Raw genomic sequence first — 46359 nt, forward strand, 5'->3', positions numbered from 1 at the left:
ATCATCAAATTCTTTTTCCCACATTTGATGAATTGCTGTCATAGAAAAAATATTGAATCTTTCAGTTGATATCATTCCCCCAACAGATTCATCCTTAAACAATATAAGTAAAAGCAATAATTTTATTATTTTCTTTTCCTCAGGATATAACTTCATCAGTTTTGGTAATGAATCAATTGCCTCCTGCACACCATCCCCTACTTGGTAGAAATAGTTAGGCTGTACACAGGATATCACTTTACCAATTATAACGTCCTTGCAAAATTTTTTATCTTCATCATTCAATTTATCGATATAATGCTCAACTAACACCGCACATACACATGATGGTATTGGGTAATTAAATAAATGGGATCTCTCATTTTCAGCGTGTGTTGTTTGAGTAAGATCTGGGTTGTAAGGCTCGTTAAGTCTTTCTAATATTTGCCTAACTTCATCTAATGCATTTTGTGGATTGCTATCATATTGCTCATATTTCTTTGATTTTTCATCATTTTTGAATTTGAAATCAGCCCATAACTTCAATGGAACATATCGCATATGTTCGTCATATGTCTTTTGCTTTTCCTCTCTAAACTTATCAATTTTGGGTTCTATCTCTGGCTTAAACTGAATTAGAATGCCCCCATCAGTATCTTCAGCATTGATTTTCATCTTCCGTCTATCCATTCTTGCTAAAAACAATCTCCAAGTCTTATCAGTTTCATCCTGTTCAGATTCTGGTGGTAGTTTATTATAATAATTATCTAAAATTTCCCATATAATTTCCTGACGCTTCTTCGCCTCATCATCTACAGATTCTTGTATTGAAAATACTTGATAGTTTAGACAGAGACTTTCTAAACTCCACTTACGATGCTTATCTTCACAAGTCCTTAACCTCTCATTATCATATATATTATTTTTGCTTACACCTAAGTTTTGTCCTATCGAATATAGTGTTTTAGCACTTTGTTCTGAAGCCAATCTATGAGTATCACGGATAATGAATTCTCTAGTTCTAAATAAAATTTTGGCAGTATCAAATGTTTTTTCTGGAAATGCCAAAACAACACTTGCCACTACAGATGAAATTGAGGCACTCTCAGAAAATTCGAGTAGATAATTTAACCAACTTACTAACACTTCGACTTCCGTTATCCCTGCTATTTCAAGAAGAAACTTTTCCAAAGCCATGTGAATAGATTGCAACAAGTTCGGACTTACAGGCGAACTTGTCCCTCTGTAAATCTCCCACAAGCACTGACTAATGTACTGTTTTTTCTGATTTTTGTCATTTAACTTAACTTCAACTTCGGTTATGTTATCAAGTCTTGAATCTAGATTTGAAGAAGCATACTTATTTACAGCTTTATTTGTAAAACTTACTATGAAATCCATAGTTGCTTTTGGTTCAATCTTAAGCAACCAGTAAATAGGGCTTTGATAAGCACTCGCAGGGTGATAATCTCCATAGTATTTTTCTATACCAAAATCATGTTCGACATCATCTCTCATATTCGAAAGCAAATGGTTTTTTTGGGGTGTATAAGTCCAAAAAAAATCAGCTAATTCTAAAATTTCATTTGGTAATACTCTACAGACAGGTAAACCATCAAGCTTAGTCAAGATGAACTTTGCTAAATCATAATATGGGCATCTATGATTCTTCCATTCATTGCATAGTATTTCAGTTATAACATCCTTCAATTCACTTCTCAATTCATAAGAACCATTTATAATTGTCTTGAAAATAGTTTCTAGTGTATCATCTCGTGAATAGTAAATATCCCCTTGAATAGTCTCCTGATAAAACTTCAGTGCAATAAGTCCAGCATATCTAGTAGTATTCCCGCTTTTTATTTTGCCGTTCCAATCGTCAATTAAAGGCAAAACAAAATTAATATTTTCAATCCCAATTTTCTCTATGTTATTGTAAACAAATTCGATTAATGACTCCCAGCCGATTCCTTTTGGCTTGGTTAAGATGTGTTGGAGAGTAAAGAGATTTATATCTTTTACTCCTAATTGCTTGAAAAATTCATCATCAACTTCCTTGCATGCAATCCTTAAAATAAATGTTAATCTTTTCAATAATCTACACTTGTTTGACAATAACTCATTCTTAAAAACTTCAAAAAATATTCTTGAATAATCTGAAAGTAAAACTGAAGCGAATAACTCATCTTTCCAAAACGGCTCAATCTCATTATTCTTAATAGTATCTTCAATTCGTTAAAAGAGATATGAGTGTTTATGTGTTTTAATAGATTCTCGCTATGCTTTTGCATTTCTTCTAATGTAGAAAATAGGCTTTTTTCAAATGTAAAAAAGTGCTTCGAAATAATATCATTTTTTACTATAACAAATTCAGATTCAAAGAAACTAGCTAATTTCCACTCTAAACAAATATCTAGTCCTTTTGCTAGCTTTTCAACATCATTTAGTCCTTGAGGCATCTGCCCTTTATTTTGTCCCCACTCCTGATTAGAGTATATATACAACTTATTCACGTTAGGATAATCTCTTTTTAGTTTATTTAATGTATCCTCTAAATCTTTTTTATGATTTGAAAGCGATGTTTCATAAAATTTTGCTTGCCATGCAACTACATCACCATTGACCTCACTCGGATTTGTTTCTATAGCTCACTGGTTTTTATATCTAAATATCCCATACTCTATATTAAATTCTTTACAGAATAGCAAGTAATAAAACCATTCAAAATTATTCTGAGGATTTTCACTAAATTTTGCTTTAAAGACATCCCAATTTGGTTTAACCATATATTTCACCCCTTCTATATTATTAACTTGACAAGCAAAATGTAAATTCAAGCTTACTTTAATATACACAGACATCTGATTATTATGTTTCATGTTAAAAATATAAATTTCTTTACATTCCACTACGTTAGTCATTCATGCCCAGTAATCATCTAAATATGTAATTCCCATATTTAGTATTTAAATGTTTTTTATCTAGTCTAATGAAGTTCACCTTATAGACATTATAAGAATCAAAAAAAAGTAATTAAACTCATTTAAAACTTATCTGATTCTATATTCAACATATTTTATCAATATATGTTTATTTTACCTATAATGTTTCTTTTTATCATCTATTTTAAATATTATCCTCTTGAGTAAATTTACTCGAAAGATAATACTAATTTACATCTTTTCTATGTGAGTTTTACAATACACCAAATCAACATTATAAATCATTACTACATTCTCAGCCTTTATTTCCCTATCTATAAAAACTGGATATACTCAATTCCCTGAGTATATCCAGTTATATATTTTAATAATCCCTATCTAAGCTCACTTCTAAATATGGAGCTTCCCTGATATAGTTACAGAACCGTCCCTCTGCTTTAAATATATCGTCTCCATTTTGATTTAAACAAGATTAATCTTCTATACTTATCTAACCTGTCTAATTTTTCGCATTGATAAGCAAAAATATTGGTGAATACATTTCGTAGTATATTTATTTCAATTTTAGTTCCCTCAACTATAAACAGAACTTTTCCTATACGCTTGTTTTCATCTAATATATTAATCTTACTCATTCACATACACTGGCATTTCACCAAATATCCCGTTAACATACATTTTCTCGATATTTTGTGCTTCTCTTGGCTTTTCATTTGAAAATCTATTTATGCAACTCCCATCGTTGCCATGAAATTCAACTGCATATTCTTGATCCGGTCTAAAAATATTATTAGATAATAAATTAGTTGAATGTGATACGATAAATATCTGAGCATTTGTTGAGGTTTCCATAAAATAACTAATTAATAATTCTTCTAATTGGTTGTGAAAAGCACTACTAAATTCATCAATAATTAACATTCCAAGTTCATATTAAAAAACCTAGAAACTATAAAGCTCCTAGGTTTTCTGTATATCAAAAAGTTTTTAATTTTTATTAAATATCTAGTTTTTGAAAAACAAAATATCCCAAAAAACAGAACAGTACACTATAATAGAAAAAGAAAGACTTACGCCTTGAATTGGCACTCCGCTAGATATATAGGTTGAAAAATTTGTGACTGCCAGTGGGAGAAATTTCCCCCTACGTGAAAATTGCAGCTAATACTTCTATAATTCCTGCGCCAACAAGAACCAAAAATAATGAAAATCCTGTTGCTATAGAACGAGATCTAGATACTGCTGAAATAACAAAGGCTACTATTATATATACAATAGCTTCAAGAAAATCAAGACCAAATATTAATAACGTTTTTAATGCGGCAGGAGCATAAACTATTTGCTGATTTATAGTTACTAAAACAAAAACTGGATATACTGAGCGTTCCCAGTATATCCAGTTCAATTTTAATTATCCTTATCTTACCTGACTTCCAGTAGGAAGCTGCCCTGGTATAGTTACAGCGAAGAGTTTGCTATCGTCATCTGTAGCTGCTGCTAGTATCATTCCTTGAGAAATTTCTCCTCTTAATTTTACAGGTTTTAAATTTGCAACTAGAACTACATATTTACCAATAAGATCTTCTGGTTTATAATATTTTGCAATTCCCGAAATAACCTGTCTTTCTTCTCCTGCTAAATCAATCTTTAGCTTTAAAAGCTTGTTGGATTTTTTAACAGGCTCACATGCAAGTACTTTTACAACCCTTAAATCTAGTTTATCAAATTCATCTATAGTTATTTCATCTTTTATTGGCTGGACGCTAGCTTGCTGAGTTGCCTTTAATTGGTCTTCTCTTATTTTATTAAGCATTTCAAGCTTTTCATCTACGTCTATTCTTGGGAATATTACATCACCTTTTTCAAGTTTTGATCCTATTTTTGTACCATCAAAAGATTTTAAACTATCCCAAGTTGTTATATGAATGTTAAGCTGTTTGTTTATCTTGCCACTTGTTTCTGGTAAAAATGCTGATAAAAGCACCGAAACTATTCTAAGACTTTCAAGCAAATTATATAATACTGTGCCCAGTCTTGCCTTTTTACTTTCATCCTTTGCAAGTATCCAAGGCGTGGTTTCATCTATATATTTGTTTGATCTTCTTATAAGATTCCAAATTTCATCTAGTGCTTCAGGTATTTTTAGATTATCAATATTTTTTTCTACCTTTTTAGGTGCTTCAAGTGCCAATTTTATAAGTTCTTTATCTACAGGTTCTGCGTCAGATGGTCCAGGTATAATTCCATCAAAATACTTTTCTACCATTGCTGCTGTTCTTGACACAAGGTTTCCAAGATCATTTGCAAGATCTGAATTTACTTTTTTTATAAAGATTTCATTATTGAAAACTCCGTCAGAACCAAAAGGAATTTCATGTAGTAAATAATATCTTACTGGATCTGCTCCAAATTCATTTATTAATACCACGGGATCAACTACATTGCCTTTAGATTTTGACATTTTTCCACCATCAACTAAAAGCCATCCATGACCAAATACTTGTTTAGGTAATTCAATGCCAAGTGCCATTAATATTATTGGCCAATAGATTGTATGAAATCTCAATATATCTTTTCCTATTAGATGAACATCACAAGGCCAATATTTTTTAAATAATTCATCGTTTTCGCTACCATATCCTAGTGCTGTAATATAGTTTAAAAGAGCGTCTATCCAAACATAAATTACATGTTTATTATCAAAAGGCGCCCTTATTCCCCAGTCAAAAGTGGTTCTAGAAATACATAAATCTTCAAGACCTGGTCTTAGGAAATTATTCAGCATTTCATTTTTTCTTGATTCCGGTTGAATGAAACTAGGATGATCTTCTATATATTTTATAAGTCTATCTGCATATTTTGTTGTTTTAAAGAAGTATGCCTCTTCTTTTGCCATTTCAACTGGTCTTCCACAGTCCGGACATTTTCCGTCTACAAGTTGTGTTTCTGTCCAAAAGGATTCGCAAGGTGTACAGTACCAACCTTCATAGGCTCCTTTATACACATCTCCCTGCTCATATAATTTTTGAACTATATTTTGTACAGATTTTTCATGATACTCATCAGTAGTTCTTATAAACTTATCATAACTTATATTCATCATTTTCCATAAGTCTTTTATACCTGATACTATTTCATCTACATAGGCTTTAGGGGTAACGCCTTTTTCCTCAGCTTTTCTCTGTATCTTTTGACCATGTTCATCTGATCCTGTAAGAAGCATTACGTCATAGCCTGAAAGTCTTTTAAATCTTGCAATAGCATCTGCTGCAACTGTTGTATAGGTATTTCCTATATGAAGCTTTTCAGATGGATAATAAATTGGGGTTGTAATATAATATTTTTTCTTTTCACTCATTGTTTTGTTCCTCCTAGTATATTGTATATTTTTTTAAAACAAAAAAGCCTCTAAACAAAAGCATATGCTTTTATTTAGAGGCGAACTAACGCGTTACCACTCTATTTCATTTTTGCTTTAAAGCAAAAATCTCACTAAGTGACTCCTTAAAATAATTTCATCACTTTGCACTGTAACGTGTGCTTACGTGATATCTTAATTTTACTTCAGATATCCTACTCTGGGGCCATGTTCATAAACTTCTTTGTCACCGACTTTCACCTATTTCGGCTCTCTTTTATGACATTTTCATCTATTACTCTTCCCATCATTGCATTTTAAACTTCAATCTTCATGTTATAACTTTTCACTATTATTGTCAATATGTTCTGTAATATTTTTTTGAGAATAATCATGGATGTACCAGTCTATTATCTTTCTTGCAATGCTAATTTTAGTTGGTAATTCCGGGAGATTCTCAGCATCATACCACCCTGCTTCTGTTATCTCAACCCCATCAACTAATATTTCCCCACTGTCATATTCAGCTACGTACCCAATCATCATTGAATTTGGAAATGGCCAAGGCTGACTTCCAAAATATTTTATGTTTTTAACCTTTATACCTACCTCTTCCATTATCTCTCTCTGGACACATTCTTCCAGAGTTTCTCCTGGTTCAAGGAATCCTGCAATAAGGCTATACATGTTTTCTGTAAAACTGCTATTATGTGCCATAAGAATCTTATTACCCTTTAGCACTGCTGTTATTACTGCTGGACAAATCTGTGTATAATTTATTAGCCCACATTTTGGACAACGTTTTGCTCTCTCACCTTGAATAGTAACTGTTTCAGTTCCACAGCCACCACAATACTTATGGTTTTTGTCCCAATTCACTATTTGCAGTGCTTTTCCTGCCAAAATAAATATATCTTCCTCTAATTGCCCATATAATGACCTTAAATCTGTAAAACACATACCATCTTGATCCGCTGACTCCTCGGAAACCTCTAAAGCATAGGATGGTTGTCCCTCTAAAGTACCAAGATATTGCTGAGTCCCTAGGGGAACTATATTTAATTCTTCTATAGTTTTTACAAAAGGAATACTAACACCATCCTTTTGGATATTTACTAGAAGTTTATTGGAACTGAACACAAACCAATATGTATTACTAATGCCTTCCTGCTCACATACAGTAGCAGGGATATATCTTTTATAAATACTTTCTGCTGATTTCATGAAATTTTACCCTATTTAACCTTTCTATAGATACTTGTTCTAATTAAAATTTTTTATAGTTTATGTCCAATTAGGAATATTTAATATTAATTACTAAATATCCCTTTAATATCATCTTCCGTCATCTTTAGTATAACGGATTCATCTATATTATCCATTTTCATAACACTATTTATAATTTTTCTCTTTTTATCTTGAATTTCATATATTTTTTCTTCAATTGTACCTCTTGTTATAAGTTTTATTATCTCTACCGTTTTTTTCTGTCCAATCCTATGTGCTCTATCTGAAGCCTGTTGCTCAACAGCTGGATTCCACCAAGGATCATAGTGAATAACAATATCTGCTCCGGTCAAGTTAAGTCCAGTACCACCAGCTTTTAAAGATATAAGGAATATTTTTCCTTCACCTTCATTAAACTGTTTAACTAGTTCTCCTCGTTTCTCCATTTTTGTTTTCCCATCCAGATACATATAGTCAATTTTCTTTTTCTCAAGATGTTCGCTTATGTTTTTAAGTAAACTTGTAAATTGTGAGAATAAAAGGATTCTATGGTCCGTTCCTATATTTTCCTCAATTATACTATCAAGTGCCATAAGCTTGCCGTTTTCTCCTTCAAAATTTTCAATAAAAATAGAAGGATCACAACAAATTTGTCTTAGTCTTGTAATCACAGATAAAATAATCAACCTGCTTTTATCAAAACCTTTTTCTTTTATATTTTTATTTATTTCCATCTTTGCATTGGCTAGATACGCAGCATATACTTTTTTCTGCTCATCACCCATTTCAACGATTATCTTATGTTCAATTTTAGGTGGAAGCTCCTTAACAACTTGACTTTTAAGTCGTCTTAATATAAATGGTCTAACATGTTTATTAAGGTCATTTAAGGCTTTATTATCATTTGATTTTGCAATTGGCTGTTCATACTTTTTAACAAATTTCCCATGTGACATAAGATATCCTGGCATAATAAAATCAAATATTGACCATAACTCCGTAAGTGAATTTTCAATGGGAGTTCCGGTAAGTGCAAAATATGACTTTGCCTTAATAGCTTTAACAGACCTTGCGTTTATGGAACTTGGATTTTTTATCTGTTGAGCTTCATCTAAGATGCAATATTTAAAATTCACATCACTATAATCTTCTATATCCCTTCTTATTAGTGGATATGAAGTTATAAGAAGATCATAACTTCTGTACCCTTTTATTAATTCTTCTCTTTCCTGCCTTGAACCATTTATTATTAATACCTTTAAACTTGGATAAAACTTTTGGGTTTCTTCATACCAATTGTAAACTAAAGAAGTAGGTGCTATAACAATACTAGTGCCCTTCTCTTCGCTTGCCTCTGAAGCTAAAATACCTATAACCTGAAGTGTTTTACCAAGTCCCATTTCATCTGCAAGGATTCCCCCAAAGCCACATATGGACATAGCCTTAAGCCATTTAAATCCTATTCTTTGATATTTTCTCATGGTTTTTTCAAGAACCTTTGGTAATGCAAAATCTGCATTTTGCACATCTTTTATATTATTTACAAGGTCATTAAATTTCTTATTTCTTTTAAAATAATCCATATTAAAAAGCCTTATATTTTCTTCTATATAAAGGGAACTATATTTTGGTATAACTATATTGCCTTTTTCTAAATCGGAATCATTTATGTCTAGATACTCTAGCATATTACCTACAGCTTCTAAGTCTGGTGAATCAAGTGGTACAAATCCACCTTTTTTTAATCTATAATACTTTTTCTTCTGCTTTAAAGCTTCAAATATATTTTTTAATTCACTTTTATCTACGCCTTCAATTTCAAAATTAAACTCTAGTAAATCGCTATCATTCAATCTAATTCCACCACTATAATATGAGGTGCCATATATTTTGAAATTTTTAAAAGAACTAGAATAATATATCTCACATATATCTTGTATTTCACCTATGCCAGTGTATAAAAAGTCCACTATATTTTCTTCATCATTATTGATGAAATCATCGCCGTATTTTTGGAATTTATATGTTCTAAATAAATTGGTTACATTTAGTTCTGTTTGTATGTCTCTTACTAAAACAGTGTCTTCTTTTCTTGTTTCTTCTTTTCTAAGTGGATTTATTTGAATGTCTCCATAACAAAATTTCACAGTGGCTATTACCATGTCATCAGCTTTATCCAAATATATCTTTGTATTTAAAGGTTCTTCATAAAATTTATCTTCTAAATTTTTATCTATAGTTAAATTGTCTGTAATTTTTTTAAGACTAGGTATTATATAAGAAGCTATTGCCTCACTATCTTCTACCTCAAATTTTATAACACTTTCTTTTTCCCTTAGAAATGCATTATAAAATGGTATAAACAGTCTTTTATTTTCTATCTCAATCCTATATATATCACCTTCATAAAACAAATATTCAGCATCTTCTGTAATAGGATAGGTTTTGCCGCCAATTTGACGTAATTGTATTTCATTTTTCTCTTGCATTAATTCAAATTTTAATGGCATTTTGCCTTGAAGGACCCCTATGTTTTTATAATTTTGTCCTTTAATCCCAACATTTATCTTTCTATCTCCAATAATTTTAAGAAATCTTTTTACTTTAACATCTGTAAGATAAACCTTTTTACCATATAATAGTTTATCTGTGCTGACTGTATTAAATTTAAATCCAGAATTTCTTTCCTCATCTTCGTAAATTTCTTCAATTATATTCATAATTTCTTTATCTTCATTTTTAAAATAATGAATCATTGGATTATACACAAACCCTTTTCCAAATTCGATTTGGCTACTCTTTCCAAGATAAGACATTATAAATTCTTTCATATTTTTAACTACATATAACTTTTCCTCACCTATTTTAAGTTCTAGGCTGGAACCTTTACTGGACCATGGGCTAATATCTAGCTTTATATCCATAATTAAAGGTTTTAACGGTTGTTCTTTTTTAATCATACCCTGCTTAACTTCATTTAAAAGTTTTTCTACTTTCATGGAATGGAAATTTATACTAGCTATATTTTCTTCATCTCTTATATATTTAAACATGGATGCTGCAACGTGTGGACATATTCTTTCATTCAAATAATAGTTACGAAAGCCTCCACATTGACACTTTACACTGGTTACCCCTGTTTTGTCATTAAACACTATTTCGTTTAATAAACTTTGGTCTTCGTCTTCTACCAAGGAGTTTATTCTCGTCTCATTTAGTTTAAGTTCTTTATTATAATTTTTTGTAATATTTATCCTCTTAACTTTTCCTTCTTTATAACTATTTTCAGCGACTCCATAGGTAATTTCATCCGCCCAGTATTTTATAGTTTCTTCTTTTATATCAAACACTAGCTTCACCCACCTCTATCTACATTTATTAAATTTCTGACAGGCTTCGCATTCCTTTTTACTTTATTCAATGAAAAGAAAACCATCACCTTATGCTTTTTACCTATTCTATGATACCACAAAACCCATAGGTTTTTATACTATGTTAACGGTTTATTGATAATACTTTACTTATAATATATAATATAGTCATTAAAAATAATAAGAGGTGTACTAAATGAAAAAGAAATATGTAGCTATGTTTTTTCTTGCACTATTAATAATATTCTCCACCTCTGGTTGTCAAAGCAGTAGTAACAAATATATCGCAACTGCAGATGCCCTATTTAATGCTAAAAAATATTCGGAGGCAATAGTATATTATGATAAGGCAATTAAAAGCTATGGTCATAATCCAGAAGCATATACTGGTAAAGGTTATTCTTATTACATGATGAAAGACTATGATAATGCATTAACTAACTTTAATCATTCAATAAGTTTGGATTCCAAATATATTAAGGCTTATTTGTACAATTCTTACGCATTAAGCATGGAAAATAAATACGGAGATGCTATTACAACCTTAAACAAGGCACTTAAAATAGCACCAAACAATGCAGATCTTCTCGATGAAAAAGGTTATGCTTCTATGCTTATTGCAAAATATGATGATGCTGCTACTTGTCTTGATAAGGCCATTAAATTAAATCCAAAACTTGCTGATGCTTATGCTAACCGAGGTATGTTATATGCTAGGCTCAATAATCTGGATGAAACAAATAAATATTATGCAATAGCATTTAAACTGTCACCTAACAATGGTGATTTTTATAATCAGTATAGTTTAGCTTTAAGACACCTTGGAAAAGATGATGATGCTATTAATGCCTTAAATAAAGCTATATCCATAAATCCAAAGAACGCTGTTTATTATTTTGATAAGGGTACAATTTTAAAAGAGACTGGATCTTACAATGCTGCAATTAAAGAGTTTGATACTGCAATTAATCTTAATGCTAAATATTCAAATCCAATTATAAGCAAAGGAAGTTGTCTTGCTTCGCTTGATGATTATAACAATGCCATAAAAGAATTTGATAAAGCAATAAAAATAGACCCAGGTAATAGTTATGCTTATAATGATAAAGGCTGTTCACTTTACAAGCTTAACAAACTTGATGATGCATTAAAAAATTTCAATGCATCCATACAACTTAATCCAACCTTCTATGAGGTATATGTCAATAAAAGTAATGTACTCACAGCCCAAGGAAAGATAAAAGAAACTACCGATTGTCTAAATCTTGCCCAAAAATACAGAAAAAATAACTAAGATATAAACTTTGCAGATATAACAGCCATAATTATAGCTGTTATATCTGCAAATACTGCTGCAAAAATTGTGTGTCTAACTTTTTTTATATTTGCAGCACCATAATATACAGTTATAGTATAAAATATTGTTTCTGTAGAACCCATCATTATAGACGCCACTAAACCTATATAACTATCTGCTCCATAAGTTTTTAAGGTTTCTGCAAATATCCCCATGGCCCCGCTACCTGATAATGGTTTTACCATGGCAAGTGGCACAAGTTCTGGTGGAAGCCCAATTAAACCTACAACCGGTTTAGCAAGCTTTATTAAATAATCCATGGCCTTAGATTCCCTAAAAACACTAACTGCTACAAGCATAGCAAGTAAATATGGAAATATTTTTATACATATTTTTATTCCATCCTTTGCACCTTCTACAAAGCATTCATATACTTTTACTCCTTTAACCATGCCATGTAGTATTACAGAGCCTATTATTATTGGAATTATTGACTTTATAACATAATTCAATACTTAGCACCACCTTAAAAATATCGTTCTAAAATAGAGCAATATATCATGCCCATAATAGCCGCTACCCCCGTAGTTATTATGGCAGGTATTATAATTATTCCAGGATTATTTGAACCACAAGCTGCCCTTATGGATATAACTGAGGTTGGCACAAACTGTATACATGCAGCATTTAACACTAAAAATCTAGCCATATCATTTGTTGCTGTGCCTTTATTTGTATTAACTTTTTCCATGGCATCCATGGTTTTTATTCCAAAAGGAGTGGCCGCATTTGATAAACCCATCATATTAGATGTTAAATTCATAATCATTGGTTCCATAACTGAAGGATTTTTTGAGCTCTCTTTAAAGAGAATTTTTAATAAGGGTTTTAAAAATTTAGATATTTTATATGTAAGACCACTTTTTTCAGCTATTTTCATTACTCCACACCAGAGACACATAAGTCCTAATAGTTGTATTATGAGCTCTACTGTTGAGCCTGTGGAATTAACAATAGCTTTGGACACAATTTCTCCCCTCCCAGTTATTATGCCAAAAACTATTCCTATAATTATAATAAAAAACCAAATATAATTTATCATAATAATCACCTCTCTTATTTATATAAACAAGCTGCGATTAAAATTACTAAAATAAAAAATACTGAAAAAATAAAGCAGCCACATTATGAATTAATTATCCATAATGTGGCTGCTTTATTTTTCTTCGCTACCTTTACTTATATCTTCTAACTTGTCACTGTATCCATATTCCCGAACCTATTGGTACATTATCATAAATATATTTTGCATTTTCTAGAGCAAGTCTTACACATCCATGGGATACTCCATTCCCTAATGTTCCATCTACCAAATTTCCATTTTTATCGAATAAAACGCTATGAAATAAATAATTGCCTTGTATTTGTGTAAAATATTTACATACTATTCCGTTTGGAGTTGAAAACTGTGGACCCTTATTTCCTACAAAAAAATTTCCAGTTATTGTTGGTGTACCCGATGTGCCTGATGAACACGAAAATTCATCTATTAACTTCCAATTTCGATTTGTACCATTAAAAATATAAACTGTCTGCTGCGCTATACTAACCCTAATCAAATAATTAGTATAAGTTGGTAAATCTACCGCATTAACTATACTTTCATAATTCGCAGCATTTGTAACATCACTTTCACTTAATGCAGGCTCAGCATGCGGAATATACATAACATCCGCTGTAGGTTTCTCATTCAAATCCTTTAATGTATCTCCTTCTACTACTCCACTGGTTGAAAGTCCATGCCTGTGTTGAAAATCCATTACAGCATAAATGGTTTCTTCCCCAAATTGTGAATCTGTTCCCACGTGATATCCAAAAGTATTAATCTTTTTTTGAATATTCTTTACGTCGTCTCCCTTATCTCCTTCTTTAAGCACTGTTCTTGGTGCTGGCGCTGGAGTTTTTGGCTTAGACTGTTTCTTATTTGTACTAGCGATATAATATTTTTTGTTATTTTTTTGCGCTTTATCAGATGAATTTGCACAGGAAGAAAAACCCAAAATAAACACTAGACTCATAAGCAAGATAACTACATTATGTCGTCTCATTAACATCCCATCCTTCTATTACTTTATAACACTTTAATTATACTTCTAAATCTATATTATTTTACACTTTATATTAAATAAATTTTAATTATATTAATGCAAAAAAAAAGAACACCAATGAGAAACGGATGTCCAATATAAAAGTTACGGATAAAAATCACAAATTATAATTTACAGTTCCCAATTTATATAGTACAAGCTATAAATCACAATGCATGGGTTGCATGTTACAGTCCCCTGTAATTGTTGAAAATATTTATATTTTGTCGATTAATGTAACAATCTCATTTATTTTATTTACTTTTCGTCATAATTCCCAAAAATATTTATTAAATATTTACCTTTAAAGGTTCTGTGGTAATATAACCACGTCATATCTCATGTTGGCATTCTCTATTAGTGGTTTTCCTTCTGTAATTTGTCTTACTTCTTCTAAACTCTTAGCCTTAAATACCATTGACCCGCCATTTTTGTTATAAAAACCACCAGCAATTAAGTACTTATTTGCATTAATTTCACCATTTCTTATCTTTGTGCTCTTCAAGTTGTCCACGTTAGCATTATTGTAGCTAATCCTCACAAAAATATTATTCATACTATTTTCCTCCAGAGAAATTTATTTTAAATACCAATTAATATCAATAGTCGTTCGAACCTTTGTTCGTATTTTTATTGTACAGAACATTTGTTCGTGTGTCAACATGTATTTTATGATTTTATAAAAATGTATGATATAATACAACTTGTACTAAATTTATATTTATGCTTAAATTATTGTATATAGAAATTTGGAGGAAAATCATGATATTAACCGATATAATGAAATATATTGAAAGTGAATATAACATTATTAATAGCACCCCTTGTGAAGTTTGCGGTGGTGATTACGAAGCAGAACAATTGGAAATACTTTTAATAGATAACGTTCCTTTTGACGTTTGTGAGTGTTTATGTTCTGAGTGTGGTCACGAAAAAACTTTTGAATTTTATGCACCATTTCTAAATGAAAAACCTTTAAAAAATAAAAAAAATTTGAATTGAAGGAGCTCGATTATGGACAAGAAAAATATAGAATTAGCAACTAAGCAAATAGATGAGGCCTTAAATACTGTAAAATCTATGGAAAACGACCTAGATAAAAACCAACTGTCTGGGGAAAATATAAAAAAGCAATTCCTATTCTTATCAACTAAAGTAAGTGAACTAGAAAATATTTTAATTAATGAAGGAATTTTATAAATTATTGTAGGTGAATAATAATGGATGAAAACAAAAGAGTGATAACAATAAACTCATATGAAGACTCTAGCAGTAGTGAACCTGACCTTCTTCCTAAACAAAAAAAATTCACAAAATTAAAATCTATATTATTATTTCTAATTATCATTATTATTCTCGGTGCTATAGTCTCAATATATGCTTATTTTACACCTACTAGTTTTGTGATTATAGATGCAAATGCTTCAATAAATTTAAAAGTTAACAGATGGAATAAAATAATTGATATTTCTTCCTTAGATGGGAATGGAAATAACATAATAACCACTTCAAAATTAAAATATAAAAATATAAATGAGGGTCTTGTTCTCATTTTAAGTACTGCTGAACAAAATAATTACATAAATGTATTAAGCCCTGATGAAAAAATGAAAAAGATATCAGTTTTTATTTCTGGCCATAACATAAATACTTCTTATTTTTCAAGTATAGCCCTTGATAGAAAATTTGATTTAGATATTAACCAAAATGGTAGTAGTTCAAACTAGCCACCTTGAAAAAATACCCACAAAATAATTAAGATCTTCTGCTAAAGCAGAAGATCTTAATTATTTATAATTTGGATTATTTAATCTTTCTACATATTGATCCATTCCCTTAAGGGAATTAACAAAAACCCTATTCAAAAGCAATATGTCTGTATTTTTGCCTGCCCATCCATCATTAGTAGTAAATGCCATAGTATATCCTGCTTTCTGAGCCTCAGCTACTGTGAAATTATTATAACTACCAAAAGGATATGCAATATATTGTATCTTTTTATTTAACATTGTTTCTAACATTTGTTTAGATTGAATTAGCGTATCTAGCTGTTTTTCACTTGACAATTCACCAAGTTTTTCGTGATTTACAGTATGACTTTCTATATCCATACCATTTTTATCCATCTCTTTCAATTGCTTAGAATTTAAATATGGACCCGGTTTATCGGTTAATGCTGGAATTACAAATACGGTCCCCCTAAAGCCAAAAGCTTTAAGAATTGGGAATACATTAGTATAGCTGTCTTCATAACCATCATCAAAGGTTAAAACAACAGATCTTTCAGGAACAGGTTTATTATTTTGTATAAAGTTATGCAGTTCATCTAAACTTAAAGTAGTGTACCCATTGTCCTTAAGATACTGCATTTGTTGCTTAAATACATCTACTGGTACCACAGCACTATTATTGGCCTGCCCATCAGCAACACTATGATACATAAGTGTTGGTATTATCTTATCATTATGTATTAGGTTGATACCTTTAAATGTCCTTATCGTCTGCTCATCATTTTTATTACTCTTAACTTTTTGCTTAGGCTTTGCTTTTAAACCCATTTTTTTACTTAAGGCGCTTTTATTCTTATTTGTATTATTCACAGTAACATAAGTTATAGTTCCAATTAAAGCAACTAATAATATTATTACACTTAGCTTTTTATACGATAATTTCAATTTATCACTTCCTCTTATCACAAATAAAATCAATAATTTTTGTTATTAATTCTATTTTCAAAATCGCTCTCAGTATGAGTGGGTCCTATAAATACTCTGCTTAGCTTGAATTGTCCATCGGTTTTATATGTCCATTTCCCATCTCTACTAAGTCCCAGTGCATATCCTGCATTTTTAACATCTTCTAAAGTTTGAGAATTATAACTTCCAAAAGGATATGAAACATAATTAACCTTTTTATTTAATAATTCTTCCAATTTAGTTTTAGATTCTTTAAGACTAGCTAGTTGGTTATCACTAGTTAGATCCGCAAGTTTAACATTCTCATCTGTTCCACTTTCTATATCCATACCATTTTGTTGCATTTCATTAAGTTGACTCGCGGTTAAAAAATTTGAATTTTCACCAATGCTTTTTACAACAACAAATACAGTAGCTTTAAATCCATAACTTTTTAATATAGGATAAACATTTGAATAGTTATCTTCATAACCATCATCAAAAGTAAGCGCCACAGATTTTTGAGGTATTGGTTTATTATTAATCAAAAAATCGTTAATTTCGTCCATAGTCAGAGTATGGAAATCATTATCTTTTAAGTATTTCATCTGTGAAGCAAAATTTTCCTTTGTTATTCTTAGTCCACTAGACAGAATCGCTGATTGATTATCATCTACACTATGATACATAACTATGGGTACACCTTGATCATTATTCTTCATAGGTACCGTAACTGCGGATGCTACAACATTTGTACTTGTGACATTCGTACTAGACGCATTTTCATCACTAACACTATTAATAATTTTTGTGCTTAATGTATCCTGTTTGCTTTTTTTGTTAATATTAACAAATACAGCCCAAACTATAACTGCCAGTAAAATTAAAAAACTTACCCCTATTATTCTCTTTTCTTCATTTTTCATAGTTAAGTCCTTCCTAAATATTAATAATAATCACTATTTACCATTTAAGTTTACCAAAACAGAACAAAATTATCTATAATTGTTTGATAAAAAATAACATTTATATTTAATATAATGTACTTATCAACATTATACACAGTTTAATCCTTAATAACTTGTGGATTTCAAGCCTTTTTATCCATATAAACAATAGTTTTTATTATATCGTTAAGGTTATCCACAGTTTTGTGGATAACCTGTGGATAATTGATATTGATTTTCAAATGTTATTACTAAATTTATTTTTTAAATATTTTCTATTTATGTATTAACATTTCAAAGAAAAAATAGTATTATAATAGTATAAAGAGAATTAATTAATTCTTACGAAAGGTGGGATTTTATATGAAAAATAATGTTGTGTATGTTGATTTCACCCATAAAAAAGTTTCAAACAAAAAAAATGCATTTTCCTTGGAACAAATTAAAGAACATATAAAATATCTATTTTATTTTATTCCTAACAAATTTAATAAGTCTAATCGTTCAAAACAATGTAAACGTATACTTTGAAAAGATATAATTTACCGTTGCTATGTTAAAATGATTAAAAGCATTTTAACATAGCAACTTTTTTAATATTTGATATAATAAATATATGACTACAGTTCACTATATACAAATGAGGAGTTGATAATATGAGAATTGGACTAGGTTATGATGTACATAAATTGGTCACTGAGAGAAAACTTATACTTGGAGGCGTAGAAATTAATTACGACAAAGGTCTTCTCGGCCATTCTGATGCCGATGTACTTGTCCATGCCATAATAGATAGCTTACTTGGTGCAGCAGCCCTTGGAGATATTGGTACCCATTTTCCTGACAGTGATTCTACTTACAAAGGTGTAAGTAGCTTGGAACTATTAAAAAAAGTTGCAGATATAATAGACAAGGCTGGATTTCAAGTAGGAAATATAGATGCAACTATAATTGCACAAAATCCTAAAATGGCTCCCCACATAAAAAACATGAGAGAAAATATATGTTCTTCTCTGAATATAACCATAGACCAAATAAATATAAAAGCCACCACAGAAGAAGGGCTTGGTTTTACTGGAAGAGGGGAGGGTATATCCTCTGAAAGTATCTGCATTATTGAGGACAAACCCACCGCTTTAAGAACAGTTAAAAGCTAAGAGTGAAAAGTGGCAAGTTGATGAGGATTTTCGGCAATGCCGAATAATTAATAATATATATTATTCCTCATCCACTTGCCCATTTTGTTTAGCTTTACTTGCATGAATTTTTTTCCGCCTTCTCATCTTGACCTTCTTCTTAATTTCCTCTCTTCTCTTTGTGAATGAAAAACATCCCAAAAATTAGGCACTCTCATATATACAACTATAGCTCTTCCTATAAACATAAAAGTTAGCCTTACAAGATACGCAGTTGCATAATCTAGTCCTATGTCTTGAGGCAAGCTTGTAATTAAATGACTTAATATCATTCTTATAGGAAGTGATATTATTAGAAAAAGAAGCATTTGCCATCCACCTTTTATATAAAGATTTCCGTCTTCTTTTGGGTATATATTTGTAATGAATCCAGCAATAACACCACATATTAATCCAATTACTATAAGCATTAATATCCCTGGAGCTATTTCTCCAATGCCACCTCTTATTTTTTGAAGTGTTGAAATTGTAAGCCATATCAAGATTATTGGTAAAAAAATATACTTTTTTGCTTTAAATCTTCTTTCAACGACTTGAATATATATCATGTATAAGATCAATGCAACTACAATTATAGTGTTTGTTAATGATATTCCTTGAAAATTACCCATACAGTTATCACCCCACCAATTTTATATATTTATAATAATCTAATATTTTAAATTTTTATAGTTACATATGTCATTTTATTATATTACATGTGTAACTCACTGTTTTTTTGTCTTAAAACTAAATTTAATAGCAGCGTAAAATGTAAATTGAATAATAATTCTTATAAAAAATCGGAATCTATGGAAGGATTCATATAGTAAATGATATTATTAGAAAAAGAAGGCACATAGATTTTAGGTATAAATCCATGTGCCTTCTTTTATAATTGAGTTTTCCCACTGCAAAAGGAAAAACTCGTCACTAGCCCTTATCTTTTAACTTTTTCTCATATGTGTTTATTAAGCATTTATGCTATCAGGATTAAAATCTATACAGATAATATAGCTTTTTTTAGCGCTATCTTTAAATGAAGAAGAAATTGTTATACAGAGATTCCCTGTTGCCATTGATACGTATGGCTCTGTTACATACTTGTTTAAACTCATACTTCTTAAAAAGTAATAATATTTTTTTAAAGAATGATCTGTTCCCTTTTTAGCTGGCTGGAAAATAAGAGCTTTTTGGGATATCATATTTTTACACCTTGTAGCTGTATTTGTGACTTGCTCTCCGGCATCATTTAGTATATATACACATTCAAGTACGGGGTATTCATCCACAGTGCCTTCTATTATTGAATCAAATTCAGCTTTCTTTGTATTTTCAAGCCTAACAATAATGCCATTTATTATTTCATCATACTTTTTATGTGATTGTTCTTTAGCGTCTATTTCTTCAGACATATATGCCTTATAATCAATGCCCATTTTTTCAATCCGGTCTTTTAAGTTGGTTTTTCCTACTTTATCAGACGGTATTGGTTCAGAGAATGCTCTTCCTTGAATCATATCTGCACCTAGTTCCATAACTACCATAGCTTCTGCCTCTGTTTCTACATCTTCTGCTATTACAAGTGCTCCTACCTTTTTAGATAAGTTTACAAGAGATTTAAATATTTCTTGCTTATAATAATTATAGCTTATATCTTTAGTTATCACGCTGTTAATCTTTATTATATCAGGTTCTACATAAGAAATTCTATCAAGATTTGCAAAACCTGAGCCTAAGTCTTTAAGACCAATTAAAAAGCCCTTATTTCTGTAAAAATTAATAAAATTTTGCATAGCCTCTATATCATCAATCTTTTCTTCAACAATTTCAAGAACTATATTTCTTGGCTCAATTCCATAATCATTGACAACATTCATCAAAATACCGGAACCGATATATTTATCTATTATAGATATATTTATATCTATAAATAATAATATTTCCTTGTTTTTTTCATATATGTCTAAAAAACTTTCCATGGATTTTTCTCTATAAAGTCTATCTAGTTCTATTGCTTCCCCTTCTTTAAGTTCGTACTGTCCTAATTCATCCTTAGAAACAATATTTCCATTTGCATCTGGAAAACCTACAAGTATAGCTTCAAGACCAATAACAGCTTTTTTTATTATAGATACAACTGGCTCAAAATTTAACTCTAAATTTCTGTCCTCTGTTATCTTATTTATATTCAAACCTATGTTTTCTTTTCTAGTACCCAAAGTTTAACACACCTCTTTCTTAAATATACTCTAATTATATTATATTTGTCCAGGAACCTGCATGCAAGATTATTTGTATTTTAAAACTGTCAAATAACAAACTTTTTATTAAATTGTACTACAAAATAGTCATTTAGTACAATTTTGAAAAAATTTTTTTCAAAATTGTACTAAAAAAATAATTAATAGGTCAGAACAAATTTTTTGTTCTGACCTATTAATTATTTTACTGTTAAGATAGTAATATTTTTATCTGTCAATTCAGCAGAATCTATCGCTTTTAAGTTTCCGCTACTAGTAGCAAACAAATTTTTTGATAAAATTGTATTCATAGCACTTGCTACATCTTGGCCGCTAACATCATCTTTTACATTATTCAATTTAAAAGTAACCTTTTTACCACCGTCAGTGGTAAATATCATTGCTAAACTCTTTGCCATTTTCTCACCTCCTATATTTTAGAATATAAATTTATTGATTTGTTATTACGTTATTGTCAACTCTTTCAATGCTAACAACTGGATAGATTAAAAGTGTTCCAAGTGCTGCTGCTACAGCATAGATGTCATCATTGGTTACTGCTGAATTTAATTTAGGGAATTTGTCACTTTTAATTACATCTTTGCCATTTGCATTCTGACCAGTTTTATAATTAATTTGTAACGTGCTCTTTGATATTGCTGAACTTGTTGCCATATTTATCATCTCCTTTCACTAACTAAGTATTCAGTTTTAAAAATGTTTGACTAAATACAGAAAAAAATAAGGATGTAAGTAGACTGTTTTTACACTCTACTTACATCCTATCCTGTCACTTGTTTTTCACTAGTACCGTGTTTTGGAACTTGATATTTTAGTTACCATCCTCTCAAAGTTTCCTGGTAGCTGTTTTCTTATTTCTTTTATCATCTTTCGCATAGTCCTGTTCTGTATTTTAGAAAACAGTTTGCTAAACGAAGCATTTTTAAATGCTTCTCTATCAAATTCATAAAAATATGAAAATAGCCCACTTTTAAATCTATTTTGTACCATTTGTTCATTTAACTCAATAAAATTATCTGAAACCCACGCTATATATTGCCTGGCCATATCAGCACTTTCATTTTCATAAATAAAACCCATTAAACTATCTACATTATATAAAACAATATTATTTAAATATACGGCTTGCTCTACGAAACCTACCATTATCTTCCTAAAATATTTCTCGTTAATTTTATCTTTGTAATAATTTTGAATTTGATTTTCTACATTAAACATTTCTTCTGTGCTCAAAGAACAAATAAAATTTTCTATTTCTTTTAATTTAATAATTGTATCCTCACTAAAAAGCCCTTGCAAGTAATAAATAGTTTCACATTTTTTATCTTCTTTTTCAAAATCCTGAAGATCTATTGCCAAAATATTTTCATAAGTAACCCTAGTTAAATCTATAGACTCTACAGTATATACATATATCTTATTTTTTATTTTATTTTCAAACTCAATATACTTGTCTTCATCCTCTTTAGTAGGACATAACTTTTCAAAGTCTTTTAGATAATTATATATTATAGTATAATCGTCTGCTTTTCTATCTTTTGTTTCAGATATATCTATTAATTTGTTTTGAATATACTCCACAAAAAAATCCATATTTATTACCTTAGGTGAAGTTTTTGCCCAAAAACTTACATGATTTAAAATACCATCTAATTCTTTAGCATCTTCTAGTTCATCTAATATATACCACTTAAGTATATCCTCTACAAACTGATCATTTACAAATAAAATATCTATGAGTTTTCTGAAGACTAAGGGATTTGTATTAGCCTTTAAAAAAATACGCTTAACATAATCTAGCTTTCCTGAACTTTTACCATCTGCTATAACTAACAATAGATAAGCATTTATCACTTTTTTAATATTTTCCCCAGTGAGATCATCAAAATATTTATCAATATAATTATAAAAATTTAATATTATGTCAACAATTTGCTCAGATGGATTATACAGATCTCTATTGTTTTTTTTACTTTTAAATTCTTCTTCAAGTATATTCGCAAAAAACACAGCATAGTTTTTTTGCCCAGTACCTTCATCTGAATTTATTATTTTTTCATAAAGTTCTTTCAATAAACCTACTCTTTGCTCTTCATCTATTTTTTCTCTGTTTTCATTTAAATTAAATATTGTGCTTATTTTATCGTATTCACCAAGGGAAAATTTATTATACACAACAGTGCTGGCAATCAACATAAAATCTATTAATTTTTCTCTCCTGTTTATGCTTTCAAAAACCAATTCTAGATATTCAGATTTAATACTTAAATCTTTCAGTATAAAACTCTGTGATTTAAAATCAAAAAAGTAAACATCCTGGATTTTTTTTAATTTTTTCTTGTTTTTTTCTTTATAGATAGTAATTTGATCTTTCTTTGCAGAAAAATTTATTATTTCAACCATTTCATCTGGCATACATATTTTTATATATATAAGAAGGCTCAATACATATTGATTAATATGTATTATATTTTCGTTAAAAACTATAACAATCTTAGCATTTTCATTCACAACTCTAAAACATGCAGCTAATATATATTTAAAATCCGTCGGATTTAAATAAGACTTGGCAAAGAATTTTTCCTTTGAATCAATACGTCCGTCAGCCCTTTTCTCATCAATATTGCTAAGCTCTGTACCATCCCATTGAAAAAGTTGCTGACCTTCTTCATTTAGTTTAATACTCTTGGCTTCATCATTTGATTTTCTACCAAATATATTCATTAAAATATCATCCTTAAAATTATTTTTGTATATTCAATAATCTAATTATACATAACAATTATGAACTAATCATTATGTTTTTATAATTAAGATGATATTTTGTATTATTTATTCTAATTTATTCCTAAATTGTATTATGCTTAGTGATAAAAGTATTCCTCCAAATATAAACAGTATGATTACATCTTTATATATATAGTTCATCCCAATACCCTTTAGCACAATGCTTCTTACTATATTTAAAAAATAAGTCAATGGCATAAAATAGCCTATAAAATAAATAACCTTAGGCATAGCTTCCCTTGGAAAAACAAAACCGGATAATAATACGCTAGGCAAAAGTATCATAAATGTCATCTGCATCGCCTCCAGTTGAGTTTTAGCTGCAGTGGAAATTAATATTCCAATTGCCAGTGAACATATGACAAACCCAAATCCAAGAAAAATCAGAAGTGCTATGCTTCCGTTAATTGGTACTCCAAAATAATAAAATCCAATAAACATTGATAATAAAAAGTCGCAAAACCCAATTAAAATATAAGGTACTAATTTTCCTAAAATTATTTCTCCTGATTTTAAAGGAGAAACTAGCAGCTGTTCAATAGTACCTCTTTCTTTCTCCCTTACAAGGGCAAACGCAGTTAGTAAAATGGTTATATTTTGCAAAACTAATCCTACAAGACCTGGTATAGTGAAGTTTTTATTTTTCAAATCCGGATTATAGAGTACTTTTGTGCCAATGTCTATGCCCCCCGTATTTATGTTTCCATTGTTTTTTTCCATAGTTTTATTTATATAACTCATACTATAATTTTCACCAGTTAAAACGCCTGAACTTAATACTGTTCTTGCAGTGGTTGGATCTGAACCATCAATTAAAATTTGAATTCGTGGTTTTTCATTTTCATTTAATTTTAAGGCATAATCAGAGGGTATAATAATAGCCGCATGTATACTTCCTAAATTCATATCCTCATGAATTTGCGATATGCTATTTTCAATTTTAATAACTTTGAAATATTTTGTGTTCTCAAAATTCTTTAAAAAATCTCTACTCTCAGTTGTTTTATTCATATCTAGTACTGCAGTATTAATATTATCAAGTTCAGTATTTACTGCATATCCAAATAAAATCATCATAAGAATAGGCATCATAACTGCAATTATAAGACTTGCTCTATCCCTTTTTATTTGAATAAATTCTTTTTTTACAATGGAGAGAAATCTTTGAAAGTTCATTTTATTCTTCCCCCTTTACTGCGAATTTCAAATCCTCAAAAGATGTTGTTGTGCTAGTATTGGTTTCTCTCTCCACATATTTTATAAATACATCCTCTAAGTTGTTTACCCCTTCTTTCTTTATAAGATCTTTTGGGGCACCTATCTCTATGATTTTGCCATTAAATATAAATGCAAGCTCATCACAACTTTCAGCCTCATCCATATAATGAGTTGTTACTAGAACCGTTATGCCTAAACTTGAAATCTTGTGAATTATATCCCAAAAAGTTCTTCGTGATACTGGATCAACGCCTGCTGTAGGCTCATCTAGCACTAATAGTTTAGGTTGATGAATAAGGGCACACCCAAGTGCTAACCTTTGCTTCCATCCTCCTGAAAGAACCTTTGTAATCACTTTTTCTCTTCCTGAAAGACCTGCAAGTGCTATTATGCCTTTTTTCCTTTCATCTCTATCCTTTTTATTCAAGCCATATATTCCTGCATAAAAATCCAAATTTTCATTAACAGTTAAATCTTCATAAAGGCTAAATTTTTGCGACATATATCCTATATTTTTCTTCACATTTGCATTTTGTGTTCCAGTATCATACCCTAATACCTTTGCAAAACCTTCCGTAGCTTGAAGAACTCCACAAATAATCTTAATAGTAGTAGACTTTCCAGAACCATTTGGGCCTAAAAATCCAAATACCTTTCCCTCTTCCACATTAAAAGATATATGATCAACTGCTGTAAATTTGCCAAAACGTTTTGTAAGATTTTTAATTTCTATTGCGTTCATAAAATTCACCACACTTTATTTAATTTCGGCATCAACCATACTACCAACTGCAACATCCTTAATTCCATTCAGTGATATTTTCACTTTAAATACTGTATTTTCTTTTTCATCCTTAGTTTCAGTATTTTTAGGTGTAAACTCAGACTGCTTGGAAATATATATGATTTTTCCATCCCCAATTTTCTTATCATTTGAATATAATGTTATACCTTTATTTTCACTTATATCATTTCTTTTACTTTCATCAATGTACACTTCTATATATTTATTGTTAGAATCCATGACTTTTGCAATATTCATGCCTATTCCTACCATTTCACCTTTATGAACATAAATATCTAAAACAGTCCCTGCTACACTGGATTTTATATTACATTTGTCTACCTGTAGTTTTGCTAAATCTAGTGCTGCCTGCGCCTGCTCTACACTTGCATTAGCGGAGTTTTTAGTATTATCATCTGCATTTGCTAGCACCTCTCCCTGCTTTGCTACTGCAATAGTAAGCCCTGCTTCTGCTTCTTTTTGCTGGAGAAGATAACTAGTAGCATCTACTGTTTCTACCTTATCACCATCTTTTACATAACTTCCTTGTATTACTGAGGTGTCAATAACCTTACCTGAAATCTCTGATACTATATTGTAATTATCTGCCTCTACAGTGGCTGTATATCTATTATTTTTGCTATCTGAACTTGAAATGCCACATGCAGATAAAGAAACTATCATGATCCCAGTCAGAATTACAATACATGTTTTTTTCACCATCTAATATCACTCCCCATTATGATTTTTTTAGGCCTCCAATTATAATATCAATAAGTTTGTCTATTTCCTCTTCATTAGATATATAACTTTGCTTTAAAAAAAGGTTCTGCACCACATAAGCTGTTACGGTTCCCATTAATGCTGTCTCCGCCACATCCAAATCAACATTTCTAAATACACCTTTTTCAATATAGGTCGTTAAAAATTTTCTTATAAATAGTTTAGCCTTTGGCAATATGTTTTTTTTAATACTGGTTGCCACTTCTGCATTATATAAGGATTCTGAAACAACTACCTTCATTATATCTTTGTACTTTTTTACTAGTTCGATTCTATCTTTAATTAATATTTTTAGTATTTCTCGCCCATCTTTATCGCTATTTTTTTCTAAAATATTAGTTAACTGCTCTGAAATAAATTTTTCTCCAACAAATTCAGTGAATTTATCTATTACCCCCTTTATTAATATATCTTTTTTTGTTTTAAAATATCTAAAAATGGTTCCTTCTGCAACCCCAGCTTCTTTTGCTATTTCACTGGTAGTAGTTCCGTTATAACTTTTTTGTGCAAATATCTTTATTGCTGCAGCTAAAATAGCCTCTCTTTTGTTCTCCCTAGCCATATTCTCACCTCCCACATATTTCTTAAGATATAAAATGAGTGATTACTCACTTTTATTATATGTTGATAATTTCAATTTGTAAAGCTGTTTTTTGAAAAAAATAAGCCATCAATATAATTGATGGCTTACTTTAAAATATAGCGTTCAATATGCTACTTATCCCATTACACATTTTCGCTAACTATTTACTTGTAGTGGTATTTGTTCCTCCACCAACTGTATCTGTAGTTGGTGCTGATGTCGTTGGTGTTGTTGGTGCTACTGGCGGCGTTGTATTTGTTGTTGGCGTTGTTGGCGTCGTTGTATTTGTTGAACTACCTGCACCTTTTGTTTCATTTGTTCCTACTCCTGAACTACCTGCACCTGATGCCGAATTTGTTGTTTCTGGACTACTTGTACCTGTTGCTGCATTTGTTGTTTCTGAGCTGCTTGCACCTGTTGCTGCGTTTGTTCCTGATCCTTTTGTATTTGTCCCTGCATCTCGTGCACTATTTGTTCCTGATGCTGAGCTACCTGAATCCTTTGTTGCATTTTCGCCTGATCTTTTTGAACCAGTTGACTGTTTGGTAACATTAGTCGATGCATTAGTAGCGTCGCCTTTAAAATACAATTCTGCAGAAACTCCAGCCATTACAATTAGAACAAATAATACAATAATTATAATAACCTTTTTATTTTTACTTACTTTGCTATTTCCAGAAAACACTTCTGCATTTTCTCTATTTGTTGTTTTTTCAGTTCCTGATACCTTATTCATTACCTGTTCTATATTTTTAGGTATATTAACCAATGCCAATAAGATTCCTTTTTCTTCTGAAGAATCTATCTCTTTAAAATTTTCTGGTGATCTAATTACAACAATTGGCTTCTTCGTCATAACATCTTTATTTTCTAAATACACTGTAACTGAAAACTCATCACCCTTACTTAAAAAAGGTATATAAACCTCTAAAACGTTATTCTCTATGTTAGAATCAAATTTCAAACCTTTTGTTATCTTGAAATCTGTACTCTTTAAGTTATTTTGTTCGTTTTGTATATGTACAGTTAACTCATGAATTGTTTTTTTTGATGGGTTCTTAACCGTAACAATATATGCAAATTTTTCTTTGTCGTCCATTTTTTCAGGTTTACCATTTCGTATATTACATAATATCCTAGGTCCTAAATTTGTAAAATAATTCAAAAGTAACCCAGATGCAAATGATATCATTATAGTTATAATTGCAGTTTTAATAATATTTATCAAATTAATTTTCGCTTCCTCATTTTTTCGTCAGTTTAATAATGGTACTGTTGATTCCTATTAAATTATAAAGTAGATATATATTTGTGTCAAACTTAAAAATTACCATATTTTTAACACTATCTTTTCTCTAGCAAAAATAAAAGCGAAGTTCAAGTAGCTTTGCGTAAACAAAATCTACTTAAATCTCGCCTTATTGATTTTTCTGTCTAATGACAGAATGATATATCTTCATTAACTCTTAACTTGATAAAGTTGCTACCATAACCGCTTTTATAGTATGCATTCTATTTTCTGCTTCATCAAATACAACAGAGTGCTCACTTTCAAATACTTCATCTGTTACTTCAAAAGGTTCAATTCCATATTTTTTGTATAACACTTGTACTGTTTCTGTTTTAAAGTCATGAAAAGATGGTAAACAATGCATAAACTTAACATTTTTATTGCCAGTCTTTTTTATAAGCGACATATTTATTTGGTAAGGCAATAACATTTCTATTCTTTTTTTCCAAACATTTTCATCCTCACCCATAGAAACCCAAATGTCCGTGTATAATGCATCTACCCCTAAAACAGCTTGGTCTACATCGCTTGTAATAGTTATTTTACCTCCACTTTCCTCAGCATACTTTTTACATAGTTCTACAAGTTCCTTTTGTGGTTGAAGACTTTCAGGGGCCGCTATTCTAAGATCCATTCCTACCTTACTAGCACCAATCATAAGTGAATTAGCGGTATTGTTTCTTCCATCTCCTAAATAAGTCAATTTCATCTGGTTTAAAGGTTTGTCTGTATGCTCTTTTAAAGTTAGAAAATCGGCTAAAACTTGAGTTGGGTGGTCTATATCTGTAAGGCCATTCCAAACTGGTACCTTTGAATACTGGGCTAAATCTTCAACTACCTTTTGCTCATATCCTCTAAATTCAATACCATCAAACATTCTTCCTAAAACCCTTGCTGTATCCTTAATGGATTCTTTTTTGCTGATTTGTGAGCCTTCCGCTCCTATATAGGTTGTATGTGCACCTTGATCATTTGCCGCAACTTCAAAAGAACATCTTGTTCTTGTTGAATCCTTTTCGAAAATCAAAACAATATTTTTACCTTTTAATTTTTGTACCTCTTTGCCTGCTTTTTTATCCCATTTAAGTTTTGCTGCTAGATCAACAAAATATTCTATTTCTTCTTTTGAGAAGTCCTTAAGGGTTAGGAAACTTTTATTTTTTAAATCTATCATTAATTTCACCATCCAATAATTTTATAATTATTCATCATTATGTATAATTATACTATTCAATTCATATAATTTCAACTATTATATAAATCTTTTTATGTAATGGTTTGTTTATTAGTAGAAAAACACATAAGGAAAGAATAAACTAATAAATATGCTAGTTTATTCTTTCCTTATGCATTAAGTATTTCTATTCCATTGTTCTTGATTTTTAAGTTCTAAAAATTACTTCTTCCTTACTAAACATAAATCTTGCAAATAGTATGCAAGCAACAACATATACTAAAATCCAACCTGCTGTAATACCTATATGGCTATAATTATATATACCCGCAATAAGTTCCTTTAATACACACACCACATTGGCAATTGGTATATTAAAATACATAAGAGGTATGTTCTTAGCATCCAGTGCAAAAGTTGCATATGCAGGTATTATAACTAATACCATCAAAGGTGAAGCATAAGTATTCGCCTCTTTGAAAGATCTTGCATATATACTTATTGCAAGTTCTAATGCTCCAAAAGCCATGGTTAAAAAAACTATTAGTATTCCAATTATAACTAGTGAAGGAGCACTAATTCCTATGCCTGTCATTGCTCCCATACCTGCACTACCTCCGAATGCGCCACCGTTTTCTTTTATAGCAATTAAAATACCAGCTAACGATGCTATAGTTGATATTAATCCTACAACCGTTATAGCAAAAAACTTTCCCCATAATAAGGACAGTCTTCCTGCTCTTGTTGTTAATAGTGGTTCTAATGTACCTCTCTCCTTCTCTCCAACACCAAGGTCAATTGCTGCCGACAATGGACCTGCATAACTATATAATACTAGCATTAGTGGTAACAGCATGGACAATATCATCTTAGAAGCACCATCGCCTTCATTTACAATTGTTGTCTTATCTACTTTTATAGGACTTAATATGGATGTATTAATATTTCTTTTTTGAAGTCTTGTATTTACTACTGTCTTTGAATAGACATCAATATCGGAATTTATTATTGCATTGGCAGTCTCCGAATCTTGACTAGAATTATCATATGTAATTTTTATGTCACTTGTATTTTCGCTTCCTACATTTTCATCAAAATTCTTTGGTATTTCAATAGCTAGATATAACTTTCCTGACTTAATATCACTTTTAATGTTATTTGAAGTTTTAATTTTTATGTTTTTTTGAGCTTTAATAAATTTTCCTAAAGAGCTGTCTCCTTTATCAACTATAGCAATTTTAAGATTATTTTGAACTGTATCCTTAGAACTTGACATACTTTTGCCTAAAACTCCAAAAATAACTGGAAAAAGTAATAATGGTATAAGAATACTCATAATCATTGTTTTTTTATCTCTAAATAAATCTTTAATTTCTTTTTTAAAAACTGTTATTATTGTGTTATTCATTTTTATCACCTACCAAATTCATAAATATTTGTTCCATATCATCACTATTATATTTTGCCTTCAATTCATTTATAGTTCCTTGCTCCACCATTTTTCCTTTGTGAATTATTATTATTCTGTCACATAATTTTTGCACTTCTTCCATGGAATGGCTTGAAAAAACAATGGCTTTATTTTGTTTTTTACAATTTTTAATAAAATCGTGAATTAGCCTTGAGGAAGAAACATCAAGTCCTGCTGTTGGTTCATCTAGAAGTATAACCTTTGGTTCGTGTACTATTGAACGAGCTATAGCCACTTTTTGCTTCATTCCTCGGGAAAATTTACCAATCCTTCTATCCATATATTCAGTCATTTGGAGCTCTTCACTTAGATTTTTTATACTTTCATCTGCTGCGTCTTTAGTCATGCCGTTTAACTCTGCAAAGTATCTTATGTTCTCTCTTGCAGTAAGTCTATCGTAAAGACCTACTTCACCACCAAAAAGTATTCCAATCTGGCTTCTAACTTTACTAGATTCTTTATTAATATCAACACCATTTACTTTTACGGTTCCCCCAGTACACTTAATCATAGTGGATATGATTCTTAGCGTAGTAGTTTTCCCAGCTCCATTTTCTCCTAGTAGTCCTACTATTTCGCCATCATTTATAGTAAAATTCAAGTTGTCCACTGCTTTTACGTCCTTAAACTGTTTAGAAAGATTCATTACTTCTATCACAAAATAACCCCCTTAGCATATTTTATAAAAATCTATATAAAATCATCCAGCAAATAAATGCTAGTAATTCTTCAAAAAGAGCTGCTCCAATAAACATTTTACCATAGTTACTATAATTTAGTATAGCAAGTGTTATTCCTAAAATAATAAAAACGAAAAAACTTATTAGAACAGTAATACTCAGTGACATTAGCTGTACCTTTTTGTTTCTTTCATCATTAGCCAAAATTTCAAGCTTTGCCCTACTACCTTTGTTTAACCAAAGTACAATATATGATAATCCTACAATATTAACCCCAAAAACAATTCCATTAATAAAGTCACACATATCACCGCTTAGGTTTAAATTAAATAAATTTACTACTGCTGCAATTAAAATGCTTAAAACACACATCAATACTGCTGGATATAACTTACCTTTTTTTAAAACAAGCATGTTCATTCCTCCTTATATAAAAAAATTTTTTCTATAGTCAAATGAAAGAAATCGGCTAGCTTAAATGCCAATTCCAGTGAAGGGCTATATTTTCCACTCTCAATTGATATAATAGTTCTTCTTGTAACTTTTACCTTTTCAGCTAGCTCTTGTTGTGTTAATTTATTTTCATGTCTTAACTCACTTAGTCGATTTTTCATTTAGGAAGCACCTCTATATCTATGTGAAGTTTCTTTCACATTATTAATTCTATTATATACTATTTTTTCATGTGTGTGAAGTAAACTTCACATGATTATGCAAAAATATTGTAAATACTATTAAATCATTAATTGTATGCTGCAAAGCTACCATTATAAAAGCTATACCTCATAAAATGGAAAAAGAGTAGAAAATGTTACTCTACCCTTAAAACTACTTTATCATATTATATGATTTTAAACTCTTCAGCAGCTTTTTGTATATTTTCTCTTCCAAGTATTGCAGATATTACTGCTACGCCATTAGTTCCGGACCTCATAACTTTCTTAACGTTACATTGGTCTATTCCACCAATAGCAACCGAAGGTATATTTATGCTCCTGACAATTTCAGTTAATCCTTCTAATCCTATTGGAGTTTTAATATCCTTTTTAGTTCCTGTAAAAAATATAGTACCTATTCCAACATAATCAGCCCCACCAATTTCCGCTTCTTTTGCCTCAGATAAGTTACCTACAGAAATACCTATTATTTTATCTTTGCCCAATATTTCTCTTGCTTTTTTTAATGGCAAATCGCTTTGTCCAAGATGAACTCCTGCTGCGTCAACAGCCTCAGCAATATCTATTCTATCATCTATTATAAGTGGAATTTTATACTTATCTGTAACTTGTTTTATTTCAAGTGCTACCTTGTAAAAATCCCTAGATGATGCATCCTTTTCCCTCACTTGAACTAATGTAACTCCACCTTTTATTGCTTCTTCAACGGATTCCGCTATACTTTTATCCTTTAAAAAGCTCCTGTCAGTGACTAAATATAAACTATAATCAATTTTCATGACAATCTCCCTTTCTTATTTAATTATCTTAAAAAACTAATAGATATTATGACTTACTTTGCATCAATTACTTTAAACTCTACCTGTGCCAATTTTTTAATGTCTTCTTCATCTACATCATAAATTGCATCTATTAGCTTTACTCTAAAACTACCTGGTTTTTTAGCCTCTTCATAAGCCTTTTCCCCTGCAATTCCCATGGCAATTACTGCTGCACAGGTTGCTATAAATTTATCTTCCTCTGCTCCTATAGTACCTGCACAAAGTGCACCAAGCATACAACCTGCACCTGTCACTCTAGTTAATAGGTTAACTCCATTACTAATTACAGCTAACCTTTTTCCATCGGAAATCACATCTATTTCTCCAGTTGCCGCTACTGTGCAATTGTATTTATTTGCAAGAGTTACTACGGCTTCCTCTATGCCTTCACCGTTATCTATTGAATCCACACCTCTAAGAAGTGCGCTTTGTCCTGCCAAAAATTTTATTTCGCCAATATTACCTTTTATTACATCAACTCTTCCAAGCTCCAATATTTTATTAATAACACCCATCTTTCTTTTAATACCACCACAGCCCACTGGATCCAGTACTACTGGAACATTGCTATTCTTAGCTGATATTGCAGCCATTATAGATGATGCCTCTTGTTCCTTTGTAAGTGTTCCAACATTTAAATAAAGAGCATTTGCTATTTTTGCAAATTCATAGCTCTCATCATAGGCTTCACACATGGCAGGTGATGCCCCAAAGGCTAAAAGTATATTGGCACAATCATTAATAGTAACATAATTTGTTATTGCCTGTACTAAAGGCACCCTATCCCTTAATTTTGTTACTACATTAGAAACTTTGTTTATCATAATATAACCCCCTGGTATTTTTTTATCATTAATTTAAATTTGAAACATGTGATAGCTACATTTGCTTACCTAATAAACGTTTCAAATTTTAAAGCTATATTTACCGATTTTGCTTTGAAGTAGTGTTCCTATATAATACACAATCATCACGGATAAAAAAGTAAAGACTGTAGGTATTCCTAAATTATTGTTGGTAAAGTAATTATAAGCAATAACTCCAAATATAGCTGAGAAAGCAGCTATAAAATTAATGTTTAATTTACATGTTCTCTTTAATATATAATCTATAATAACAACTGTATATACTGGAACAAAAACACTTCCGATTATCAATAAGAAATTTTGATAGTTTTCCATTGGAAACACAAAGGCTATCAAGATCGATATTAAACAAAACACAAATGTTACTCGATTTTCATCCTTATAATTATAAATTTGCTTAGATGAAATTGCAGCGGAACATATATCAACAAAGGTAGTTGTTACTGTCGCTAAAAGAACTATTAATGACGCAATTATACCTTTTGATGATAAAAATTGTATAATATCCATACCTGTGAATACAGTTATATAAAGTCCCAAAGCATACATTAATATGCTTCCAATAAAATATCCAAAAAAGCTGGATAAAAACACACCTTTTCCGCTTTTACCATCTTTTGAATAATCGCCTATAAGTGGTAACCAAGAAACCGGCATAGCTATTGCCATTTCAATGGCCGTAGTAAAACTTACACTTCCACCAATTTTTATATTCCCAGTTCCGCGGTGAATGCCTAAAAACATTAAAATGCATATTACTATAAGTATTATTACTGAAATATCATTTACTTTTTTAGTATAGTTATTAAACCAAAATGACCATAAAAATACTATTATTCCCACAGCAAATATGGATATACTTAATGGTATTTTTATCTGGGCGCTTACCACCCTGGCACCTTGAATAATCATAATCGCAGACCATGCTACAAGTTGCAATACATTTAAAATTGATACGACTTTTGTTCCATAACCTCCAAAAGAGTCCTTCACCTTGTCCATAGCATTCTTTTTGCCTTTAAAAGATATGTATCCACCAAATGCTAAAAACAATGTTCCTATAATATGTCCAATAAGTATTGCAGAAATCCCTTTAATAATTCCTAAGGGTGCTATGATTCCACCGGTATATATTTCCGTTATAGAAATTGCAGCTCCTGCCCATAAAAAAAACATAGAGGAATTTTTAATTTTATTCATATTTAATTCCACCTTTTTTATATAGATCAATAAAATGTCCTACAGGTCCAACTCCTTTTCCAATGGAGAAGGAATTTTTAATTGCTTCATTTATGTATTTTTTTGAAAGACTCAAAGCCTCATCAAGGCTAAATCCTTTAGCTAGGAACGACGCTATAGCAGAAGATAGTGTACATCCTGTACCGTGAGTATTTTTTGTATTAACTCTTTCTCCTTCTAGTGTAATAAATTTCTTACCATTAAACGAAATATCATTGGCATCATTACATCTGTGTCCCCCTTTTACAAGTACACTTTTAGCTCCTAATTTAGCAATAATTTCTGCTGATCTTTTCATATCATCCTCACTTGTTATATGGATGCCTGATAGAACTTCTGCTTCTGGTATATTAGGCGTTACAACATCAGCCATTGAAATTAAATTTTTCATTTCATTTATTGCTTCTTTTTTTAGTAGAAAATATCCACTTTTGGATACCATAACAGGATCTATAACTATGTTTTTAGCTTTGTATTTGATCAAACATTCACCAATAGTATTAATAATCTCAGCATTTGAAACCATCCCTATTTTTACGGCATCTACTTCAATATCCTCAAAAATACATTGAATTTGTTTTGCTACCATACTCTTATCTATTTCTAAAACATCAAAAACTCCCATAGTGTTCTGAGCCGTAACTGCTGTTATAACGCTCATACCATAAACTCCTATGGCACTCATTGTCTTTAAATCTGCCTGCACTCCAGCTCCACCACAGCTATCAGAACCTGCTATTGTTAAAACTTTTTTCATAATAAAACACCTCCAAAAAATATAAGGACATCCTGATGAAGCGATGTCCTTAAAACGCCAACAAAAAAAATGTACTGCTCGAAGCAGTACATTTTATTATTAACAGCACCATGCTTCCTCCGCCGGTATTATCCGAAATCAGGTTCTAAGGGTCAGATTTTATCTTCTCAGCCAAAATGGCTCCCCCGCATTTAAAACTTTCATATTCAATTATTTCTATTTTATTGTACCTAATAATCCTTTGCATTGCAATAGACCTTAGCATATTGAAAAAACTGCCAGTATTTTATCTTCATTAAAGTTTTCCTAACTTTTTTCAGAAAGATACTCGTCAATTATTTTTTTTGCTATGTTTTTAATAACACTTGCTTCTGCTATTAAATTCATAACAGTCAAAAATACCATTATCTTTTCTTTATCTGAGTCTTTAAGTTTTGCTTCTTCTGCAATTTCTTTAAACTTTTTATCACTAAAGTATTCTTTAGTTGAATATTTGTCATAACTTTCTTTTTGTATGCCAGAAAAAGTTTTATATGCAAGTTCCCAAGATATTATATCATCTTCACCATCGTTAATTTCATTAAAAGCTAATTTAAACACCTTTTTAATTTCATCCGTTGTTAAAACTGGACGCATAAAACTTAGTAATAAAAGTTGTGTTAAGTGATCTTTTGTATACCCTCGTTTTCTTCCATCCTCAGGTTTTGAAATAACTTCATTTTTTATATAATTTTGAATTATATTATTTGTATACTTTTCACCAGAAAACTTATCATTTAAATAATCTGTAACTTGAGACAGGAACAAATCATATCTAGGTAAATCATCATATGGAATAACACTATTTTGAGATACTTCTTTTGCAATCTCTTTTATATCCCCTATAGTAAATTTAATATCATCCAAAATAAACACCTCCTAATTGTAAAATAACTTGATATTCCTACATTACATTATTACTTTACCACTATTATACGTTATATAAAAACTTATTACAAGTTATTGTTAATACATTATTTTACTATAATCTATCGTTAAACGAAGATAATTGATGATACTAAGAGATAATACCGATAATTTGTGGTTTAAAAGATTATAGTGCTTGGATAAGTGGTATTTTAGATGTTGTTATATAGTATAAAATAACTTATAATAAATTCATGTTACTTATTCAGAGAAAATACTATATAATGAATGTATATGTTTTTTCTATTATAAGGAGGTGCTTCCCAATTAAAAATAAAAGACAATTGCTATTGTGCTTAATTTTTACTTTTGCATTCACTTTTTATAACGTAATGCTACCTAGTATTTCAGGTTATACCGCTATGAACAAGCAAACAGTAATATATGCGGCATCTAGAGGTGGAAGCCACAGTGGCAGTTTTAGTAGCAAATCGAGTTCTGGTAGTGGCAGTTTTAGCAAAAGTTCTTCAGGCACTAGTAGTGGAAGTAGTAGTACCAAGAGTACAGGTGGTTTATTTGGAAATAGTAAATCCAGTAGCACCAGAAGTTCCACAAGAAATTCTTTTTTCTTCATACCGTTCTTTGGCGGTGGCGGTGGTTATGGTTACGGTGGTTATGGTGGGGGTATATCTTTTTTTAAGATAATATTTTTAATCATAATTGTTGTTATCATTTACAGAATGTTCAAAAAGCATAGAAGATAAAAAATTTGAGGAGGATTTTATTATGGGAGTAGTAAACAGATTATCAAACATTTTTAAGGCAAAGGTAAATACTGCAATTGATGACATTGAAAATCCAATAGAACTTTTAGATCAAAAGGTAAGAGACATGGATAAAACATTAAATGATGCAAAGGTTGCATCAGCTCAAATTCTTGGTAATGTTCATGAAACAGAAAAGAAACTTGAAAAAGCAAAGCTTGAGTCAAAAGATTTTGATGAAAAAGTAAAACTTGCTGTAAAAGTAGGTAATGACGATTTAGCAAAACGAGCTCTTGCTAAAAAACTTGAAGCAGATAAATCAGTTCAGAGCTTAACAACTAGTTATCAAGAAGCTTCAACAAAAGCTCAGGCAATAAAGGCAAAACTTAGAGAACTAGAAGAAGAGATTCAAAAAACTAGAACTTATAGAGATGAAGCTGCCGCAAGGTATAGTAACGCAGAAGCAAGCAAACAAGTTAATGAAGTTCTTTCAAATGTTAATGCTGGTTCAAATAAAATCAATTTAGATGATATTGAAAGAAAAATCGAGAAAAAAGAAGCTTTAGCTGAAGGTCTTGGAGATTTACAAGAAGATAACACTCTAGACAAAGAATTTGAAAAACTTGGTGAAGTAAGTCTTGATGATGAACTTGCAAAATACAAAACTGGAGCAACTCCAATTTCTTCAAATTCAGCAATTGACCCCGAGCTAGAAAAATATAAAAATCAATAATAGGTGATATTATGAGTAAGACAGAAGAATTTATTTCAAGTGAAAAAAGTTATTATGGGAAAATTTATTCTGATATAGCTTTTGCTATAGATGAAATACAAGATTTTTTAGACAAAGACATTCTTAAAAACAGAAAATATGTTTCAAGACAACCCTTGTTAAAAAAATATATAGAGCTTTTAGATGCTGCTAAATCAGAGGATAAGGAAAAAGGCTTCTTCGGAAACCTTTTTAATGGTGACAAATACACTGGAATACTTAAAGATTTCAAAAAGGATCACCATGAAGCGTTTAACCAACTAGAAAAATGCTCAAAATGTGAATGCTTAAAATGCATGGCTGTATGCAAATTTGATAGTTGTAATGGCTGCAGAAATGGAGCGCATGTTGGTTCTTGTGATCACCAGAAAACCAATTTAGCTTTCTTTGATGGTTCAGAAGATTCTATAATTGAATTGGTTAATAATAAGACAGGCATAGACGACAGATATGAGATAATGGCAATAATTCAAAATGCTACAAATGATAAGAGATATATAGTTATAGAAAATGTTAGTGATAGAGAGCGTTTTATCTTATATCTTTATCCAAAAATTTCTGAAGACGAATATGGTGAAATTACAGATGAAACTGATTTTAATTTTGCCGCATCTGAATATGAAAATGTGGAACGAGCATGACAAATTCAGTTAAGAGTTAAAAATCTTCAAAGAAGGCAGGTAGATTTGTTTACACAAATCTACCTGCCACTTTTTTTATTTTATTTTGGCCCAAGACAAACTTTAATTACCTTAACTTGTCACTAATTTAAAGTTCTTCCCTAAGGATTTCCATACCTTCTACAGCCTCATCTACAAGTCTATCTATTTCCATTACACTTTCAGATTTAATTATTTCACTTAACACCGGTCTTGTCTTTGGATGTTTAGCTACAAATATTGTGCAACAATCCTCATAAGGTAAAATAGATGTTTCATAAGTTCCTATTTTTCTTGCTGTATCCATGATATCTATTTTATCAAAAGCTATAAGTGGTCTAAATGCAGGTCTATCAGCAACATCATCACTAACAACCAGGCCTTCCATGGTTTGACTAGCTACTTGACCAATACTTTCACCTGTTGCCACGGATTGAATTCCATATTTATCTGCAATTTTACATGCCACCCTCATCATGAACCTTCTCATAATAATTGTAAGCTCATCTTCTCTGCATTTATCCATTATATCCATTTGAATATCTGTAAAGGGAACAATGTAAAGAGTAATATCTCCCGTATATCCTTTAAGAATCCTTGCTAGCTCTTTTACTTTTTCCTTTGCCCTTTCACTTGTATATGGATGACTGTGATAATATACGCATCTAAGATCCACTCCACGTCTTGCCATCATATATCCTGCCACTGGTGAATCTATTCCACCTGAAAGCATTAACAGTGTTTTACCATTAGTACCATATGGCATTCCACCTATTCCTTTTATTCTCTTGGAATATATATAAGTTTTACCCCTGATTTCTATATTTATTCTACACTCCGGTGTTCTAACATCAACTGAAAAACCTTCCGAATTGTCTAATATATATGATCCCACAGTTCTATTTATCTCCATGGAACTGATTGAAAAATTTTTGTTTGCTCTATTTGTTTCAACCTTAAATGTTTTTGCTCCACTTTCATTAAGTGCTTTAAGAGCTTCTAGCTTTATATTTTCCATATCTGTTTCAATTTCAGTTACTATACATACCTCTGCAATCCCAAATACTTTTTTAAGTCTATTTACTAGTTCATCTAAATCTTCTGAATATATGAAGCATCTGCCTTGGTCAATTATAAATTCAAAATCCAAACCTACAAGCGACTTTTTCATATTATTCATCAATTTTTTTTCAAACTTGTTTTTATTTAATCCCTTTAAAAATATTTCTGCAGCGTACTTTACAAGCACTAATTTTTTCATCTTTTTAATCTCCTTAACATTTGTAGACTCTTATTTAGAATTTCTATAGTATAATCAACTTCCTCAAAGGAATTATCCTCATTAAAGCTAAATCTTATTGCTCCTTCTATCTCTTTAGGAGTTAATCCTATTGATTTTAGTACATAACTCATTTTATTTTTCTTAGAAGAACAAGCAGATCCATTTGAAACATAAATATTTTTTTCCTCAAGAAGATGAAGCAAAACCTCTGCTCTTACTCCTCTAAATGAAACATTAAGTATATGTGGAATATAATCCTCACCTGATCCACTATTTATCCTTATATCCTCAATACCCTTAAGTTTATCTATAAAATATTTTTTTATGCTACTTACCTTTTTATAATTATCATCTCTATTACTATACATTATGTTAGCCGCTTTCGCCATACCGCAAATCCCCGCAAGGTTTTCTGTGCCTGATCTGTAATTTTTTTCTTGACCACCACCATTTATAAGTGCCTTAGGTTCTAGTCCATTTTTAACATATGCAAAACCAATACCCCTAGGTCCATGTATCTTATGTCCACTGGCTGATAAGAGATCTATTTTAAATTTACGAACATCTATAGGAAGTTTTCCATAACTCTGTACTGCATCAACATGAAATTTTGCTCTACTGCTTTTTTCTTTAATTATCTTACCGATTTTATATAAATCTTGTACTGCTCCAAACTCATTGTTAGCATGCATAATACTTACCATTTCTGTTTCTTTTGTAATAGAATTTGCTAGCTGATTCAAGTCAACATGACCCTGATCATCCACATCCAAATATGTAACCTTTACGCCTTCTCTCTCTAGTTCTTCACATGTGTTAATTATACTTGGATGTTCCATCTTTGTAGTTATTAAATGACTTCCTGGGTGTACAAAACCCTTTAATAAAAAGTTATTGCTTTCACTACCACCAGATGTGAATATTATTTCCTCTTTGGATGCATTTATAGTTTTAGCTATTACATTTCTAGCTTCATTACATTTTTTTTCAGCCGCTAGTCCTAAACTATATGCAGACGAAGGATTTCCATAATAATTCTCCATCACATTTACCATTTCATTTATTACCTCTTTATACGGTCTAGTTGTTGCGCTATTATCCATATAGATTTCCATTTAATTATCACCTTCTAAATTATTCTTCAATTTTAAAAAACTTAACTCCCACATTATTTATTGCATACACTATATTGTAACACCAAATCTTATAATATAAGTATTTACTTATTAATTCAATATATTTTTATAATATATATATAAATATATTGTTAATATAATTCAACTGTATTTAAAATTATGACAAATGAAATTTTTAAGTTAAAATGATTTTTATACAAAAAGTTATCCACATTGTCAACACTTGTCCACAGTTTTAAAATTTTTATCAACAGAATCTGTGCATAAGTGTATAAATAACCACTTTCCTTGATACATCACTGTTTATAAATTCGTAATTACATTTATCCACATTATCCACAATCAACATGTTGATAACTTGTTCAAAAAATTAATAACTGGCAAATTTTTATGAAAGACTTCTTTCATTTATTATAATATTACAATGTTTTATATAGATTTTCGACAATTTAAAATTAAATATACATAATATTACTTTTATTTTATAGTTCTCATATCCTTGAACAAATCATTAATTTTCTATGTATTTATATGAAACCTCAGTGATACCGCCATGTTACGAAAATTTAAAACAATACAAATTTATTGACATTTCTATTATTTGGTAGTATATTGACTTTGGATGGAATTTTATAAGATATTTGTAACGAATTATGAAAAAAACATTGACTTTATCTGTAAACTTTGATATTATTTAATTGTAGAATTTGTCGAACAATGTAATTTAAGGAGGAATGTAAAATGAAATCAACAGGTGTAGTAAGAAAAGTGGATGAACTTGGAAGAATAGTTATTCCAATAGAATTAAGAAGGACTTTAAGTATAGCAGAAAAAGATGCTTTGGAAATTTATGTAGATGGTGAAGAAATCATCTTAAAGAAATATGAACCAGCATGCATATTCTGCGGTGACGCAAGAGATGTTGTTAACTACAAAGGTAAAAATATATGTAAAAACTGTTTAGAAATATTAAAGTCTGAAAAATAAAATGCAATAAAAAGAAAGTTGTGCCACTGTAGAAAATTTTCTACAGTGGTACAACTTTCTTTTTATTGCACTCTTCTAGCAGCTGAATAATCACTATATAAATTATGTATCCCTATAGTTTCTCCTGTTTGCGGAGAATCTATCATTTGCCCATTACCAACATAAATACCAACATGATGTGGAGAAGTTGGATTACCAAAGAATACTAAATCTCCAGGTTGCAGAGCGCCTGTCACTGGAACTCCATCATTTATTTGGGTATAGGTCGTTCTATCTATTGACACACCCATATGAGAATATACATACTGTACAAAGCCTGAACAGTCAAACCCCGCTGGAGTTGAACCTCCAGATTTATAATATATTCCAATAAACTGTGATGCATAACTAATTACTGAATTACCGCCTGTATATGATCCACCTCTATTTACACTAGCAGTGGCTTTTGCTGATTGTGCTACTAATGCCAATGCCGCTGCTTTCATATTCTGTGATTGTTTATTTAACGCATCAACCTGATCCTTATAAGTTGATGAAGTTGCCATGGCTACATCTTGCTCCGCTTTAGCACTTGCTACCAAAGGTGTAATCAGTGCCTTCTGATTATCCAAATCAGCTATTTTTTTCTCGCTTTGATCCTTTAATGCACTAAGATTTACTTTGTCTGCTATAAGGGAATCCTTTTTGCTTTGAACTTCTTCTTTCCTTTGTTTTAAATCTGCTATTACTTTGTTATCATATTCTTTTAATTTTTTTATAATCTCAATTTTTGAAATGAAATCGTTTAACCCTTTGGAACTCAAGAGAATATTTAGGTTTCCACCACTACTTTCATTTGCATATGTAGCCTTCATCATTTCATTATATTTAGCTTGTTGACCATTTATATCGCTCTCAGCCTTATTTATACTTGACTGCGTTGCATCCATATCAACTTGTAGCTTGTCCATTTTTTTGTTAATTCCATCTATGTCATTCATATTTTGTGATATCTTCTCGTCTAATGTTTGAACTTTGACTTGTAGGTCATTATATTTTTTTTCTGCTACCGATAAAGTACTTTGACTTTGATCATACTTGCTTTTAGAGCTGTTAATTTGACTATCTAGTGCTGGGTCTGCCATAACTTGAGCACCTGTAGCCAATACTAACCCTAAAGCCATAATCGCAGATAAAACTTTTTTATGCAAAACATCATCTCCCTGATTTTTTTATAATATGAATTGGAAATTCTCATAAATTGTATAATTTCTTATATTGTACACTAAATATATCATATCCTCAAGCAAATTCTATCCCTGTATCTATTCACAACATGTAATTTTCGTAAAGCTAAATACATTACCTCTCATATGTTACCGATTTCGACCGATACATGTATTATACTATAAAATCATGCTTTTTCATAGTAGTAAAAAATCACTGCTCAAATTTCTATAAACACGGATTATAGGAGATTTTTCCTTATTGAGGTATAAAAACACCTCAATAAAGAGGTGTAGGCTGCCTTGTTTAAACAAAGCTACCTACACCTCCATAAAAAAATTCTCTTAAATTATCACGTATGTCTTGTCCCTGTTCTATCTAACTCTTCTAGCACCACAATATCCATTACTTCCAACTGGTGCTATCTTAACTACATCCCCAGTGTGAGGAGCGTTTATCATTAATCCTCCACCTATATACATTCCAACATGTCCTGGACCACTTCCATCATCATGGAAGAATACTAAATCTCCAACTTGAAGATTTGCCCTATCTACTGGTGTTCCAACTTTAAATTGGTCTTGACTTGTTCTAGGTAAAGATACTCCAAAATGAGCATAAACATACTGAACAAAACCAGAACAGTCAAATCCTGAAGGAGTTGTTCCGCCCCATACATAATTAACCCCTCTAAAGCTTGCTGCATAAGTAACTATAGCATCAGATGAAATATTACCCGTTACACCACTACCGCCTCTATTTACGCTTGTAACGCTTGCTGCACTAGCTGTGCTTTTAGCACTTGCAGCGCTGGCATCCTGGGCTACCTTTAATGCAGTAACTTTTTTATCTATATCTGCTATTTGTGCTTTAGCTGAATCGCTTAATTGCTGTGCTGAATTTTCTGAAGCTTTAGCCGCTGCCATTAATGGAGCTTGGGCTGCTTTTTGAGCATTGGTAGAATCAACTTGTTTTTGAGCATCAGCTTTTAAAGAGACAAGTGTTTGTTTTTCTGATTCAACAGCATCTTTTTTCTGTTTTACTTCTTTTGTTCTATCGTTTAATGCAGAAATTGTCTTATTATCGTTTTTAGTTATTTGTTTAATTATATCAACTTTTGAAATAAAATCGCCTATTCCTTTTGAATCCAATAAAACCTCTAAATAGCCTGTACCTCCTTGAGTGTACATAACCTTCATTCTCTTATTGTAAAGGTCTTGCTCTGATTTTATATCCGCTTGTGCTTTCTCCATAGTCTTTTGATCATTATCTATTTCTGTTTGTTTGCTTCCTATCTGATTATTAATTGTACTTACCTTAGTCAAACCTTGTTGTATTTGGTTATCAAGGCCCTCCATTTTAGCTTCTATGTCACTAGCTTTTTTGTTAGCTGCGCTAAGCGCATCTTGTCCCTGTTTATAATTCCCTTGAGCCGAGCTCTTTTGAGCATCCAGATTTGGGTCAGCTAATGCATTTTGTCCAATTGTTAAAGTTATAAGTAGCGATGCTACAACACACAGTATTTTCTTATGCACCCGTATTCCCCCTCGTATAATATGTATATTTCATTTTTTATGTGGATTATCTTTAATTACTATCTTTCTCTATGCAATGTCTACAACTATAACACTAAACACCACTATACCACAACCCTCATATATCCTTGAAATGATTATTTATTACACGATTATCTTTTTTAACCCTAGTGCAGAGCGAAATATGTATTTTTTTTATCATATCCTTTAATATGCTTATCTTTTAGGAAATATATAATCCAATATTTACACATAAAATCATATTATGTGATATTATAAGTCTACCGAATATTTATAAATCTCATTTTTAGCCACTTTTCTATCTTTAGCAACCATTTTTATTGCATCTTTTTTAGACTCACCTTCATCCATATACTTTTTTATATGTTCTGCAATTCCTAGCCCTAACCAAACTGACTTTTTTTCATTTTCAATCATTTCGTCACTTTTGCCAGCTATTACAAGCACATATTCTCCTCGAGGCTCATTTGCCTCATAATATTTTATAACTTCAGATAAAATTCCTCTATTTATATTTTCATATAATTTGGTCAATTCCTTACATACTGATATATTTCTGTCTCCCAGTTCCTCTAATA

General features: G+C 30.6%; 48 protein-coding genes, 1 pseudogene, 1 riboswitch and 1 other annotated feature (1 of these 51 cut by a window edge). Of the genes and pseudogenes, 10 read left to right on the plus strand and 39 right to left on the minus strand.

Annotated features, from left to right (window positions below):
* From BR66_RS0108085 to BR66_RS0108120, 8 genes are all read right to left on the minus strand, one after another.
* Positions 1-1872, minus strand: the 5' portion of a protein-coding gene (locus BR66_RS0108085) for a hypothetical protein (RefSeq protein WP_156946254.1). It extends 1020 nt beyond the left edge of the window; 1872 of the gene's 2892 nt are visible here — the first part of the coding sequence; the start codon lies at positions 1870-1872; the stop codon falls past the left edge of the window.
* Between the two features lie 197 nt (positions 1873-2069).
* The gene (locus tag BR66_RS0108090) at positions 2070-2492 is read right to left on the minus strand and encodes a hypothetical protein (protein ID WP_026882468.1); all 423 of its coding nucleotides are present in this window, start codon (positions 2490-2492) and stop codon (positions 2070-2072) included.
* Positions 2493-3358: 866 nt separating this feature from the next.
* Entirely contained in the window at positions 3359-3556 is a 198-nt protein-coding gene (locus BR66_RS25640; RefSeq protein ID WP_156946256.1) for a hypothetical protein, read from the minus strand.
* Entirely contained in the window at positions 3549-3842 is a 294-nt protein-coding gene (locus tag BR66_RS0108100; RefSeq protein WP_026882469.1) for an AAA family ATPase, read from the minus strand. The genes BR66_RS25640 and BR66_RS0108100 overlap by 8 nt, the downstream gene beginning before the upstream one ends.
* 223 nt (positions 3843-4065) lie before the next feature.
* The gene (locus tag BR66_RS25645; RefSeq protein ID WP_156946257.1) at positions 4066-4326 is read right to left on the minus strand and encodes a hypothetical protein; all 261 of its coding nucleotides are present in this window, start codon (positions 4324-4326) and stop codon (positions 4066-4068) included.
* A 12-nt stretch (positions 4327-4338) separates the two neighbouring features.
* A complete protein-coding gene (metG, locus tag BR66_RS0108110) occupies positions 4339-6306 on the minus strand; it encodes a methionine--tRNA ligase (protein WP_278246804.1) in 1968 nt (655 codons plus the stop codon).
* Positions 6307-6352: 46 nt separating this feature from the next.
* Positions 6353-6599, minus strand: a binding site (T-box leader).
* Positions 6600-6615: 16 nt separating this feature from the next.
* Positions 6616-7503 (minus strand): NAD(+) diphosphatase, encoded by an 888-nt coding sequence (gene nudC / locus BR66_RS23420; RefSeq protein ID WP_051624146.1) that lies wholly within the window; start codon positions 7501-7503, stop codon positions 6616-6618.
* Positions 7504-7589: 86 nt separating this feature from the next.
* A complete protein-coding gene (locus BR66_RS0108120; protein ID WP_026882472.1) occupies positions 7590-10856 on the minus strand; it encodes an SNF2 helicase associated domain-containing protein in 3267 nt (1088 codons plus the stop codon).
* A gap of 217 nt (positions 10857-11073) precedes the next feature.
* Between BR66_RS0108120 and BR66_RS0108125 the strand changes: the two genes are divergently transcribed.
* Entirely contained in the window at positions 11074-12171 is a 1098-nt protein-coding gene (locus tag BR66_RS0108125; protein ID WP_026882473.1) for a tetratricopeptide repeat protein, read from the plus strand.
* Here BR66_RS0108125 and BR66_RS0108130 read toward each other — a convergent pair.
* The 4 genes from BR66_RS0108130 to BR66_RS0108145 form a co-directional block, all read right to left on the minus strand.
* A complete protein-coding gene (locus BR66_RS0108130) occupies positions 12168-12686 on the minus strand; it encodes a spore maturation protein (RefSeq protein ID WP_026882474.1) in 519 nt (172 codons plus the stop codon). The two genes, BR66_RS0108125 and BR66_RS0108130, sit on opposite strands and share 4 nt — an antisense overlap.
* A gap of 14 nt (positions 12687-12700) precedes the next feature.
* On the minus strand, positions 12701-13276 hold the full coding sequence (locus BR66_RS0108135; RefSeq protein ID WP_026882475.1) for a nucleoside recognition domain-containing protein: 576 nt from the start codon (positions 13274-13276) through the stop codon (positions 12701-12703).
* A 154-nt stretch (positions 13277-13430) separates the two neighbouring features.
* Entirely contained in the window at positions 13431-14282 is an 852-nt protein-coding gene (locus BR66_RS0108140; RefSeq protein ID WP_026882476.1) for a L,D-transpeptidase family protein, read from the minus strand.
* 343 nt (positions 14283-14625) lie between these two features.
* Positions 14626-14877, minus strand: coding sequence for a YciI family protein (locus BR66_RS0108145; RefSeq protein WP_035795760.1), 252 nt, complete (start codon positions 14875-14877; stop codon positions 14626-14628).
* A gap of 206 nt (positions 14878-15083) precedes the next feature.
* On the opposite strand from BR66_RS0108145, the gene BR66_RS0108150 reads away from it, so the two are divergent.
* From BR66_RS0108150 to BR66_RS0108160, 3 genes are read left to right on the plus strand one after another with little or no spacing between them, the layout of a single operon-like run.
* Complete coding sequence (locus BR66_RS0108150) at positions 15084-15323, plus strand: hypothetical protein (protein ID WP_026882478.1); 240 nt, start codon at positions 15084-15086, stop codon at positions 15321-15323.
* A 12-nt stretch (positions 15324-15335) separates the two neighbouring features.
* On the plus strand, positions 15336-15521 hold the full coding sequence (locus BR66_RS0108155; protein WP_026882479.1) for a hypothetical protein: 186 nt from the start codon (positions 15336-15338) through the stop codon (positions 15519-15521).
* A 20-nt stretch (positions 15522-15541) separates the two neighbouring features.
* On the plus strand, positions 15542-16048 hold the full coding sequence (locus BR66_RS0108160) for an anti-sigma-I factor RsgI family protein (protein WP_026882480.1): 507 nt from the start codon (positions 15542-15544) through the stop codon (positions 16046-16048).
* Positions 16049-16108: 60 nt separating this feature from the next.
* Here BR66_RS0108160 and BR66_RS0108165 read toward each other — a convergent pair whose 3' ends face one another.
* Positions 16109-16996 carry a polysaccharide deacetylase family protein gene (locus BR66_RS0108165; protein ID WP_026882481.1) on the minus strand — a complete coding sequence of 296 codons (888 nt, stop codon included), beginning with the start codon at positions 16994-16996 and terminating at the stop codon, positions 16109-16111.
* Between the two features lie 29 nt (positions 16997-17025).
* Positions 17026-17922, minus strand: a complete 897-nt coding sequence (locus BR66_RS0108170; protein WP_026882482.1) for a polysaccharide deacetylase family protein — start codon at positions 17920-17922, stop codon at positions 17026-17028.
* Positions 17923-18306: 384 nt separating this feature from the next.
* On the opposite strand from BR66_RS0108170, the gene BR66_RS25650 reads away from it, so the two are divergent.
* Positions 18307-18474 carry a hypothetical protein gene (locus tag BR66_RS25650; protein WP_156946258.1) on the plus strand — a complete coding sequence of 56 codons (168 nt, stop codon included), beginning with the start codon at positions 18307-18309 and terminating at the stop codon, positions 18472-18474.
* Positions 18475-18599: 125 nt separating this feature from the next.
* Positions 18600-19100, plus strand: a complete 501-nt coding sequence (gene ispF, locus BR66_RS23425) for a 2-C-methyl-D-erythritol 2,4-cyclodiphosphate synthase (protein ID WP_035795763.1) — start codon at positions 18600-18602, stop codon at positions 19098-19100.
* Between the two features lie 122 nt (positions 19101-19222).
* On the opposite strand, the gene BR66_RS0108185 is transcribed toward ispF, so the two are convergent.
* From BR66_RS0108185 to BR66_RS0108280, 20 genes are all read right to left on the minus strand, one after another.
* Entirely contained in the window at positions 19223-19750 is a 528-nt protein-coding gene (locus tag BR66_RS0108185; RefSeq protein WP_026882483.1) for a hypothetical protein, read from the minus strand.
* A gap of 339 nt (positions 19751-20089) precedes the next feature.
* Positions 20090-21340: an EAL domain-containing protein gene (locus tag BR66_RS0108190; protein WP_026882484.1), complete on the minus strand. Its 1251-nt coding sequence runs from the start codon at positions 21338-21340 to the stop codon at positions 20090-20092.
* Between the two features lie 221 nt (positions 21341-21561).
* Positions 21562-21780 carry a DUF2922 domain-containing protein gene (locus BR66_RS0108195; protein ID WP_026882485.1) on the minus strand — a complete coding sequence of 73 codons (219 nt, stop codon included), beginning with the start codon at positions 21778-21780 and terminating at the stop codon, positions 21562-21564.
* A 31-nt stretch (positions 21781-21811) separates the two neighbouring features.
* Positions 21812-22036, minus strand: a complete 225-nt coding sequence (locus BR66_RS0108200; protein ID WP_026882486.1) for a DUF1659 domain-containing protein — start codon at positions 22034-22036, stop codon at positions 21812-21814.
* A 129-nt stretch (positions 22037-22165) separates the two neighbouring features.
* The gene (locus tag BR66_RS0108205) at positions 22166-24106 is read right to left on the minus strand and encodes a hypothetical protein (protein ID WP_026882487.1); all 1941 of its coding nucleotides are present in this window, start codon (positions 24104-24106) and stop codon (positions 22166-22168) included.
* A gap of 108 nt (positions 24107-24214) precedes the next feature.
* Positions 24215-25345, minus strand: coding sequence for an ABC transporter permease (locus BR66_RS0108210; protein WP_026882488.1), 1131 nt, complete (start codon positions 25343-25345; stop codon positions 24215-24217).
* A 1-nt stretch (position 25346) separates the two neighbouring features.
* Positions 25347-26129, minus strand: coding sequence for an ABC transporter ATP-binding protein (locus tag BR66_RS0108215; protein ID WP_026882489.1), 783 nt, complete (start codon positions 26127-26129; stop codon positions 25347-25349).
* A gap of 15 nt (positions 26130-26144) precedes the next feature.
* Complete coding sequence (locus tag BR66_RS0108220) at positions 26145-26894, minus strand: HlyD family secretion protein (RefSeq protein ID WP_026882490.1); 750 nt, start codon at positions 26892-26894, stop codon at positions 26145-26147.
* A 16-nt stretch (positions 26895-26910) separates the two neighbouring features.
* A complete protein-coding gene (locus BR66_RS0108225; protein ID WP_026882491.1) occupies positions 26911-27516 on the minus strand; it encodes a TetR/AcrR family transcriptional regulator in 606 nt (201 codons plus the stop codon).
* A gap of 181 nt (positions 27517-27697) precedes the next feature.
* Entirely contained in the window at positions 27698-28765 is a 1068-nt protein-coding gene (locus tag BR66_RS0108230; RefSeq protein WP_026882492.1) for a hypothetical protein, read from the minus strand.
* A 238-nt stretch (positions 28766-29003) separates the two neighbouring features.
* Entirely contained in the window at positions 29004-30002 is a 999-nt protein-coding gene (gene argF, locus BR66_RS0108235) for an ornithine carbamoyltransferase (protein ID WP_026882493.1), read from the minus strand.
* Positions 30003-30210: 208 nt separating this feature from the next.
* The gene (locus BR66_RS0108240; protein ID WP_026882494.1) at positions 30211-31410 is read right to left on the minus strand and encodes an ABC transporter permease; all 1200 of its coding nucleotides are present in this window, start codon (positions 31408-31410) and stop codon (positions 30211-30213) included.
* Complete coding sequence (locus BR66_RS0108245; protein ID WP_026882495.1) at positions 31403-32131, minus strand: ABC transporter ATP-binding protein; 729 nt, start codon at positions 32129-32131, stop codon at positions 31403-31405. Before BR66_RS0108245 ends, BR66_RS0108240 begins: the two co-directional genes overlap by 8 nt.
* A 22-nt stretch (positions 32132-32153) precedes the next feature.
* Positions 32154-32567, minus strand: a complete 414-nt coding sequence (locus BR66_RS0108250) for a hypothetical protein (protein ID WP_026882496.1) — start codon at positions 32565-32567, stop codon at positions 32154-32156.
* Positions 32568-32569: 2 nt separating this feature from the next.
* Entirely contained in the window at positions 32570-32767 is a 198-nt protein-coding gene (locus tag BR66_RS0108255; protein WP_026882497.1) for a helix-turn-helix transcriptional regulator, read from the minus strand.
* A gap of 227 nt (positions 32768-32994) precedes the next feature.
* Positions 32995-33609 carry a thiamine phosphate synthase gene (gene thiE / locus BR66_RS0108260; protein WP_026882498.1) on the minus strand — a complete coding sequence of 205 codons (615 nt, stop codon included), beginning with the start codon at positions 33607-33609 and terminating at the stop codon, positions 32995-32997.
* A gap of 53 nt (positions 33610-33662) precedes the next feature.
* The gene (gene thiM / locus BR66_RS0108265; RefSeq protein WP_026882499.1) at positions 33663-34475 is read right to left on the minus strand and encodes a hydroxyethylthiazole kinase; all 813 of its coding nucleotides are present in this window, start codon (positions 34473-34475) and stop codon (positions 33663-33665) included.
* Positions 34476-34556: 81 nt separating this feature from the next.
* Positions 34557-35717, minus strand: coding sequence for a putative hydroxymethylpyrimidine transporter CytX (gene cytX / locus BR66_RS0108270; protein ID WP_035795767.1), 1161 nt, complete (start codon positions 35715-35717; stop codon positions 34557-34559).
* Positions 35710-36513: a bifunctional hydroxymethylpyrimidine kinase/phosphomethylpyrimidine kinase gene (thiD, locus tag BR66_RS0108275; RefSeq protein ID WP_026882501.1), complete on the minus strand. Its 804-nt coding sequence runs from the start codon at positions 36511-36513 to the stop codon at positions 35710-35712. The genes cytX and thiD overlap by 8 nt, the downstream gene beginning before the upstream one ends.
* Before the next feature lie 97 nt (positions 36514-36610).
* Positions 36611-36710, minus strand: a riboswitch (TPP riboswitch).
* A 109-nt stretch (positions 36711-36819) separates the two neighbouring features.
* Complete coding sequence (locus BR66_RS0108280; protein WP_026882502.1) at positions 36820-37419, minus strand: DUF1836 domain-containing protein; 600 nt, start codon at positions 37417-37419, stop codon at positions 36820-36822.
* Positions 37420-37890: 471 nt separating this feature from the next.
* Here BR66_RS0108280 and BR66_RS0108285 point away from each other — a divergent pair, with 471 nt between their 5' ends.
* From BR66_RS0108285 to BR66_RS0108295, 3 genes are all read left to right on the plus strand, one after another.
* On the plus strand, positions 37891-38124 hold the full coding sequence (locus tag BR66_RS0108285) for a hypothetical protein (RefSeq protein ID WP_026882503.1): 234 nt from the start codon (positions 37891-37893) through the stop codon (positions 38122-38124).
* 81 nt (positions 38125-38205) lie between these two features.
* Entirely contained in the window at positions 38206-38916 is a 711-nt protein-coding gene (locus BR66_RS23430; RefSeq protein WP_051624147.1) for a PspA/IM30 family protein, read from the plus strand.
* A gap of 11 nt (positions 38917-38927) precedes the next feature.
* Positions 38928-39596: a hypothetical protein gene (locus BR66_RS0108295; RefSeq protein WP_026882504.1), complete on the plus strand. Its 669-nt coding sequence runs from the start codon at positions 38928-38930 to the stop codon at positions 39594-39596.
* A gap of 127 nt (positions 39597-39723) precedes the next feature.
* Here BR66_RS0108295 and thiI read toward each other — a convergent pair whose 3' ends face one another.
* Both thiI and BR66_RS0108305 read right to left on the minus strand, forming a co-directional pair.
* Positions 39724-40875, minus strand: a complete 1152-nt coding sequence (thiI, locus tag BR66_RS0108300; RefSeq protein ID WP_026882505.1) for a tRNA uracil 4-sulfurtransferase ThiI — start codon at positions 40873-40875, stop codon at positions 39724-39726.
* Positions 40872-42011: a cysteine desulfurase family protein gene (locus BR66_RS0108305; RefSeq protein ID WP_026882506.1), complete on the minus strand. Its 1140-nt coding sequence runs from the start codon at positions 42009-42011 to the stop codon at positions 40872-40874. The genes thiI and BR66_RS0108305 overlap by 4 nt, the downstream gene beginning before the upstream one ends.
* Positions 42012-42773: 762 nt before the next feature.
* Here BR66_RS0108305 and BR66_RS0108310 point away from each other — a divergent pair.
* Positions 42774-43019 (plus strand): AbrB/MazE/SpoVT family DNA-binding domain-containing protein, encoded by a 246-nt coding sequence (locus tag BR66_RS0108310; protein ID WP_026882507.1) that lies wholly within the window; start codon positions 42774-42776, stop codon positions 43017-43019.
* Positions 43020-43081: 62 nt separating this feature from the next.
* Here the strand turns inward: BR66_RS0108310 and BR66_RS0108315 are convergent, their stop codons facing one another.
* From BR66_RS0108315 to BR66_RS25995, 3 genes and pseudogenes are all read right to left on the minus strand, one after another.
* Positions 43082-44209 carry a C40 family peptidase gene (locus tag BR66_RS0108315; protein ID WP_026882508.1) on the minus strand — a complete coding sequence of 376 codons (1128 nt, stop codon included), beginning with the start codon at positions 44207-44209 and terminating at the stop codon, positions 43082-43084.
* A 390-nt stretch (positions 44210-44599) separates the two neighbouring features.
* Positions 44600-45760 (minus strand): C40 family peptidase, encoded by a 1161-nt coding sequence (locus tag BR66_RS0108320; protein ID WP_026882509.1) that lies wholly within the window; start codon positions 45758-45760, stop codon positions 44600-44602.
* Positions 45761-46033: 273 nt separating this feature from the next.
* Positions 46034-46359 (minus strand): annotated as a pseudogene (locus BR66_RS25995) (16S rRNA (cytidine(1402)-2'-O)-methyltransferase); the annotation flags it as partial.

Origin of the sequence: Clostridium akagii DSM 12554 (genome assembly GCF_000686725.1) — a bacterium.
GTDB classification, from domain to species: domain Bacteria; phylum Bacillota; class Clostridia; order Clostridiales; family Clostridiaceae; genus Clostridium_I; species Clostridium_I akagii.

Bases quoted from the DNA above. Each gene is read 5' to 3' on its own strand.
- BR66_RS0108205 (WP_026882487.1), bottom strand. From the start codon at position 24,106: ATGAATATATTTGGTAGAAAATCAAATGATGAAGCCAAGAGTATTAAA.
- thiE (WP_026882498.1), bottom strand. From the start codon at position 33,609: ATGAAAATTGATTATAGTTTATATTTAGTCACTGACAGGAGCTTTTTA.
- BR66_RS0108240 (WP_026882494.1), bottom strand. From the start codon at position 31,410: ATGAATAACACAATAATAACAGTTTTTAAAAAAGAAATTAAAGATTTA.
- BR66_RS0108145 (WP_035795760.1), bottom strand. From the start codon at position 14,877: ATGAATAATATTTTTGTGAGGATTAGCTACAATAATGCTAACGTGGAC.
- ispF (WP_035795763.1), top strand. From the start codon at position 18,600: ATGAGAATTGGACTAGGTTATGATGTACATAAATTGGTCACTGAGAGA.
- nudC (WP_051624146.1), bottom strand. From the start codon at position 7,503: ATGAAATCAGCAGAAAGTATTTATAAAAGATATATCCCTGCTACTGTA.
- BR66_RS0108250 (WP_026882496.1), bottom strand. From the start codon at position 32,567: ATGCTTGTTTTAAAAAAAGGTAAGTTATATCCAGCAGTATTGATGTGT.
- BR66_RS0108150 (WP_026882478.1), top strand. From the start codon at position 15,084: ATGATATTAACCGATATAATGAAATATATTGAAAGTGAATATAACATT.
- thiD (WP_026882501.1), bottom strand. From the start codon at position 36,513: ATGAAAAAAGTTTTAACAATAGCAGGTTCTGATAGCTGTGGTGGAGCT.
- thiI (WP_026882505.1), bottom strand. From the start codon at position 40,875: ATGAAAAAATTAGTGCTTGTAAAGTACGCTGCAGAAATATTTTTAAAG.
- BR66_RS0108310 (WP_026882507.1), top strand. From the start codon at position 42,774: ATGAAATCAACAGGTGTAGTAAGAAAAGTGGATGAACTTGGAAGAATA.
- BR66_RS0108210 (WP_026882488.1), bottom strand. From the start codon at position 25,345: ATGAACTTTCAAAGATTTCTCTCCATTGTAAAAAAAGAATTTATTCAA.
- BR66_RS0108100 (WP_026882469.1), bottom strand. From the start codon at position 3,842: ATGTTAATTATTGATGAATTTAGTAGTGCTTTTCACAACCAATTAGAA.
- BR66_RS0108140 (WP_026882476.1), bottom strand. From the start codon at position 14,282: ATGAGACGACATAATGTAGTTATCTTGCTTATGAGTCTAGTGTTTATT.
- BR66_RS0108220 (WP_026882490.1), bottom strand. From the start codon at position 26,894: ATGGTGAAAAAAACATGTATTGTAATTCTGACTGGGATCATGATAGTT.
- BR66_RS23430 (WP_051624147.1), top strand. From the start codon at position 38,206: ATGGGAGTAGTAAACAGATTATCAAACATTTTTAAGGCAAAGGTAAAT.
- BR66_RS25650 (WP_156946258.1), top strand. From the start codon at position 18,307: ATGAAAAATAATGTTGTGTATGTTGATTTCACCCATAAAAAAGTTTCA.
- BR66_RS0108215 (WP_026882489.1), bottom strand. From the start codon at position 26,129: ATGAACGCAATAGAAATTAAAAATCTTACAAAACGTTTTGGCAAATTT.
- BR66_RS0108135 (WP_026882475.1), bottom strand. From the start codon at position 13,276: ATGATAAATTATATTTGGTTTTTTATTATAATTATAGGAATAGTTTTT.
- argF (WP_026882493.1), bottom strand. From the start codon at position 30,002: ATGATAGATTTAAAAAATAAAAGTTTCCTAACCCTTAAGGACTTCTCA.
- BR66_RS0108125 (WP_026882473.1), top strand. From the start codon at position 11,074: ATGAAAAAGAAATATGTAGCTATGTTTTTTCTTGCACTATTAATAATA.
- BR66_RS0108195 (WP_026882485.1), bottom strand. From the start codon at position 21,780: ATGGCAAAGAGTTTAGCAATGATATTTACCACTGACGGTGGTAAAAAG.
- thiM (WP_026882499.1), bottom strand. From the start codon at position 34,475: ATGATAAACAAAGTTTCTAATGTAGTAACAAAATTAAGGGATAGGGTG.
- BR66_RS25640 (WP_156946256.1), bottom strand. From the start codon at position 3,556: ATGAGTAAGATTAATATATTAGATGAAAACAAGCGTATAGGAAAAGTT.
- BR66_RS0108225 (WP_026882491.1), bottom strand. From the start codon at position 27,516: ATGGCTAGGGAGAACAAAAGAGAGGCTATTTTAGCTGCAGCAATAAAG.
- BR66_RS0108160 (WP_026882480.1), top strand. From the start codon at position 15,542: ATGGATGAAAACAAAAGAGTGATAACAATAAACTCATATGAAGACTCT.
- cytX (WP_035795767.1), bottom strand. From the start codon at position 35,717: ATGAATAAAATTAAAAATTCCTCTATGTTTTTTTTATGGGCAGGAGCT.
- BR66_RS0108255 (WP_026882497.1), bottom strand. From the start codon at position 32,767: ATGAAAAATCGACTAAGTGAGTTAAGACATGAAAATAAATTAACACAA.
- BR66_RS0108185 (WP_026882483.1), bottom strand. From the start codon at position 19,750: ATGGGTAATTTTCAAGGAATATCATTAACAAACACTATAATTGTAGTT.
- BR66_RS0108170 (WP_026882482.1), bottom strand. From the start codon at position 17,922: ATGAAAAATGAAGAAAAGAGAATAATAGGGGTAAGTTTTTTAATTTTA.
- BR66_RS0108155 (WP_026882479.1), top strand. From the start codon at position 15,336: ATGGACAAGAAAAATATAGAATTAGCAACTAAGCAAATAGATGAGGCC.
- BR66_RS0108200 (WP_026882486.1), bottom strand. From the start codon at position 22,036: ATGGCAACAAGTTCAGCAATATCAAAGAGCACGTTACAAATTAATTAT.
- BR66_RS0108305 (WP_026882506.1), bottom strand. From the start codon at position 42,011: ATGGAAATCTATATGGATAATAGCGCAACAACTAGACCGTATAAAGAG.
- BR66_RS0108295 (WP_026882504.1), top strand. From the start codon at position 38,928: ATGAGTAAGACAGAAGAATTTATTTCAAGTGAAAAAAGTTATTATGGG.